58 protein-coding genes are annotated in these 53788 nt (G+C 34.6%); 34 read left to right on the top strand and 24 right to left on the bottom strand.

Translation table 11 applies throughout. From position 1 onward, the window contains the following. Window positions 1-441 (top strand): nickel-dependent hydrogenase large subunit (locus tag ACW8TM_RS07380; protein ID WP_491532647.1); only part of this gene is annotated, 441 nt, incomplete at its 5' end. Here ACW8TM_RS07380 and ACW8TM_RS07375 read toward each other — a convergent pair. Further along, window positions 434-892, bottom strand: a complete 459-nt coding sequence (locus ACW8TM_RS07375) for a hydrogenase maturation protease (RefSeq protein WP_491532646.1) — start codon at window positions 890-892, stop codon at window positions 434-436. The two genes, ACW8TM_RS07380 and ACW8TM_RS07375, sit on opposite strands and share 8 nt — an antisense overlap. Then, window positions 861-1616: a class I SAM-dependent methyltransferase gene (locus ACW8TM_RS07370; RefSeq protein ID WP_491532645.1), complete on the bottom strand. Its 756-nt coding sequence runs from the start codon at window positions 1614-1616 to the stop codon at window positions 861-863. The genes ACW8TM_RS07375 and ACW8TM_RS07370 overlap by 32 nt, the downstream gene beginning before the upstream one ends. Before the next feature lie 103 nt (window positions 1617-1719). Between ACW8TM_RS07370 and ACW8TM_RS07365 the strand changes: the two genes are divergently transcribed. Next, window positions 1720-3003, top strand: coding sequence for an endonuclease Q family protein (locus ACW8TM_RS07365; RefSeq protein WP_491532644.1), 1284 nt, complete (start codon window positions 1720-1722; stop codon window positions 3001-3003). Here the strand turns inward: ACW8TM_RS07365 and ACW8TM_RS07360 are convergent. Then, window positions 2987-3652 (bottom strand): YqaA family protein, encoded by a 666-nt coding sequence (locus ACW8TM_RS07360; RefSeq protein ID WP_491532643.1) that lies wholly within the window; start codon window positions 3650-3652, stop codon window positions 2987-2989. The two genes, ACW8TM_RS07365 and ACW8TM_RS07360, sit on opposite strands and share 17 nt — an antisense overlap. Window positions 3653-3810: 158 nt before the next feature. On the opposite strand from ACW8TM_RS07360, the gene ACW8TM_RS07355 reads away from it, so the two are divergent. Genes ACW8TM_RS07355 through ACW8TM_RS07340 form a run of 4 tightly spaced genes read left to right on the top strand, consistent with a single transcriptional unit; the run spans window position 3811 to window position 6165 of the window. Continuing rightward, a complete protein-coding gene (locus ACW8TM_RS07355) occupies window positions 3811-4068 on the top strand; it encodes an NADH-quinone oxidoreductase subunit J family protein (RefSeq protein ID WP_491532642.1) in 258 nt (85 codons plus the stop codon). After that, window positions 4065-4343 (top strand): hypothetical protein, encoded by a 279-nt coding sequence (locus ACW8TM_RS07350; protein ID WP_491532641.1) that lies wholly within the window; start codon window positions 4065-4067, stop codon window positions 4341-4343. The genes ACW8TM_RS07355 and ACW8TM_RS07350 overlap by 4 nt, the downstream gene beginning before the upstream one ends. Continuing rightward, window positions 4340-4657, top strand: coding sequence for an NADH-quinone oxidoreductase subunit NuoK (gene nuoK, locus ACW8TM_RS07345; RefSeq protein WP_491532640.1), 318 nt, complete (start codon window positions 4340-4342; stop codon window positions 4655-4657). Before ACW8TM_RS07350 ends, nuoK begins: the two co-directional genes overlap by 4 nt. A 2-nt stretch (window positions 4658-4659) precedes the next feature. Beyond that, complete coding sequence (locus ACW8TM_RS07340) at window positions 4660-6165, top strand: complex I subunit 5 family protein (protein WP_491532639.1); 1506 nt, start codon at window positions 4660-4662, stop codon at window positions 6163-6165. Window position 6166: 1 nt separating this feature from the next. On the opposite strand, the gene ACW8TM_RS07335 is transcribed toward ACW8TM_RS07340, so the two are convergent. Continuing rightward, window positions 6167-7096, bottom strand: coding sequence for a TIGR00269 family protein (locus tag ACW8TM_RS07335; protein ID WP_491532638.1), 930 nt, complete (start codon window positions 7094-7096; stop codon window positions 6167-6169). A 791-nt stretch (window positions 7097-7887) separates the two neighbouring features. Here ACW8TM_RS07335 and ACW8TM_RS07330 point away from each other — a divergent pair. From ACW8TM_RS07330 to ACW8TM_RS07320, 3 genes are all read left to right on the top strand, one after another. Then, window positions 7888-9690 carry a V-type ATP synthase subunit I gene (locus ACW8TM_RS07330; RefSeq protein ID WP_491532637.1) on the top strand — a complete coding sequence of 601 codons (1803 nt, stop codon included), beginning with the start codon at window positions 7888-7890 and terminating at the stop codon, window positions 9688-9690. Between the two features lie 74 nt (window positions 9691-9764). Further along, window positions 9765-10214 (top strand): hypothetical protein, encoded by a 450-nt coding sequence (locus ACW8TM_RS07325; protein ID WP_491532636.1) that lies wholly within the window; start codon window positions 9765-9767, stop codon window positions 10212-10214. Window positions 10215-10229: 15 nt separating this feature from the next. Next, a complete protein-coding gene (locus tag ACW8TM_RS07320) occupies window positions 10230-10829 on the top strand; it encodes a hypothetical protein (protein WP_491532635.1) in 600 nt (199 codons plus the stop codon). A 1-nt stretch (window position 10830) separates the two neighbouring features. Here the strand turns inward: ACW8TM_RS07320 and ACW8TM_RS07315 are convergent, their stop codons facing one another. From ACW8TM_RS07315 to ACW8TM_RS07305, 3 genes are all read right to left on the bottom strand, one after another. Further along, window positions 10831-11883 (bottom strand): V-type ATPase subunit, encoded by a 1053-nt coding sequence (locus ACW8TM_RS07315; RefSeq protein ID WP_491532634.1) that lies wholly within the window; start codon window positions 11881-11883, stop codon window positions 10831-10833. A 67-nt stretch (window positions 11884-11950) separates the two neighbouring features. Next, entirely contained in the window at window positions 11951-12490 is a 540-nt protein-coding gene (locus tag ACW8TM_RS07310; RefSeq protein ID WP_491532633.1) for a hypothetical protein, read from the bottom strand. A gap of 36 nt (window positions 12491-12526) precedes the next feature. Then, window positions 12527-13768 carry a V-type ATPase 116kDa subunit family protein gene (locus ACW8TM_RS07305; RefSeq protein WP_491532632.1) on the bottom strand — a complete coding sequence of 414 codons (1242 nt, stop codon included), beginning with the start codon at window positions 13766-13768 and terminating at the stop codon, window positions 12527-12529. Between the two features lie 136 nt (window positions 13769-13904). Between ACW8TM_RS07305 and ACW8TM_RS07300 the strand changes: the two genes are divergently transcribed. The 5 genes from ACW8TM_RS07300 (at window position 13905) to ACW8TM_RS07280 (ending at window position 21101) form a co-directional block, all read left to right on the top strand. Then, the gene (locus tag ACW8TM_RS07300) at window positions 13905-14432 is read left to right on the top strand and encodes a hypothetical protein (protein WP_491532631.1); all 528 of its coding nucleotides are present in this window, start codon (window positions 13905-13907) and stop codon (window positions 14430-14432) included. A 107-nt stretch (window positions 14433-14539) separates the two neighbouring features. Then, window positions 14540-16789, top strand: a complete 2250-nt coding sequence (locus ACW8TM_RS07295) for an NADH-quinone oxidoreductase subunit 5 family protein (RefSeq protein WP_491532630.1) — start codon at window positions 14540-14542, stop codon at window positions 16787-16789. A 234-nt stretch (window positions 16790-17023) separates the two neighbouring features. Then, the gene (rtcA, locus tag ACW8TM_RS07290) at window positions 17024-18064 is read left to right on the top strand and encodes an RNA 3'-terminal phosphate cyclase (RefSeq protein WP_491532629.1); all 1041 of its coding nucleotides are present in this window, start codon (window positions 17024-17026) and stop codon (window positions 18062-18064) included. A gap of 10 nt (window positions 18065-18074) precedes the next feature. After that, window positions 18075-19505 carry a ribonuclease FAU-1 family protein gene (locus ACW8TM_RS07285; RefSeq protein ID WP_491532628.1) on the top strand — a complete coding sequence of 477 codons (1431 nt, stop codon included), beginning with the start codon at window positions 18075-18077 and terminating at the stop codon, window positions 19503-19505. A 102-nt stretch (window positions 19506-19607) separates the two neighbouring features. After that, the gene (locus ACW8TM_RS07280) at window positions 19608-21101 is read left to right on the top strand and encodes a complex I subunit 4 family protein (RefSeq protein WP_491532627.1); all 1494 of its coding nucleotides are present in this window, start codon (window positions 19608-19610) and stop codon (window positions 21099-21101) included. On the opposite strand, the gene ACW8TM_RS07275 is transcribed toward ACW8TM_RS07280, so the two are convergent. From ACW8TM_RS07275 to ACW8TM_RS07265, 3 genes are all read right to left on the bottom strand, one after another. After that, window positions 21084-21611, bottom strand: coding sequence for a hypothetical protein (locus ACW8TM_RS07275; RefSeq protein WP_491532626.1), 528 nt, complete (start codon window positions 21609-21611; stop codon window positions 21084-21086). The two genes, ACW8TM_RS07280 and ACW8TM_RS07275, sit on opposite strands and share 18 nt — an antisense overlap. 29 nt (window positions 21612-21640) lie before the next feature. Next, window positions 21641-22000 carry an adenosylmethionine decarboxylase gene (speD, locus tag ACW8TM_RS07270; RefSeq protein ID WP_491532625.1) on the bottom strand — a complete coding sequence of 120 codons (360 nt, stop codon included), beginning with the start codon at window positions 21998-22000 and terminating at the stop codon, window positions 21641-21643. 150 nt (window positions 22001-22150) lie between these two features. Next, complete coding sequence (locus ACW8TM_RS07265) at window positions 22151-22798, bottom strand: hypothetical protein (RefSeq protein ID WP_491532624.1); 648 nt, start codon at window positions 22796-22798, stop codon at window positions 22151-22153. Window positions 22799-23100: 302 nt separating this feature from the next. On the opposite strand from ACW8TM_RS07265, the gene ACW8TM_RS07260 reads away from it, so the two are divergent. Then, a complete protein-coding gene (locus ACW8TM_RS07260) occupies window positions 23101-24486 on the top strand; it encodes a hypothetical protein (protein ID WP_491532623.1) in 1386 nt (461 codons plus the stop codon). On the opposite strand, the gene cofE is transcribed toward ACW8TM_RS07260, so the two are convergent. From cofE to ACW8TM_RS07245, 3 genes are read right to left on the bottom strand one after another with little or no spacing between them, the layout of a single operon-like run. Beyond that, a complete protein-coding gene (gene cofE, locus ACW8TM_RS07255; RefSeq protein WP_491532622.1) occupies window positions 24475-25248 on the bottom strand; it encodes a coenzyme F420-0:L-glutamate ligase in 774 nt (257 codons plus the stop codon). The genes ACW8TM_RS07260 and cofE overlap by 12 nt on opposite strands. Next, entirely contained in the window at window positions 25226-26821 is a 1596-nt protein-coding gene (locus tag ACW8TM_RS07250) for a hypothetical protein (protein WP_491532621.1), read from the bottom strand. The genes cofE and ACW8TM_RS07250 overlap by 23 nt, the downstream gene beginning before the upstream one ends. Beyond that, on the bottom strand, window positions 26811-27599 hold the full coding sequence (locus tag ACW8TM_RS07245; protein WP_491532620.1) for a tRNA (adenine-N1)-methyltransferase: 789 nt from the start codon (window positions 27597-27599) through the stop codon (window positions 26811-26813). Before ACW8TM_RS07245 ends, ACW8TM_RS07250 begins: the two co-directional genes overlap by 11 nt. Window positions 27600-27687: 88 nt before the next feature. On the opposite strand from ACW8TM_RS07245, the gene ACW8TM_RS07240 reads away from it, so the two are divergent. After that, complete coding sequence (locus ACW8TM_RS07240) at window positions 27688-28755, top strand: radical SAM protein (RefSeq protein ID WP_491532619.1); 1068 nt, start codon at window positions 27688-27690, stop codon at window positions 28753-28755. On the opposite strand, the gene ACW8TM_RS07235 is transcribed toward ACW8TM_RS07240, so the two are convergent. Together ACW8TM_RS07235 and ACW8TM_RS07230 are read right to left on the bottom strand one after the other, a co-directional pair. Further along, window positions 28748-28927: a hypothetical protein gene (locus ACW8TM_RS07235; protein WP_491532618.1), complete on the bottom strand. Its 180-nt coding sequence runs from the start codon at window positions 28925-28927 to the stop codon at window positions 28748-28750. The genes ACW8TM_RS07240 and ACW8TM_RS07235 overlap by 8 nt on opposite strands. Before the next feature lie 50 nt (window positions 28928-28977). Beyond that, the gene (locus tag ACW8TM_RS07230) at window positions 28978-29652 is read right to left on the bottom strand and encodes a B3/B4 domain-containing protein (RefSeq protein WP_491532617.1); all 675 of its coding nucleotides are present in this window, start codon (window positions 29650-29652) and stop codon (window positions 28978-28980) included. Between the two features lie 230 nt (window positions 29653-29882). On the opposite strand from ACW8TM_RS07230, the gene ACW8TM_RS07225 reads away from it, so the two are divergent. Further along, entirely contained in the window at window positions 29883-30656 is a 774-nt protein-coding gene (locus ACW8TM_RS07225) for an orotidine 5'-phosphate decarboxylase (RefSeq protein ID WP_491532616.1), read from the top strand. On the opposite strand, the gene ACW8TM_RS07220 is transcribed toward ACW8TM_RS07225, so the two are convergent. Beyond that, a complete protein-coding gene (locus ACW8TM_RS07220; protein WP_491532615.1) occupies window positions 30653-32236 on the bottom strand; it encodes a GTP-binding protein in 1584 nt (527 codons plus the stop codon). The two genes, ACW8TM_RS07225 and ACW8TM_RS07220, sit on opposite strands and share 4 nt — an antisense overlap. A gap of 229 nt (window positions 32237-32465) precedes the next feature. Here ACW8TM_RS07220 and ACW8TM_RS07215 point away from each other — a divergent pair, with 229 nt between their 5' ends. Then, a complete protein-coding gene (locus ACW8TM_RS07215) occupies window positions 32466-32933 on the top strand; it encodes a hypothetical protein (RefSeq protein WP_491532614.1) in 468 nt (155 codons plus the stop codon). A gap of 4 nt (window positions 32934-32937) precedes the next feature. Here ACW8TM_RS07215 and ACW8TM_RS07210 read toward each other — a convergent pair whose 3' ends face one another. After that, window positions 32938-33393, bottom strand: a complete 456-nt coding sequence (locus ACW8TM_RS07210) for a YkgJ family cysteine cluster protein (protein WP_491532613.1) — start codon at window positions 33391-33393, stop codon at window positions 32938-32940. 74 nt (window positions 33394-33467) lie between these two features. Between ACW8TM_RS07210 and ACW8TM_RS07205 the strand changes: the two genes are divergently transcribed. The 3 genes from ACW8TM_RS07205 to ACW8TM_RS07195 all read left to right on the top strand — a co-directional run bounded on the left by ACW8TM_RS07205 (window position 33468) and on the right by ACW8TM_RS07195 (window position 35464). Further along, a complete protein-coding gene (locus tag ACW8TM_RS07205) occupies window positions 33468-33884 on the top strand; it encodes a molybdenum cofactor biosynthesis protein MoaE (RefSeq protein WP_491532612.1) in 417 nt (138 codons plus the stop codon). A 66-nt stretch (window positions 33885-33950) separates the two neighbouring features. Beyond that, complete coding sequence (locus ACW8TM_RS07200; RefSeq protein ID WP_491532611.1) at window positions 33951-34856, top strand: fumarate hydratase; 906 nt, start codon at window positions 33951-33953, stop codon at window positions 34854-34856. A gap of 5 nt (window positions 34857-34861) precedes the next feature. Continuing rightward, complete coding sequence (locus ACW8TM_RS07195) at window positions 34862-35464, top strand: FumA C-terminus/TtdB family hydratase beta subunit (RefSeq protein WP_491532610.1); 603 nt, start codon at window positions 34862-34864, stop codon at window positions 35462-35464. Window positions 35465-35466: 2 nt separating this feature from the next. Here the strand turns inward: ACW8TM_RS07195 and ACW8TM_RS07190 are convergent, their stop codons facing one another. From ACW8TM_RS07190 to ACW8TM_RS07180, 3 genes are read right to left on the bottom strand one after another with little or no spacing between them, the layout of a single operon-like run. Beyond that, entirely contained in the window at window positions 35467-35973 is a 507-nt protein-coding gene (locus ACW8TM_RS07190; protein ID WP_491532609.1) for a deoxyuridine 5'-triphosphate nucleotidohydrolase, read from the bottom strand. A 35-nt stretch (window positions 35974-36008) separates the two neighbouring features. After that, window positions 36009-38840 carry a DEAD/DEAH box helicase gene (locus ACW8TM_RS07185; protein ID WP_491532608.1) on the bottom strand — a complete coding sequence of 944 codons (2832 nt, stop codon included), beginning with the start codon at window positions 38838-38840 and terminating at the stop codon, window positions 36009-36011. A gap of 2 nt (window positions 38841-38842) precedes the next feature. Next, the gene (locus tag ACW8TM_RS07180; RefSeq protein ID WP_491532607.1) at window positions 38843-39010 is read right to left on the bottom strand and encodes a ribbon-helix-helix domain-containing protein; all 168 of its coding nucleotides are present in this window, start codon (window positions 39008-39010) and stop codon (window positions 38843-38845) included. 105 nt (window positions 39011-39115) lie between these two features. Between ACW8TM_RS07180 and ACW8TM_RS07175 the strand changes: the two genes are divergently transcribed. Continuing rightward, window positions 39116-39901: an RAD55 family ATPase gene (locus ACW8TM_RS07175; protein ID WP_491532606.1), complete on the top strand. Its 786-nt coding sequence runs from the start codon at window positions 39116-39118 to the stop codon at window positions 39899-39901. Here the strand turns inward: ACW8TM_RS07175 and ACW8TM_RS07170 are convergent. Continuing rightward, window positions 39893-40645: a TrmB family transcriptional regulator gene (locus tag ACW8TM_RS07170; protein WP_491532605.1), complete on the bottom strand. Its 753-nt coding sequence runs from the start codon at window positions 40643-40645 to the stop codon at window positions 39893-39895. The two genes, ACW8TM_RS07175 and ACW8TM_RS07170, sit on opposite strands and share 9 nt — an antisense overlap. Before the next feature lie 84 nt (window positions 40646-40729). Between ACW8TM_RS07170 and tes the strand changes: the two genes are divergently transcribed. Beyond that, on the top strand, window positions 40730-42208 hold the full coding sequence (gene tes / locus ACW8TM_RS07165) for a tetraether lipid synthase Tes (RefSeq protein ID WP_491532604.1): 1479 nt from the start codon (window positions 40730-40732) through the stop codon (window positions 42206-42208). A gap of 77 nt (window positions 42209-42285) precedes the next feature. After that, window positions 42286-42708, top strand: coding sequence for a hypothetical protein (locus ACW8TM_RS07160; protein WP_491532603.1), 423 nt, complete (start codon window positions 42286-42288; stop codon window positions 42706-42708). A gap of 91 nt (window positions 42709-42799) precedes the next feature. Here the strand turns inward: ACW8TM_RS07160 and ACW8TM_RS07155 are convergent, their stop codons facing one another. After that, on the bottom strand, window positions 42800-43105 hold the full coding sequence (locus ACW8TM_RS07155) for a hypothetical protein (RefSeq protein WP_491532602.1): 306 nt from the start codon (window positions 43103-43105) through the stop codon (window positions 42800-42802). A 163-nt stretch (window positions 43106-43268) separates the two neighbouring features. On the opposite strand from ACW8TM_RS07155, the gene ACW8TM_RS07150 reads away from it, so the two are divergent. From ACW8TM_RS07150 to ACW8TM_RS07115, 8 genes are all read left to right on the top strand, one after another. Continuing rightward, window positions 43269-43754 carry a hypothetical protein gene (locus ACW8TM_RS07150; RefSeq protein WP_491532601.1) on the top strand — a complete coding sequence of 162 codons (486 nt, stop codon included), beginning with the start codon at window positions 43269-43271 and terminating at the stop codon, window positions 43752-43754. A gap of 22 nt (window positions 43755-43776) precedes the next feature. Further along, window positions 43777-44337: a hypothetical protein gene (locus ACW8TM_RS07145; RefSeq protein ID WP_491532600.1), complete on the top strand. Its 561-nt coding sequence runs from the start codon at window positions 43777-43779 to the stop codon at window positions 44335-44337. 114 nt (window positions 44338-44451) lie between these two features. Next, window positions 44452-46233, top strand: a complete 1782-nt coding sequence (locus ACW8TM_RS07140) for a type II secretion system F family protein (protein ID WP_491532599.1) — start codon at window positions 44452-44454, stop codon at window positions 46231-46233. After that, a complete protein-coding gene (locus ACW8TM_RS07135; RefSeq protein WP_491532598.1) occupies window positions 46233-47012 on the top strand; it encodes a hypothetical protein in 780 nt (259 codons plus the stop codon). The genes ACW8TM_RS07140 and ACW8TM_RS07135 overlap by 1 nt, the downstream gene beginning before the upstream one ends. A 5-nt stretch (window positions 47013-47017) precedes the next feature. Further along, a complete protein-coding gene (locus ACW8TM_RS07130) occupies window positions 47018-47485 on the top strand; it encodes a DUF7266 family protein (protein ID WP_491532597.1) in 468 nt (155 codons plus the stop codon). Between the two features lies 1 nt (window position 47486). Continuing rightward, complete coding sequence (locus tag ACW8TM_RS07125; protein ID WP_491532596.1) at window positions 47487-48611, top strand: hypothetical protein; 1125 nt, start codon at window positions 47487-47489, stop codon at window positions 48609-48611. Then, a complete protein-coding gene (locus ACW8TM_RS07120) occupies window positions 48593-49006 on the top strand; it encodes a hypothetical protein (protein WP_491532595.1) in 414 nt (137 codons plus the stop codon). The genes ACW8TM_RS07125 and ACW8TM_RS07120 overlap by 19 nt, the downstream gene beginning before the upstream one ends. Then, window positions 49003-49758, top strand: a complete 756-nt coding sequence (locus ACW8TM_RS07115) for a hypothetical protein (protein WP_491532594.1) — start codon at window positions 49003-49005, stop codon at window positions 49756-49758. The genes ACW8TM_RS07120 and ACW8TM_RS07115 overlap by 4 nt, the downstream gene beginning before the upstream one ends. Here the strand turns inward: ACW8TM_RS07115 and ACW8TM_RS07110 are convergent. Together ACW8TM_RS07110 and ACW8TM_RS07105 are read right to left on the bottom strand one after the other, a co-directional pair. Beyond that, window positions 49755-50891: a hypothetical protein gene (locus tag ACW8TM_RS07110; RefSeq protein WP_491532593.1), complete on the bottom strand. Its 1137-nt coding sequence runs from the start codon at window positions 50889-50891 to the stop codon at window positions 49755-49757. The genes ACW8TM_RS07115 and ACW8TM_RS07110 overlap by 4 nt on opposite strands. Before the next feature lie 88 nt (window positions 50892-50979). Beyond that, complete coding sequence (locus ACW8TM_RS07105) at window positions 50980-52572, bottom strand: type II/IV secretion system ATPase subunit (protein WP_491532592.1); 1593 nt, start codon at window positions 52570-52572, stop codon at window positions 50980-50982. 179 nt (window positions 52573-52751) lie between these two features. Here ACW8TM_RS07105 and ACW8TM_RS07100 point away from each other — a divergent pair, with 179 nt between their 5' ends. After that, a complete protein-coding gene (locus ACW8TM_RS07100) occupies window positions 52752-53297 on the top strand; it encodes an archaellin/type IV pilin N-terminal domain-containing protein (protein WP_491532591.1) in 546 nt (181 codons plus the stop codon). An 84-nt stretch (window positions 53298-53381) separates the two neighbouring features. After that, on the top strand, window positions 53382-53788 hold a 407-nt coding region (locus tag ACW8TM_RS07095; RefSeq protein ID WP_491532590.1), incomplete at its 3' end, for a pyridoxal-phosphate dependent enzyme.

The raw sequence follows: 53788 nt of genomic DNA, 5'->3' as shown, positions 1-53788 counted from the left end.
GCTTATTATCATGCATATTCAGCGTATGTGGCTTATAATCTATTGTTACAAGCTCTTGAAATGGTTAGAAAGGGTGCAGTCAACGTTTGGAATCCTTACAAGAGGCCTAGGGAAGGTATTGGGGTCGGATTGATCGAAGCTATGAGAGGAGCTCTAGGTCATTGGTGTGTAATGAAGAATGGAAGAATACACCGATACCAAGTTATAACTCCATCTACATGGAATGCTTCGCCAAGGGATTTAAACGGTAATCCGGGTCCCTATGAGAAGGCAATAATAGATTCGCCAGTAACTGAACCTGCTGTAAGTGAGTTAGATGGAATAGATGTCGTACGTGTGGTTAGAAGTTTTGATCCATGTCTAGCGTGCAGTATTCATGTTTTCCATGGGGCCAGCGAAATAATAAGAGAAGTATCACCTTTCATAAACATTCCTAAGTAATTTCATTTTCTATTATTTCTAGTACAATTTCAACGGTTTTTTTAATTGCTTTTTCAACTTCCTCGCTTATTTTAATTCCGTCAGATAAGTTCTTTGGTTGACAGCCTATAATAATAACCTTTTGAGGGAGCATGTTAAGTGTTTTCGCCATGGCTAATACTTTTTGAAGGTCTATTTCATGTAAGCTAATTTCCATAGTTTTTTCCATTTTCTCAATATTTGGTTTAATTATGAATATTTCTCCTGCTTTTCTTTTCATGTCGATGGCATCTATAAAGATCACAGTGTCATAGTCTTTTAAGTCTAGTAGAGCTTTAATTGAGCTTGTTCCATAGTCTATGATATCAACTTTCTCTGGAAGATTTTTCTTAGTTAACTCTTCTATGACTCTTGGTCCAAAACCATCATCACTTTTCAATTTATTGCCTATACCTGCTATTAGAATTTTCATTTTCATTTTCTCCATTGTTTATGGGGAGGTTATGTTTTTCTCCAATTATTATGACCGCTGCACCAAGTATATATTCATGTATATCTGCTTTTCCAAAAATTTTTTCTACTAATTTCTTGTAAAATGAGTTTGTTGGAAGATATGTGAATGTTCTATGAAGCAATTTCCATGGATTGTTTTTAATCCATCCTGTGACTATAGCGGTAGTAATTGGAATTATCTTACTGAAATAGATATACTTGATTTTTGCTACGATTTTGTTGCTTGATTTTCCAATATCGGCAATCACCATTATATCTTTTACCGTTCTTGAGATTTCATATAGTGCCTTGAGGAGATTAAAGGAGTCTCTTAGAGCATATGTGGCTATTGCAGCTTCAATTGATTTTTCCCTTAACGGTAAATGTTCAAAGGTTGCTCGAATATAATCTATGTTTTTTCTTTTTCTGTGTTTTTTCTTTGCATAGGATATCATTATTTTGCTGAAGTCAATGTAGATTACTTGCTTGAAGTGTGTGGATAATATTTTCTCTAAAGTGCCTGGTCCTCCTCCTAGGTCCATTATTTTATTACGATTCTTTATTGAAAGTATTATTGATAGAGCTTTTTTCCTAATTCGCCAGTCTTGGAAGAGGCTTAATATTTTGTTTCCTAAATCATATTTTGGAATGGTTTTTTCAAGTGCTTTTAATGTTTCATACCATATCTCTTTTGGTAATCCCATTTTAATCCCACGTCAATTCTATTGCAATTTTATGGTTGTCTTCCTCTGAGTGATGTATTAAGCTTAAATATTTTGCATTTTAACTTTACTTTGGGAAGATGAATTGAGGATTTATGCTGATTTTCATATACATTCACACTATAGTGCTGCAACTAGTGGTGATATGGTAGTTCCGAAAATAGCCTATTATGCTAAAATGAAGGGTTTAAATATTGTTGGAACTGGCGATGCTTTCCATCCTTTATGGATTAGAGAGTTAAAATTAACTTTAGAAAAGTCGTCTTTTGAAGGTTTGTATCGGCCTCTAACTCCGGTTGAGGATGTATTTTTTATTATGCAGTCTGAAGTTGGAACTATTTTTGATTTTGAAGGTAAAACAAAGCGTGTTCATCATGTTATCTTAATGCCTAGTATGGAAGTTGCTGAACAAATATCTGATGTTCTTTCATTTTATGGTAATGTTTCCTCTGATGGTAGACCAGTCTTTAATATGCATCCCTCGGAGCTTGTAGAACTTGTAATGGAGATTGATAGTGACTGTTTAATTTATCCTGCTCACGCTTGGACTCCTTGGTGGAGTGTTTTTGGCTCTTTTAGTGGTGTTGATAGAATGGAGGATTGTTATGGTGATCAAGTTGATAAAATTTATGCTCTTGAGACTGGTTTGAGTAGTGATCCTGAAATGAATTGGAGAATTAGTTCACTTGATAAATATGTCCTTATAAGTGCTTCTGATGCACATTCTCCTTGGCCCTTTAGATTAGGGAGGGAGGCTTGTGTTTTTGATTTAAAGAAGCTTAGCTATCGTGAAATTGTGGATGCCATTAAAAATAAGGATTCATCTCGATTTATTATGACTATTGAAGTTGAACCAGCTTATGGTAAATATCACTGGTCTGGACATAGAAAGTGTGGTTTTGGTCCTATTTCACCTTCTGAGGCAGTTGAATTGAATTATATTTGCCCTATTTGTGGTAGAAAGTTAACTAAAGGTGTGGAGGATAGAGTTGAAGAGTTAGCTGATAGAGAGAAGGGTTTTAAACCTGAAAATGCTATTGCATTTTTAAAATTATTACCTCTCCAAGAACTTATTGCATCTGTGATAGGGTTAAATCCTCTAAACACTAGGCGGCTTTATAGTGGTAAAGTGTGGGAATTATATCTTCAGTTAGTAGATGTATTCGGTTCAGAGTATAATGTTCTTATTGATGCTCCTATAAGTGAAATTGCAAGAGTTGCGCCAGATAAATTGGCTCATGCTATAGCTAAATTAAGAAGTGGAAGTTTTAAAGTTATTCCCGGATATGATGGTGTTTATGGGAAGATTATACTTTTTGAGGAAGATAATGATCAACTAAAGTTAAAAGACTTTATTTCTTCTTTCTAACTAGAAATTCTCTCCATCTACCATTTCTTAACCTTTTTATCACTCCTTTCCATCCCTCTTGATCTACAATATCAGTGACTATCATCCAGTCTATCTTTAATAATGCTGCTGTTACTATTACCAAGAATATGATTGATGCTATTGCTCCATATAAGCTTCCTCCAAGCCATAATCCCAAGATATCTATGAATGTTTTTCCAAATACTGCTATGAACATGCTTAAAGCTATTTTACCCAGTAGACATGCAAGTAAGAATTTAAAGAAGCTATATCTTATTAGGCCTAAAGGAATTATTATAACATCATCTGGTGAGGGGGTAATTGTAAAGATGAAGACTGCTAAGGCACCATACTTATCCAGTAATTGTCTTAGTCTTGCTATTCTATACTCGCTTTCTTCACCTATTAGTTTTCCACTTCCAAAACTCAATATATACACTATAACCTTTCCTACGGCTCCTCCAATTCCGCTTATTAGCCCTAGAAGTATTGGGTCTACTGGTAGATATGCTGCCATATAGAATACTGCAACAAGATACGGTATTGGAATGAAGGGTATTAAGTTTCCTAGCACTGATACTATGAAGGCGCCAATATACCCATACTCTATAACCATTTGTATAAGCCATTTTTCCATTTCTTCTAGCAATTAAGCTACACTCCAATCCATTACTAAATAGTTGAGACTATATTATTCTTCTCTAAGTATTTAGCTATTAGCATTATTGGAACTGGAAAAGCTTTTAAACTATTAAAAGAAACTTGATAATCGCCATAGACTCTCTATTGTAGAGCGGGGGCGATGATTTGGACTTCACTTCAATAATGCCTCTAATTATTGGTGTTCTTATAGTAGTCTTTGCTATCCTTGCAATTGAGATTCGAAATGTGGTTTATGCTATTATTTCTCTTTGTGCATTTAGCATTGTTTTAGCTATTGTTTTTATGTTTTTGAATGCTCCTCATGTAGCTGTTTTTCAGCTTGCTATTTATGCTGGAGCCATAACAGTTCTTTTCCTTATTACAATAATGTTGACTCGAAGAGAGGAGGTTGAACTTCCATGAAGTTGAATGAGATTCTAGGAGCAATTGCTGCTGTACTGCTTGCATATTTCCTGGCAAATCTTGTTACTTCTGGATTTGCAAGTTTAGGGATTTTTCCATATGCTATGAGGGCTTTTTGGTTAGTTCCACGCGGTAATTTTTATAGGTTAGGGGAGGCTATTGGTATTTTACTTTGGAATTCTAGGTCGGTTGATGTTTTAGCACAAGTTATCGTTCTATTTTCGGCTGCTCTTGGTGCTCTTGCACTACTTAGAATGGAGGAGAAGAGGAAATGACTTCTCAGTTGTATACCTTTATAGCTACTTCTGCTGTTTTACTTGCCATTGGCCTATATGGTTTAATGGTTAAGAGGAATATGATTAGACTCATAATTGCACTAGAAATTTTGATGAGTGCAGCTAACTTGAACTTCATAACATTAGCATCTTTTAGGGGTTTTGGTCTAGTAGATCCTCTAGCCCACGTATACGTTATTATAATAATGTCTATTGAAGCCTGCGTTATTGGTGTTGCCTTGACTTTTGTCATTAATGCTTATCGTCATTATAAGACACTTGATGTGTCTGAACTTAAAAAGTTGAGGTGGTAGAAGTGTTTACAGTTATTTTACCCATATTGATTCTTGTCTTTTTCGCTTTTACTACTCTACTTATAAGTAGATTGACTATGAGTTCCGATAAACTTAAGAATATTGAGAGTTACTGGGCAACTTTAGGATTCCTTCTTGCTCTTCTTGCCGATTTTAGCCTCCTAGGTCCTATTAATAAAAATAAGGTGTTAATTTATGTTCCATTTCAATATGCGAAACCACCTGTAGTTGGCTTTTTCGCAGTTGATTGGCTTGGCTTCTTTACTTCACTCATTTTTATAATTGTTGGTTTTCTTGCTTCAATACATTCTATAGACTATATGAGTCATGATACTGGACTTGACTACTATTACTCTCTCTTCCTATTGATGGTTGCAGGGATGGTTGGGTTATCCTTTGCAGGTGACCTTTTAACTTTCATAGTTTTTTGGGAGATGATGAGTGTTACTTCGTATTGCTTGGTTGGGTTTAGGAAGCATTTGTGGGAGCCTGTAGAGGCTGGTTTTAAGTATTTAGTTATGAGTGCATCTGGCTCAGCACTGGTTTTATTTGCAATTTCCATTCTATATGGATTAACTGGTTCTCTGAGCTTCGCACATATAGCTTCTTCAATGATATTTGCTGAACCTTCACGTCTATTATACTTGGTTGTAGCTTTGCTTATTGCTGGCTTCTGCGTTAAAGCTGCAGCTGCACCATTTCACTTCTGGCTTCCAGATGCTCATCCAGCTGCACCAAGTCCAATAAGTGCAATGCTTTCAGGAGTAGTTATAAAGACAGGTGTATATGCCTTAGTGAGAATTTTATATTTGTTCTTTACACCATCACTTGTCGACTATAGAGTAATTTTGGCTGTAATCTCTATTTTAACTATGACTGTTGGAAATGTATTAGCTTTATTGCAGAAGGATGTTAAGCGTTTGCTTGCCTATTCAAGTATCGGTCAAATGGGATATATTCTATTAGCTATGTCTCTTGGAACTGATTTTGGTTTAACTGGGGCCATGCTTCATGTTTTTAATCATGCCTTAATGAAGGGGCTGGCTTTCCTCTGTGCTGGCTCAATAATTCATATGGCTGGAACTAGAAACATTGATGAATTGATTGGTGTGGGTAGAAAAATGCCAGTAACTTCAGTCACCTTTATAGTATCTTTGTTAGCTTTAAGTGGAGTCCCGTTTCTAAATGGATTTGTCAGTAAATTTGTTATTTTCGCGGCGGCCTTTGAAGCAGGAGAATACTTACTAACGGTTATTGGGTTGTTGAATAGTGGTTTATCTGTTGTTTATTACTTAAGACTTATCCAGTTGCTGGTCTTGAGGGAACCTATAGACAGGATTAAAGATGTTAAGGAGGCTCCGATTATAATATTGATACCCCTCATTACCATGGCTTTCTTATGTGTATTATTTGGGATTTGGCCTGAGCCTGTCTATAGATTAGCTGAGGCAGCTGCAAATTCTGCTCTTGCAAGAGTTGAGTATATACAAGCAATAATTAAGCCATAATTTAACTCTGTATTTTCTCCTTTAATCTACAGAAAGCACATACTTTTTGTGATGTTGGATATCCACATTTGATACATTCATTAATTTCTAGATTTAGTATTCCAGTATAGTGTTTTTCTAGTGCTTTATGTATCTTCTTTGTAAAATTTCTTAATAGTGATATTTTCGATCCTGGTCTAATTTCTTCCAATTGCATAATTATCTTCTTGATTTTTAATGTTGGTGAATCATGTGCATAAGGGCATGATGTTTCAACATACTTTAGATTATTTATTAAACAATAAACTTGTGTTTCTAAATCTGAAATTTCGTATAGCGGCTTTATTCTTGCCATCATTTTCTCATGTTTTCTTGGTAGATATGGTCTTCTCTTGAGAAGCATGTCTATGTTCCCATCAATATAGTTTAATATCAGGAAGGTTACTTCATCGTCTAGAGTGTGTCCTGTCGCTATCTTATCTGCATTAATTTTTAATGCATATTCGTTTAGCACTCTTCTCTTAACAAGGCCACAAATTGAGCATGGAGGCCTTCTAACCTTTTTTGTTGCTTCTTCAATTGTGAATCCATGTTCTTTTTTAACAGAAATAATCTTATATTCAATCCCTATCTTTGAACATATTTGATTGAAGATTTCTCTACTTTCTTTCGAGTATTTCCCTATTCCTAGATCTATATGTACTGCTATTAACTCATTAGTATCTCCAAGTATTTTAGTCAATGCATCAAGCATTGCAATACTGTCCTTCCCTCCTGAGACGCCAATTAGTATTTTCTCTTTAGGTTTAATCATATTGTATTTTTTTATTGTCCTACTGATTCTATTAATAAAATATTCTTTGAAATGATTTTTGCATAACCAAATACCTGCATACCTTAATAGTATAAATGCTCTTGATTTACATAATGAACATTTCCTTATCTTTTTCATTTACTGCTCACCTTTTATAAGACTGCTTCATTTACTTGAGCCTTCTAGATCTCTAAACTATCATTAGACGAGAAAATTAAAAACGTCATCCTATTTAAAGGATATAATGTAAAAAAGGATATAATGTAAATTTGATTATTCACTTATGTCCTGCACAGTAGAGAAAAAGAAATTCGCATGTCAACTTGATAAGGCTAAAGACTATTCAGCGTAGAGACATGGTACATTTAGCCGATGTCAGCGAGATTATTGAGGACCTATGTTGTCGAGAGTTCAGAGGGGAATCTAAGAGTTCTCTTCTAGCAAGAAGTGTGAGGTATTTTTGAAAACTTAAAATGGAATTAGACATGTCAAGTTAATGATTCCAAAATTAAAATGTATAAAAGCATGTCAAGATTGTTGAAAGAGTCAACACTATAACCTCAACAATACAATTAGTCTGTATGGTAGGTTAAAAGTTGAGATGGATAGCATCCCAATTAAAGAAGCTATGTTTACAGTTTAAGATACTGGACTTTATCAGAAACTTCATTCAAGGATAAAGAAAGAGTTTTGAAATGGTTGATAAATCTCTAAATAAGGATTTTATCTTTGCAAAAAGTATGATGATCTTTCTAATTGAAGCAAAAATTGTTCGTAATGAGATTTCTTCTGATAGAATCTCTATAATTCTCCCACTAGTTATTCACTCTTTTCATGGATTTCACTCTCTCAATAAGCGCAAAAGATAAAAATAATATAGCACTCAACATTTAGAGACAAGATTATAATGAAATTTGGTGGTGCACCAAATGTTTCGCCCAGTAGAAATGAAGAAAATACAAATAATCCTTATTAAGAAATATTTTGAGCCTGTAATGGAAGCATTGATGAAAACAGGTGTACTTCATCTAATCGATGCAGTCGAAGAAGTAAAAGAGTGGGAGAGAGAAGGACTTATTGAAGAAGTTACAGAAAAAATTTATGAAGCACCCACTACTAGATCTAAAATAGAAAGTCTTTTAAAAAGAGTCTCCGATTTTATTGAGAAATTGTATGTTTCACCTAAACCCGTTATAGTGGATCTCTTCAAAGGAAGGTCTGTTGAAGAAATTTTTAAATTAATTGAAGAAAAATTAGTTGAAATTGAAAAGGATTATTTAGCTTTTACTGATAAAGTTGAAGATGTAAGGTCAATTGAAGCTAAATATAAAGAACTTCAATCAAAGCTTCAGTCACTAGAACATTTACCGGAAACTTCAACTAGAAGGAAAGCAGCGGTCAGAAGTTTAAAACTAGTGGAAGCTGAATTACATACTAAAACCAAGCTTCTAAAAGATGCTCTAAAAGTACTTGCTGATAAACATGGTGATTTTCTACTAGGAACCAAACAGTTTCTAGAGAGGTTATTAATGATTGAAGAATCTAAAAAACTTGTTATGCATACAAGATTTATATCATTTATTGAAGGTTGGATTCCGTCTAATGAAGCTGAGAGAGTGGTAAAAATTGTCCAGGAAGCCTCTGAAAATACAGCTATAATTAGTGTTTCAGATCCAGAGGAGCATGATCAAGTACCTGTAATACTTAGAACTCCCCGTTTCTTTAAACCCTTTGAAAGCTTGGTTAAAACTTATGACATTCCATCATATCATGAGCTTAATCCATCAGTTATAGTAGCTATAACTTTTCCACTAATATTTGGATTGACATTCGCTGATGTAGGTCATGGATTAATTCTAGCTCTAGTTGGTGCGGCGATGATTTATTTTAAACGTAAAGGGCTACCTCCATCAGAAATGATTGAATTACTTGTCAAAGGTGCAGAACTTTACGTATTATGTGGTATTGCCGCGATTGTCGGTGGATTAATGTTTGGAGAAATGTTTGGTTTCCATCTTTATGATATACTTGGAAAAGCTTTCAAACATCCACCATTAGGTTTTATCTTGGAAAGTATTCCTGGTATAGGAGAGGTGTTCAGTCCGTTAGAGAATCCTATGAAAATGTTTAAATTGGCATTGATTGTTGGAGCTTTTCATATAAGTCTAGGTTTAATTTTAAGCACGATTAATGAGCTTCTTCTCAAAGAATATAAGAAAGCCTTCTTCGGTTCAATTTGTTGGCTATGGTTTTATATCGGTTTCATATACTTGGGGTTATATAAGTATAAGTTTAACATAGATAAATGGATTTCAGGAATATCTTCTTCACCACAAAACCCTATACCTCTCACTTTAATCGCAGTTTTATTGCCAATAGTTTTAATGTTTCTTGGAATGATTATTACAGAAGGATTTATAGATGGATTTGCACACACCTTTGAAGCGTTAATAAGTTCATTGTCACATACAGTTTCTTATGGACGAATATTAGCTCTCTCCCTTTCTCATGGAATACTTAGCAGATTATTGACAGCAGCTATTCCTGCATTGGGAGCACTTGGCTACTTTATTCTCGCAATTGGAACAATATTCTTAGTAATGGCATTGGAGGGTCTAGTTTCATTCACGCATGTTCTCAGATTAACATGGGTTGAATTTGGCTTTAAATACTTTCACGGTGGAGGGATGGAATACAAGCCTATGAAATTTATAGGTGAGAGGGGAGATTAAATGTTTTTTCGATTAATAACTCTTATAAGGATAACAATCTTTTCTATAAGTGGTGATTGTTGGGGGTGTGAAGCGTGGATTCGGTGATTATGGGCTTGCTTGGAGTATTGATGGCTAGTTGTGCACCGATAAGCGGAGCTGCATATGGTATTATCACTGCTGGAGTATCAATGGCTGGTGCTGGCACTGAGCGGCCTGAAATAGTTACTAAGGCGCTTCTAGCAGTGGTTCTAGCAGAGGCTATTGGAATTTACGGGCTTCTTACATCTATAATGCTAATTACAGAAATTGAAACTATAATCGCCTCTTACGAGGCGGCTGTTAAGGCTCTTATTGCTGGAGGAATAATGGGTGTCTGTGGACTTGTAGCTGCTATAGCAATTGGATATACGGGTTCAGCTATGGCTGGTGCTGGCGTTGAGCGGCCTGAAATAGTTACTAAGGCACTTTTAGCAGTGGTCTTAGCGGAGGCTTTAGCAATCTATGGACTATTGATCTCAATAATGATGATTGGTACTATTTAGGTGGTAAGTAGAGCTGTGTCAAAGATAGATAAAGAGAAGAAAGAGTCAGAACGTGTCGACCTTTATAATTCGCTTCAAGAGGCTCTGCAATTAACTGGGAGAATCGATAGGAGAAGAATTATAAAGGCCAAGATGAATCGAATAAACAGTTTCTTAAAAATGAGACGAATGAGAGACGAGAGTCTATCAAGAATGTTCATGCTGGTGAGTAGACATAAGTATATCTTGAAGTATAAACCATCACGTCTCTATCGTTTAAGGTCTTCTGTTAAGCGTTTAGTGATCAAAATTGTTGACAAATTTTCTTCATGTTTTTCTTTAATATTGTCTCCACTTTCTCCTCCCCCTGTTATGCATTCAAGCTCTCGCACATTTTCATATAAAGAGCTTCAGTCTTGGAGCCGGAGTTTCTCCATAAAACTTATGGGTCAAATTAAAGAGAGAATGGAGAAATGGCGGGAAGAATTAGTTAGATCTTCGAAGTTTAGGGCATATGTTGAGAAGGAGAAGAAGAGACGCGTTGAGAGGCGTGAAAAATCTATTAAATTATTGAAGTCTGCATCAACCAAGGCTGTTCAAAAGGGGAAGGATACAGCCTTCAAGTATGTTAAGTGATTTAATAAATAATGTTTTTACGAATAACCTCCGGTGGCAATCCATATGCCTTACCGTAGGCTATTATCTTTATGTTTTTTGCTTCAAACCACTTTGTGCCAAGGAATGTCAAAACTAAACTTAAATCGTATGGAAATGGCTTTCTCCATAATCTTTTGTAGCTTTGAAATAGATATCTGTTAAATTCCTTCTCTAAGTCTGGTATTCCCCCTCCTTTCATTAAAATGTCTAATGTTTTATCAAATAACTCTGAATAATGTTTGCTCAACATTTTTTTAAGTGATCTTTCAATATTTTCTTCTAGAAATCCGTTTTGCAATGTTTTTGTTGACACTTTATACGTGCTTGGAATGATGTTTTCAACCATTTCATTCCAACTTAACTTCAAATTTTTCCCTCTTAAGACGTTTTTAACATTACACAAATCAATTTCTATTCCCAAGATTTTTCTGACTGCCTTCATGTCGCTTCTTCCAAGCTTTTTGGCTTGATGTAAGAGGTCTTTATATACTATTTTATCCAGAGCTGCTTCTAAAATAACCATTTCATCCGTCTCTCTTTTTATTAGTTCCTCTAGTCTTAAGTGTATGCCCCTAATGATAAATAGTCTCAATAATTCCCTTAGATTTCTTGTTTCTTCATATACGCTGATGTAATCTTCTATCTTCAAACCCAATGGAACTGGCACTAGATGTTGTCTCAGCCTATCTGAGGTTAAGTTTAAATGTTTACATCTCATGGCTGCTTTCACATTTTCGCTTTCATATCTTATTAGGCTAAAGGCAACAAACCTACAAGCATCTTCGGGGAGCCATCGCAATAGCTTTTGAAAGGCCTTAAATAGACCGTAAATTGCTGATTTTTCAACTTCTATTGGAGTCGGAGTTCCCTTCTTCTCCTTTAATAATTCACCGTATGGAGTTGTCAATAAATGACTACAGAATTCATCGTATGTTGCATTTAGCATTATATTGTATTTTTCAAGTGTCAACAACTCTCTCTTTAATCCCCTAAGCTTTGCGTTGATGAATCCATATTTAATGATTCCAGACAATTTCAGTCACTCCAATCTTGTAGTTTAACCCTTAATGTAATCACTTGTTTTCTTTATAAATCCATTACTAATCCTTCTTGATGGGTGTGATTAGCGTATATGCAATTATAATGAATAACCACACTATGATTCCAGTAACCATCCCAATATTTGCAGATGTTTTATTATGCATGCTTCCAATAAAATATCCTAATAATATAAATGGAATCATCAGTGCCAAGAGTAGGGTGCTCTTTATCATTAGAACGTTAAACAGCTCCTTCCTCTTTCTGATAATCTCCTCTATCTCCTCCTCTTTTTGGACCGTTATCTTTATCTCGCGCTTCTTCACATCATTTTTTAAAAACTTTTTCTTTAGAATCGGTTTCTCGGTCACTATAACTGAATCTTGTATAACCTCGCTTAAACTGTTAAATGACCTTTCATAGGATCTATTAATTCTGCAAGCTATACTAATTGCACTTAGTGGAACCCATTCTTCACCAGTTATCCACTTTTCAACCTCATTCTTTGATGCTTTAACTTCAAGCAGAAATTTTTCCAGGCCAATGGTTCTGATGGCTGTTTTTAGGGCTTCAATAACCCTTGGAGTAGGCTCTACAAACATTTTTTCTCCCAATAACCTGTTAATTAGTACAGTTTCTTAAAAATTTTGTAATGGTTGGAACTCTTCTCCGGTTCCTTTGTAAAACTTGGAGAACCATTCAACCCACATTAGCCTTGTGGTGTGAATAAATATAACTAAACCTTCAAGTAGCATTGTGGCAATTGTTCCGATCGCCAAAATTAATATGCTTCCTCCAGACATGTTTACAAACATACTGCTCATTAAAGAGTGTGCTAAGGATAGGGCTAAAAGTCTACCGTATGAAATAGTATTGCTTAGTGAGGATATTGCTGCTTCAAACGTTAGAGAGAATCCTTCAGTTGGATCTCCTGTTACTATTTTTCCGAAGAACATTAACATTAATGGTAGAAGTATTCCAAATAATGTTAGCGGGTTTTTAATCCAGGCCATTATGTCTAATTTGTTAATGAAAATAGAAATTATGAAGCCAACGTAAAACCATAACCAACAGCCCGGCTCAATGAAAGCTTCAAGGTACTCTCGATTCATTAGTTTGTTAATTAAATTAATCATGAGTCCTGAGGAAAGATGAATTGATGCCACTAATAAACTGAGCTTGAGCATGGTCATTGGTTGTTCGATTGGGCTAAATGGAAACCTTATTCCTATAGGCTCTGGAATAGTTATTTTAAATGGTAATGTTTTTATGTGATAGCCGAAAAACTCTTCAAAAATTATTCCTGAAATGATTGATGCGATTCCACAAAGTAGAAATAGACTGCCGTTTTCGATTACATAGTTTATCATCTCACTGCCCTTGATTCCTTTTTTATCTGCGATTAAGGCTGCTATTCCAGTGATGGCTAATAATATTCCGTGACCGATGTCTGCGAACATTATGCCAAATATTAACGGGAAGAAGAATGCCATTATTGGAGTTGGATCTATTTCATCATAGGCTGGTATTCCGAAGGCTCTAACTATGCGTTCAAACGGTCTTAAGATCCATGAATTCCTTAATATTACTGGAGCTTCCTCATGTTCCGGTTCTTCAATTTCAAGTACACATTTTCCATCTGTAACTTTTTTAATGTCCTCGATGACTTTTTCAATATCGTTGACGGGTATCCACCCTTCAATATATGTCGAATTAGATCCTCTGGGCATACCATTTATAGGTATGAGATTTTCCCATCCATTAATTTCATTGATAAATCCTGAAAGATGAAATGAATTACTACTCAGTATGCCAATTACTTTTTCTTTATGATCCTTTCTTACCAACATCTTAACCTTAACCATTCTTATGGCCCTCATAATCCCTCGAAATATACTGAAATATTACAGAATATATAAATATATTGCATTAACTGTAAGTTTAATATTCTGAATTAAGGAAGAATAGAAATATTCATTTTAATCTATTTTGATAGTATATGTATAGTGAATCCTTATGGGGAAAATTACTACTATTGAAATTAACGATAATGCTTTAGCTTATATTGAAGTAGCGTTGAAGTCTGGTCGCTTTCGCCATTTAAAGGAATTTGTAAATTATTGCCTTAATTTAGCAGTAATCTATACTTTAGATGAGTGGGATATAAATCGTGGAATATTCTATATCCATCCATGTAGGGTTTCTATTGTTCCTGCAGATTTACTTACTGAGCTACTCAACCTTATTCCTGAAGATAAAAGAAAAGAGGCTGTTGAAAGTATGTCTTCGTGTTTGAGACCTCGCATCCACTTTTGGCGTTTTTCACCTAAAAAACCTGAGCATAGAAAGAAGATTCTAGAGTTTCTGACTCTTCATGGTTTTGGCAGATTTTCTCTTCATGACAATGTTATTGAAGTTTCTTATCCAGTTTTACCATTAGATATTGTTCAAGGCTTATTAGAATCATTACTTAATACTAAACTTGAAATCTTAGAGTACTCAAAAGTAATCTATATATTCAAGATTAAGGACTCGCAACCGTGAGATTGAAAGTGTGTCTCTGTAAACGTTACTTTTTTATATTCTTCACCATCTCTTTCTATTTGAACTGATATCCATGTAGTTAGTGGCTGTGATTGGGGGTATAATGATTGATTCCCTATTCTCCATGGCTGTGCTGGCTGATACCAATAATAGGTGCCTTCTCAATGCCTCTTATGGCAAAGATTAATGAAAAAGCTAGAGATTACATAGCAGTTCTAACCGGATTTCTAGCTGCAGTTATGGCAGCTTCCATGATTCCACCAGTTATTAACGGTGAGATATTCATCCCCGGCAAAGGTATGGTTCCCATACCAGCTGACTGGAGACTTGAGTGGATGATTGTTCCTGGAGTTAAGATTGATGTAGGTGTTCTTGTAGATCCGTTAAGTGTCTTGATGGCTAATGTTGTTGCCTGGATTTCATCTCTAATCCTAGTTTATAGCTTAGGTTATATGCATGGTGAGAAGGGTTTGACTAGATACTGGTTCTTTATGAACTTCTTTATTGGAAATATGCTTCTTCTAGTCATGTCGGACAATATTCTTCAAATGCTCTTCGGATGGGAGGGCGTGGGTGTATGTAGCTATCAGCTTATTGGTTTCTGGTATAGTGACAAGCGTGAAAAATGGGTTGGGAATATTCCTCCATCTCATGCTGGTATGAAGGCTTTTATTATGACTAGGGCAGGAGATGTAGCTTTAATGATTGCAAGTTTCATAATTTTTACTCAGGCTGGAACCTTTAATTTTATGGAGCTTCAAAAAAATCATGAATGGATAGTTGAGTTGGCTAAGCTCGGACTACTCATACCTGTTGCGATAATCATGTTTGGTGGTCCAATAGGTAAGTCTGCTCAATTTCCATTACATGAATGGCTTCCAGAGGCTATGGCTGGCCCCACTTCTGTTTCAGCCTTAATACATGCGGCGACAATGGTTAAGGCTGGAGTATACTTTACTGCTAGGGTTTTTCCAATTTTCACTGAAAGTTTTAGATTAGCTGTTGAGGGAGTTCACGATGGTGTTCAAAGCGTAATACTTGCTGCTCAAAATCAATTCTTCTTGACCGTTGCGTGGATTGGGGCATTTACAGCTTTTCTAGCTGCTTCTCAAGCAATGGTTGCTAGAGAGTTAAAGAAAGTTTTAGCTTACTCAACTGTTTCACAGATAGGCTATATGATGCTTGGTCTTGGTGCTGGTGGCTTGGCTGGAGAGTATGCAGCTTATGGTTATGTAGCTGGTGTTTTCCATTTAATGAGCCATGCAATATTTAAAGCATTACTGTTTATGGCTGCAGGATCTGTATTACATGAATGTGAAACACCTGACATGTTTAAAATGGGTGGAATAAGAAGAGAGATGCCTATAACCTTTATATGCATGTTAATTGGAGCTCTATCTCTCTCCGGTATCCCTCCATTAAGTGGATTCTGGAGCAAAGAGGCAATTTTTGGAGCTTGCTTTAAGTCTGGTCAATATGCGTTGCTTGCCTTAGCAGCTATAACTGCTGCAATGACTTTCTTTTACAGTATAAGGATGATAAGTATAACATTTCTTGGTAAGAAGAGTCACCATTTAGAGGAGCTTGAACATCATGGTCATCATATACATGAGGTTCCTCCGGTAATGTGGGTTCCATATGCAATATTAGCGATTGCAACCATTGCTATTGGGGCTATGGGCCTAGAATTTGAGCATATGCTACATGAGTTTCTTGAACCATCAATACATCCTCATCATAACCATAAATTAAAGACCATATTTACACTTGCAGGGGCTGCTAAGGCTCCAGCTGGAATACCTGTACAACTTATAACTCTTGCTTTAACAGCTTCAATGCTACTCCTTGGTGGAGTACCTGGATATTTAATGTATGTCTCAAAGAAAGTTGATCCTGAAAGATTTGTTAATAAATATGGTTTGAAGCCAATCTATAGCTTCCTCCGGAATAGATGGTATATGAATCCAACTTACTATAAAGTATTCGTTTATTCATTAATCGATCTAAGTGTAATTCTCTTCAGAAAGCTTGAAAGAGCAGTAATTGATAGAATGAATTATAGGGTTGCTAATGGAATTATGAGTTTAAGTCAAGGGCTATTTAGAGGTTTAGAACAAGCTGTAATTGATAGGATAAATTATGTTGTTGCAAATGCAACTATAAGAGCAAGTTTAAGCTTGTTCAGGGATTTGGAGATTAGAATAATTGATGGTGGAAATTATGCGATTGCAAGAGCTACAGTGTTCTTCTCAAACATGTTTAGGAGGATACAGACCGGAATATTGTCCTATAATATGCTTGGTATTACTGTGGGCCTCTTGGCCATTGGCGCTCTACTAATTCTATTAGGGCTATGAAGATACCATAATCATTGTACCTTTAAGCTCAGTCTAAGTTGATAATCCTAATTTCTTTGACACCATCCTCTTCCTAACTTCACTTAGCGTTTGTATGATATTCACCTACTTTTGTTATTTGTTTCAAAAAAATTAAGAGGAAAAAAGCGAATTGACTTATAGGGTAGACGTAAAATCTAAGGAGGAGTAGTTTCAAGTGTTACTAGTTTCTTGCCTTTATTTATGGTGGGGTTAATGATAGAAGTTAATGGGTCTATTGGAAGTGGCAGTGGTACAGTCTTACGCTTATCATTGTTTTTGTCAGCTGTTTTAAATGAGGATCTGCACATTTTCAATATTAGAGCGAAGCGTAAACCTTCAGGTTTAAAGCCTCAACATCTTAAAGCTGTTTTGATTGCAGCAAGGCTATGTAATGCTCATGTTGAAGGAGCTTTTCTGGGTTCAGATGAACTTTACTTTAAGCCTAAGGGTGTCCGGGGAGGAAAGTTTACCATTGAAATTGGAACTGCTGGAAGTATTCCGATGATTATTTTAACTGTTCTCCCAATATGCATTCTAGCTGACAACTCAGTTGAGATCGACATTATAAAAGGAGGGACAGATGTTCACTTCTCTCCTACTATAAATTATATAAAACATGTTCTATTGCCAGTTTTGAGGAAATTTAATGTTGATGCTTCAGTTGAAGTGTTAAAGTATGGGTATTATCCTAAGGGGATGGGATGGGTCACCCTAAGAGTTTTTCCAGCAGATAGACTTAAATCAGTATGCCTTGACCGAAGAGGTAGACTTGATTATATTAGAGGTATTTCTGTATGTACTTTTCTCAAGGAGAGACGAGTTGCTGATCGTCAAGCTAAATCTGCACTAAATTTATTGAGGTCTGAAGGTATCAATGTAGATGTCAATATTGATGTGGTCTATGACTTCTCAAATCCCTTTCAGAAAGGTAGCTCTTTAACTTTATGGGCTGAGTTTAATGGGGGATGTAGATTAGGGTCAGATGCTATTGGAGCCCTTAGAAAGCCTAGTGAAAAAGTTGGTAGAGAAGCCGCTAAGAAGCTTTTAGTCGAGTTAGCTTCTAATTCAACTGTGGATATTCATTTAGCGGATATGCTGATTCCATATATGGTGTTGGCTAAAGGCTCCTCTTCTTTTCTAGTTAGAACTGTAACTGAGCATCTTTCAACTAATATTAGATTGATGAGGATGTTTCTTGGTGTTAATTTCAAAGTTACTAAGATAAACGGTGTCTTCAAAGTTGAATGTTCCTAGAGGTGATGGAATGTATAGAGTGAGGATTAGAGGGATCTATGCTACTGCATTAACTAAGATTTTTTTAGATGAAAATTTTGAAATTGTTCAGCCTTCAATTGTGATTGAAAAGAGATTCAATTTGTATGATTCACCGAAACCTTATGATGTTGATATTTATGATAGAATGGATAAGCAAGGTGTAAATATTTTGTGTTTACCTGAAATTAAAAACTCTATAGTCTCCATTCTTCATAGCAGATTGATAGATGCAATTATTAGATACTGGAAACCTCAAGTTAACGCTATATACAAGGGGGTGGTCAGAGAGATTGACAAGTCTAGAGGAATATGTTATGTGGAGATAGAGCCTAAGGTCTTTGGAATTTTAAAGGATAGTAGTGTTTCTATTGGCAACGAAATTATTGTTCAAGTTGATAGAGAACATCTGGGTGGTAGATATGCTTTCTTATCAACAGACATTAAGATTCCTGGTAACTATGCAATTTTGATACCTAAGGAGACTGTTAAGATTAGTAGAAAAATTAAGGATCCCGATAAACGTTCATTTCTGATGAAGCTTGGTCAAGAGTTAAAGCCTAGAGGTTGGGGTATTATTTGGAGGTCGGCTGCTCTTTCAGTTTCTAGGGAGGAATTAAGAGATGAGATTTCAAGACTCCTTGATAAATATAACTCATTTGTTAACAAGGCTAGTAGTGTTAACGCTCCATCTATTTTAATGAATGGATTAAATTTCTTAGATGTCGAATTTCCATCTGAATCTAAGAGAGTTCTCGATGATATTCGTAGTAGGGTGTCCCCAACAATACCTGGCCATCATTATTTGAAGTCATTTAACATTGAACTCTCAACCCTAGTGGATATGGCTGAATCACTTCTAAGAAAAGGTTCTAGTGTTGAAGAGGTGATGAAGCGTTTTAATCAGATATTATCTACTAATCTACCTCAAGAGGATGATGAAATCTCAATTAAACATGTAAAATTAGATGGAAAGATTATAAACATTGGACCTGCGAGAATTGAATATTTCGATGAGTCTACTGGTGCTATTGAGTTAAAACGTGTTATTACTAGTCCTGGTGTTTATGATGGATTAAATATTAAGAAGTCTCCAGGTGATTATGCTATAACAAGAGCTATGATTGGAGGATGGTTTTTAGAAACTAAATATTTCTCCAGTAGTGGTGAGTTTAAAGGTGTATATATTAATATTAATACGCCAATAGAAATTTATTCGAATTTTATTCGATATGTCGATTTAGAGGTTGATGTCTGTGTTGATTATAAGGGTAATGTTTCTATTCTGGATAGAGATAAATTATATGAAGCATTTAGGATGAATATAGTTTCTGAAAATTTATTTAGGAAGACTGATGAAATAGTTAAATTCATTCTTGATGAAAGAATTCCTAGTATTCTAGCTAATGGAAGTCGATTTTAATTTTCACAGATATGTATGATCTGTTGTAGCATAAATGTTTTATATATTTAGTATAGACTGCATAATGCAATTGATTGACGCTGAATTTGGGAGGGTTATCTCATGACGGGTCCAATAAGTCTCCTCATTCAAATCTTAGTTATACCCTTAATTTTCGTTCCAATAGTCTATTTTTCTAGTAAACGTCTTGGCTGGAAAACTGGTTGGCTTGCATTTATTCCATTGGCTTACACTACTCTCATTACGTTATATCTAATAGATTATGTTTCGAAGAATGGAACGGTTTTTGGGGTTTGGCCACTTGCTCCATCTGTAGGTTTAAACTTTGGATTAATGGCTGATGGTTTAAGTACACCTATACTGTTCACTATAGCATTGCTTTGTACTGTCGTAGCAATTTACTCGATGCCCTATATGGAACATAAATTGGGTGAGCATGGATCTGGTCATGGAGCTTATTATGCATTGTATCTATTATATGCGGTGGGTATGCTTGGCACTGCTATGGCAACTAACTTAATACAATTTTACTTCTTCTGGGAATTAATGCTTGTTCCTTCATGGGCTTTAATTAACATTTGGGGTTATGGTGAAAGAGAGAAAATTGCCTTGAAATACTTCATATATACTCACATTGGTGCATTATCTTTATTGGCAGGTATCTTAGCTGTCTATGCGGCTTTTGGAACCTTTGACATACCTGTATTATTATCACTAGTTCATGAGGGACCGCATTCACCAGAACTTCTACGATGGATTGTATTGGCAATGTTTCTTGGATTTGCAGTGAAAATGGCAGTTGTCCCATTACATACATGGCTTCCAGATGCACACGCAGAAGCACCTACACCGATCAGTGCTCTTTTATCTCCTGCAATGATTGGACTTGGAGGCTACGCCTTAGTTAGATTAGCTTTCGCTGTATTCCCTGAAGTCTTTGAACAATTCAGCTTGATCTTTAGTGTCTTAGCTTTAATTACAATGGTTTATGGTGGTGTTATGGCTTTAGCTCAAGATGATATAAAGAGGTTGTTAGCATATTCAAGTGTTTCTCAGATGGGATATCTTTTGTTCGGAATTGCTAGCAGTTATCCTCAGGGAATCAGTGGCTCAATGTTTCATTATGTTAGTCATGGTACCTGCAAAGCTATTCTATTCATGATGGCCGGTGCTATTATACTTGAAACTCACGGTATACGGAGTATAAAGAAACTTGGGGGCTTAGCTAGTAAAATGCCCCTTACCGCCATCTTTACATTAATAGGCTTCCTGGGTATTGCTGGTACACCGCCCCTAAATGGTTTTCAGAGTGAATGGCTGATTTTTACTGGTGCATTTGCTGGAGCTATTGAGGCTCATGATACAGCTCGTTTAATCATAACTATTGTTGCATTGATAGGTACTGTTTTAACTGCTGGATATGCCTTATGGACTATTAGAAGAATATTCTTTGGACCTTTACCAGAGCATTTAAATGAAGTTCATGAAGCTCCATTACTTGTAACTGTTCCAATGCTTATCTTAGCATTTGCCACTGTAATTTTAGGAATTTATCCTACACCATTACTGAGGCTTCTCTCAATGTTCTTTGGCTAACAATTTTCTCCTTAATATCAATGGTTTTATGTTTAGTGTTTCTAATTTTACTCCTGCTGTATGGAGATTTCTTAGTGTCCAGATGGTTGCAACTCCTTGAATTTCTCCTTTCTCCCTATATATTGATCTCCATTTTAAGCTTGTCAGTTTGCTTCTACTTTTATATGAAATTTTCTGAATGTTTTCTGCCCTCACGATGTCAACGATTTCTCCACTTCTAATTTCAAAGCTACCAATAATTTCTCTTTTTGTTGCATGAACTTTTATTCTCCCTTCAATTTCTGGGAAAAAGTTTTTTCCATTAAAGTATTCAGTCATTATTGTTGGGAAATTTCTTGCTATTGCTATTAGGAGAAATTTTCTGAAAACATTTAATGACATTATGCCATCGATTTTAAAGAGTGTTTCTCTCTTTATTCTTTCAATGTCTCTCTCGCTTAGACATTTGTCACAAATTACTTCTTCACTTTCTTTTCCACAATAAACACATCTATTCTTCTCTGTATTCAACTGCTTTCCTCCCTATCTATTGTATGTTGTTAACTTGATCTATCTGCAAAATATTTTGTGTATTTCTTTGGTTTCAATTTTTCTATTATATAGTTGAAGGCAGCTTCAGTGTCTGTATCTCCACACGTGTATACATCAACTGTTGCATAATTATGGTTTGGCCATGCATGAATGGCTATGTGGGATTCCATTATTATTGCTATGGCTGCAACATAATCTTCAACATTGTAGGATTCCACTTGACATAGAGTTGCCTTTGCTACTTTAACTGCTTCTATTACAACTTCTCTGATATATTCATGGCTACTTAAGAGTTCCTTCGGACAGCCATAGAGGCTTCCATATATATGACGGCCTATCGCCCTCCCAACCAAGATTTGAGTGTACATTTCACCTAGTCTTTTTTAAAGATTAAAACTTACTTAAAAAGCTTTCTACTCGGAAAATTTTCATTTTAATTGATTTTCTCACTTTATTTCTCAGTTTTTTCTTTTTTCTTCTAATCGTTTTTGAGTTATTTTTCTCTTCTCTTCTTATTTTTAATTTTTTTGAAAATTAGCTCGCCAATTTTCATTTTCTCTTCTTTTTTGTTTCTTTTTTGAGCTAAATCGCTTATTTAGGCTCTTTTCCATAGTGGATGGAAATGTGTCTTTAATGGTTTTGTTATTGATTTTAAGGTGAATTAATGATATATAGAATGTTAATAGATATGCTATGCTCAGTGATATTGAAATACTTTGATATTGGAGGTAGTTGACACCTAGAATCGATCTACCTATAAATAGTATTGAAAGATCATTTGTTAAGTTTAAAAGTAGCATTGAGAAAGTGAATATTGGATATAGGTTGCTTATTCCCTCCATTTTTTCATACTTCTTACTTGATGTTGATTTAAAGCACACGGCACTTAAGGCTAAGGACATTAACCACACTATTATATAGAGAGTTGCATAAATTGCATTGACTACTAATGACCAAGTAATGGTTTCTAATAGATTTCTCGTAAATATCCACTTTACAGCTGGATTTTCTTCAATTATTTTTCCTGAATGTACTCCAATTATTGTTATTGTTGAAATTATAAGTAAAATGTCGAAGTATATTATCCAGAGTAATAATGCTTTCTCTAAGTTTTGACTTATAGCTTTAAATGCTATTTTTATGTGTTTTCTTTCCTTGGAAAGCATTTTCTTGAGTCCTTAAATACCTTTTAATTCTCAAAATTAAGGGACTGAAATTAGTATTAAAATTTCACTATCAGTGTTTGTTCTTTCAATGATTTTATTTGCTTTACTATTTGTTACAAGTAATCTGTTTGTTTTAATTGTATTATTACTTTTCATGTTTGTGTTGAAAATTTTGGATTTTGACTTGGTTTTTCTTCTTATAGGTGTTTATTTACTTAGTTTGGTTGTCGGCTTATCTTTGAATCCTCCGTGGTAGATGAAATTTATTTGGATATTGTTCCATTTTATTTAATAGGGTAGTTATGGCTTCTATAAGACTATTTGGTACCTCTGGTGTACGTGGTGAGATTAACAAGTTTTTGACTCCTAATTTAGTTTTCAAACTTTCAAGAGCTTTTGCAATTTTTATTGGAGGATCTGGAACTGTTGCTGTAGGTAGGGATGTGCGCTTACATTCACGTATGTTGTTTGAGACATGTATTGCTGGTTTATTGTCTTGTGGAATAGATGTTATTGATTGCGGTATCTTACCAACACCTGCACTTCTTCAAGTTACTAGGAGTTTTAATTTAGATGGAGCAATTATGATTACAGCTAGTCATGTTCCACCTGAATTTGGAGGAATACTTTTCTTTCTTGGAGATACTGCGGAATTGACTAGAGAGGAGGGTAAGGTCTTAGAATCCTTAATTTCTAAGGATTTGAATGGGCTATCTTTTAATCCTGGTGAAGTTGTTAAAATTGATGAATATGATATTCTTGAAATTTATTACAGATCTATAATTCAACTTATAGATGTTAATCGTGTTAGGGGTTTAGGATGTAGAATAGTTTTGGATTTATGTAATAGTGCTCAATCTCTTTATCTTCCATTTATTGCTAGAGAGTTTGGTTGTGAAGTTTTATGTGTAAATGATTTTCCTAGTGGATATTTTCCTGGACGTGGACCTGATTTGCATCCTGATTTACTTGGAATGACTTCGCGGCTAACTAGTATGGTGGAAGCTGACTTCGCCTTAGCTACTGATGGTGATGGTGATAGATGTCTCTTTGTTGATGAGTTAGGTAGAGTGTTATGGGGTGATGTTGTTGGTTGTCTTTTTGCTCGTGAAGAATTATCGTGTAGGGGTGGTGGAGTTATTGTTTGTCCTATAAATACATCAAATCTTGTTTTACATGTTATAAGGGAGTTTAATGGCGAGGTCATTTTTACAAGGATTGGACCTCCTGAAATTGCTTCCTCGATTAAGTCTCTAGATAAGGTTGTTTTTGCTTTTGAGGAATCTGGGAAGTATATTTGGCCTGAAAATATGCTTTATGGTGATCCTGCACTAGCGCTTGGAAAGATGTTGGAGATTTTAATTAAATATGACTGCTTAAGTAAGGCTATAGAGATGTTTCCAAGTTTCCATCAAGTCAAATATAAGGTTTCATGTCCTGAAGGGATTAAGGATAAAGTTTTAGACTATGTTAAATCTAGACTTGATAACCTTAATTTTAGGGAGATTATCAATATTGATGGTTTAAAAATTGTTTTTGATGATGATAGTTGGCTTTTGTTAAGACCTTCAGGGACAGAACCTGTATTTAGAATTTTTAGTGAAAGTTTAGATGCAGATTGTGCTGAAGAACTTGCTTCCCTCGGCTTAAATATGGTTAGGGAAGCTATAAGGAAGTTATCTAAATAGATCTTTTTCTTCTGGATAGATTAGTTCTTGAGCTGTTCCATCTCCTCTTGGATAATCATATCCTCTGATTATGACAACTGGTATTCCATCAGCCTTACCCATTGCTAGTTCTGCTGCAGCTGCTAATTCATCAGCAATTGCCATCTGAGTTACTCTTAGAGTATATCCGAACATATCTGATCGTCCAATATACTCCTTTATTGGTTTCATTCCTGCTACTCCTATTGCAAAGTTAACATGTCCTCTTCTCCAAGCTCTACCAAATGTATCTGAAATTATAATTGCAACTTTTTTACCTGTCAATTCTTCTATGCGTTTCATAATTTTTCTAGCTGAAGCATCTGGATCTTTTGGCAGTAGTGATACTATCTCTTTCTCACCCATTACATTTGATTTATCAATACCTGCATTTGCACATACAAATCCATGTCTAGTTTCCATGATTAAGTGTCTTCCCTTCATTTTTACAATTTTATTGCTTTCTTGAAAAATCAACTCTACTAGTCTAGGATCTTTCCCTGTTAATTCACCTACTCTTTGTGCAAATATTGATGGTGTTACTGTGTTAAGATTTACAAGTCTTCCTTCAGCCTTAGCAACAATTTTACTGGCAATTACAATTACGTCTCCATCTTTAATGTCTAGTTGTTGTTTTTTGGCTACATTGCATATTATTTCTCCTATGTCATCTCCTTCCTTTATTATTGGGATACCCTTTAAGCCTATAATTTTTATTTCATTATAATTCCATTTCTTCTTCATATTTAATCCTCCTTAAAACTAGTAATATGATTGCTACTAAAGTTATTATTGTTAATGTTAGAGAGGTTCTCGCTATTGTTTCACCAATTGATGCTTTAATTATGGCTGCTTTTAAATCACCTTGTTCAAGTGCGATTTCAGCTTGTTCAATCAATTTTCTAGCTATGAATAGCCATGGTTGAGCAATGGGTAATTGCTCTTTTATGATTTGCATTCCTCTTCTTATTGCTTCTTGTACTATATATACGTCAACTATTATGAATCCCCATTTAGCAAACTTTGATGATAGGTCTATTTTCGAGCATGAGCTCAAATAGTGTATTAGGGTGTCTATTGTAGTAATATTTCCAAGTCCCTTTATTTTATTGAAGAAGCATTTATAGAATTCAATTTCACCATTGTTTTCTGCTATTTCCTTTACTACCATGTATGATGCTGCATAGTATGCTATGATGTTTTTTTCTTGCTTTCCCGGACGCCATTTCTGCACGAAGCCGAAGTTAGGTCTAAGTGTTTCTGCTAATTCTTCAAGTTTTTCCCTCTTACTTTCAGCTCCCATCCATCCAGCCTTTAAGGTTAATTCATAGCTGATATATTCTGCTAAGCCCTCATGAAACCAGAGTATGTTTGGTGAAATTCCAGCGGCCCAAACAAATTGATGTACTAGTTCATGTATAGCAATTTGTTCCCAGTATCCTACTGCTGTTCTTACAAAGAATAAATTTAAGTTTATTTCACCTAGATGTGTTCCATTAAATGGTATGAAGCCTGCAATCCATAGGTCTTCCAGTGTGGGGGCGAAGAATTTTATATTTACATTGGTTAGGTTCACTGCGAAAATTTCTGTCATATTTCTATATACCTTTTTATAGGCTTCTAATAGTCTCTCAGCTAAGTTAACGTATCTTATTGGTGTTTTAACTTGAAATATTCCTTCTTTTACTATTGTTTCTTCTAGGGGTTTATCTGTTATGTATTCTATGGCTATTCTTACCATGTTTGCTTCCAATTTAAATTCAACTTCAATGTAATCGTTGTATTCTGAGATAGCTTCAGGTTGAGGTGCCATGGCTTCTTTTTTTAGTTTTGCTGATTTCGGGAATCTCACATAGACTATTGCTTTATCTTTCGGATTGAATCCAATTTGAGGTGAGTAGAAGAAGGCTTTTGGTTCGACAATTATGGATCCATAATTCATATTGTATGAAATTAGGAGTTTGAATCCATTAATACCAGCATAGTTGAATGTGAAGTTATTATAAAATACATATTTTTCTCCTGTTGATGTGTATGCGTTACTTATGCTATAGTCTGTAATTTCTCCCATTATAACTTCATACTTCCATGGTGTGAAGTTTTTGGGTACTAACACCCATGATGAACCCTTGTTTTCGAATGTTGTATATTCAATTTCTATGTGAGCTACTCCTTCATCGTCAACTGTTATTGTATAAATGTAGGTTCCTCCATTTTTTCCATTTAGCGATAATATATTTTTGCCCAGAACTAATGTTGTGGAAGTTGATACTAACAGGTATGCTAATAGGAGGAGTATTTTAACTTTAGTCTTCATGTTTCTCCCTCAGCTTTTTTCTTGCAAATACAATATAGCCTGTATGTCCAATCATGCGGGATTCTGGTCTTGTTCCACTTGGACTTACCATTATTTTTCTCATTAAACATTCCATGCATTCTATTGCTATAAAATCGTTTTCCTTTAAAGCTTCTACAGTCTTTATTACCTGTTCAATTGTTGGACTAAAACTTATGAAGGTTCCCCAATCTGCAAGGGCTTTATAGGCGTGAGGCACTACAAGCCATGGTGTTGCTAGGTCTAGGAAAATTGCATCCACATTTTTTTCATCTATTCCCTCCGTTATATCCTTCAATTTTAATTCAACATATTGAATTAATCCTGATTTTTCTAAGTTTTTCTTCGCATTTAATAGGAAGTCTTCTCGAATTTCATAGCTGTATACTTTGCCAGTTGGCCTTACATAGTATGCAAGTGCGCTTGTGAGTGCTCCTGTTCCTGTTCCTGCTTCTATGACTATACTTCCTGGACCTATGCCACTATAGAAAATCATTAGTGCAATGTCTTTAGGATAGATTATTTGGGTTTTTCTTGTATATTTGAGAATGTAATCTCTAATTGTTGGTTTGAGTATAATAAAATCAGTGTTCAAGTGACTTCTAACTGTTTCTCCATATCTTTTCCCTATAAGGTTGCTAAGATCAATATATCCTCTATGTGTGTGTAGCATATTGTTTTGCTTCACTTTTACTAGATATGTTCTTCTTTTTGTTAAGTATAGTAGAACGTTATCATTTTCTTTAATGTAAGACTTCATTTTGACTTCACCATTTTACTTCTAAATATGAAACCGTGAAGTTTCAGGCTATAAACTTATTTATCTAGACAGTAATGGTTTAGATGATATGTATAATGAAAGTTTGTTTAAGTATTTGACTGTGAGGAAAGCTTTGCTTTATGAGTCCAAGCGTGGTGATTTAGTTCAATGTAATCTTTGTGAGAGAAGATGTAATATCCCAGTCGGTGGATGTGGTTTCTGTAGGACTAGAGTTAATATTGGCGGTGATCTATATACCTTGGTTTATGGTGATTTAAATGCTATTGAAAGTAGACCAATTGAAATAAAGCCCTTCTTTCATTTTTGGCCCGGTTCAACAGCTTTAACCTTTTCCACTTGGAGTTGTAATTTTAATTGTCCTTGGTGTCAAAATTGGCATTTGAGTAAGCAGTCCCCTGAACCTAAAACCGCCATGTTTATTTCTCCTGAAAAAGTAGTTAGAAAAGCTCTGTTAAATGGAGATGAGGGTTTATGTGTGAGTTTCACTGAGCCTACATTACTTTTTGAGTTTTCAGTGGAGGCATTTAAAATTGCATCTAAATTTTCGCTTTATAACACTTATGTTAGTAATGGTTACATGACAATTGAGGCGCTTAGAATTTTGAGGAATAGTGGTCTTGGCGGATTAAAAATTGACATTAAAGGTGATGAGGAGGTTTATAGAAGGTATTGTGGTGGATTGAATGTTGATTTTGTTTGGAGAAATGCTAGAGAAGCAAAGAGAATGGGTATTCATGTGGAGTTAGTTAACTTAATTATAACTGACGTAAATGATGATGAAGAGTGTATTAGATGGATTATTGAGAGGCATTTAAAAGAGGTTGGACCTAATACTCCAATTCATTTCACTCGTTATTATCCTGCATATAAGTTTCATAATCCTCCAACTAGAATTGAGAGACTGGAATTTGCATATAATTTGGCTAAAAGGCTTGGTGTTAATTTTCCATATATTGGGAATGTTCCTGGCCATCCCTATGAGAACACCTATTGTCCAGAATGTGGTGAATTGCTTATTAAGAGACATGGCTATACTGTTGTGAGTTACCGTATCTCTAAGGATAATAAGTGTCCTAGGTGTGGTGAAGTAATTCCAATAGTGGGTAAATATGTTGGGAAGCGGGGGTTTATTTAGTTTCCATTATTTTATCGAGTTTTTCCATTATTTCATTTAGTTTTTTATCTATTTCATTTTGCTTTTTAATTATATGCATTAAGAGTTTAAGAACATCTCCTGTCCAGTGCGCGTCAAGTATGAGTGGTTCAATTGGAGGTAGAGGTAGTTCAGAGCTTTTATCTTTTCTCATGATAACACCTAGATGAGAATATTATATTAGAGGTAATTAAAGAAAGCGGTTTAATCTACAACTTTAATTTCTACAATTCTTCCACCACAATATTCAACTATGTTTCTCGCTGCTTTTTCAGTTGCTTCTAGAACCTTTTTCATGGGGATGGCTGGTGCTCCACAGGCGATGATTAAGACATTCCTTGTTTCTTCAGTTATTTTTGTCTCGTCTGAATCTCTGTGGGGATATAGGTTTATAATTTTTTCAGCGTCTGAAATAACTAGCTGTCTGCTGATTTCTTTCTCTTCTCCTCCAATTTCCTTGAATTTCTCTCCAGGCTTTGACCATCTTAAGAATAAAGGCTCCTTTATTTTATCATAGTCGTATGCTCCGATTGGTATTTTGGTTTCTATTGAAGCGAGATTATAGGCATCTACTGCTGTATTTATACTTGGAATATTCTTGCCTCTCAAGATTCTTCTAATTAGTGCCTCTGCTGAGGGCCTCTGCTTTGTCGGGTCTATTTTAATTTTCCAATAAAATTTTCTGTATGCTTTTATTAGGGGCATGTTTTTTAGATCCTCAACTTTAATTTGCTTTTTAATTTTCTCCTGGGTTTCCTTTACCTTTATTTTTAATTTCTCATTACTTCTTTTTACATGAATACCTTTAATTAAGGCTATCCCCATGACTATATTTTCAAATTCTTGCTTCACATTATTGGTAATGATGACTTCTACCATTTTCTCCCTATATCAGTATAGATGAGTATGAAGTAAATTTTTCTTTTATTAATTAAGGGGCTCAGTTCTGGTGTCATTCTTCATTGATTAACTTGGAAATACCAGCCTTCTTCATCGCCCACTATATTAACTAACCTTTTTCCTTAAATTTGTCTCGTTTATATTTAGGAGTAGTTAACTTTAAATTTCCTCTAATTAATTTAGTTTTAAGGTCTGGGGGGATTATTTAATTGTTTAAGGATGAACTGAATAGAATTGCCCTGGAGAGGGGTAGTAGAATTATCTTAGCTTTAGATCCTTCAGCTTTACCTAGAGACCTATCTCCTGAACACTTGAAGAATAGGGCGATTAGAATTCTTAGAGATGTTAGTCCATATATTTGTGGTGTAAAGATAAATATGCAACTTTTACTTCCACTTGGACTTTACTTTGGTGTTAAGGCTATTATTGATTTTGCTCATAATCTTGGTTTGCCTGTGATTATGGATTGTAAATTGAGTGATGTTGGTCACACTAATGCTTGGGCTTCTCGCCATTATTTTGAAGCTGGCTTCGATGCTATGATTATTAATCCTATAATTGGTTGGGCTCAGGGTGCTGAACCAATATTTCAAGTTGCTATGGAATATGGAGGAAGAGGTATAATTTTACTAGTTTACACTACTCATAAGGCTGCTCCTGAAAGTTATGAGTTAATTGTCAGGGATCCAGAGTCTGGTAAAGAAGTTTTTCTTTATGAGTTGTTTGCTCGGAGAGCTCTAGAATGGAATGCTGATGGCGCCATTGTAGGTGGTACTTATCCAGAAAAGATTAGGGTTATTTCAAGAATTCTTCAAGATAAAGTTCCAATATTTTCACCTGGCATAGGAGTGCAGGGGGGTAGAATAAAGGCTTGTTTAGAGGCTGGCTCGAAATATTTTATTATTGGTCGCTCAATTTTCAATGCTGAAAATCCGGTGAGGGCAGCTAAATTCTTTAGGGATTTAGCTCTGACTGAATCTTAGAATGTCTCTAATATTATTCCAAATCCCTTTGTTCTTCCCTCTCTAAATACAAACCAGTCTCCCTTACATATATATTCTGGTTTGAAGCAGAATTCCAATTTTACAATTGATGTGTCTCCTGTTCTTAGAGGTTCCTTTTCCATCTCAATGAATTTTGCTGACTGTCTAATTGTATGGATGTGCATGACAGCTTGATATCCTCTCTTAATTGTTGTTGGATGATGTAGAATAGTTACTCTTGCTTTAAAAGATCTTACTGCCTTGGGTGTGGCGTTTCTACCTAAAATGCACATGCCCTTTTCCACCTCGTCATAGGAAACATTTCTTAGGGCTAAGCATACTTCTTGGCCAGCTACAGCTTTGTCGACGTTTACTCGGTTTACATGTATTGATCTTACTCTAACCAGTCTAAAGCTTCCATCTCTAAATGGACCTAATTGCATATAATCATCTACTTTAACTTCTCCTTGGAGTGCAAGTCCACTTACAACTGTTCCTACGCCCCTTACATTGAATTTTTCTTCTACATACATCTTGAATGGTTTGTCAAGTTTTTCTTCCCACTTAAGTCTTGGTGGAAGAACGTTTAGAAAGGTTCTGAGTAATTCTAGGCCTTCACCAGTTGTATTGGATACGAGGAAGATTGGAACTATTCTTCTGCTTGCCATGTTTCTTGCTGTAACTATAACGTCGTCAATTTCATTTACTATTATTGGGATCTTATTTATTCCTGGCTTTTTCAATATTCTTACAACTTCCTCTATTACTCTTGATGTGATTTCTCTTGGCACCATATCTATCTTTGTTATCACAATGAATACTGGAATTTTTAGTACTAGGGCTATTCCTAGATGTTCCTTTGCTGTTCCAATAAATCCTGCATTTGCTGCTACACATAGCATTACGTAATCTGGTGATCTGCCTGTTACTCCCTTTAATGTTGTTCTCAAGTATCTTTCATGTCCACCTAGGTCAACGAAGCATACTAGCTTTGAGCTGTTTAGGAAGACTTCTGCTTCATCTAGTGGTGCGGCTAAATTGTAGTTTACTATGTTTCCTATTTCATCAAATCCTAGAAAGTGGCTTGATATTGAAGATGTTCTACCTGATTTTAATTCATGTAGGAATCTTACTACTTTGCTTCTTGCTAAGCCATTTCCATCATCTAATTCTCCTGAGCATAATACGCTTATTAATGTTGATTTTCCACTATCTACATTCCCAAGGACAGGGATCATTACGTATATTGGAAAGTCTTCTTTAACCATTCTTACTAGTAATTCTAGGACTTTGCCCTTTTTCCCTCGGCCTTCTCTTAGAATGCTTATTTTTGCTCCAATTTTCTCAGCTGCCATTTGTAGCCATCGTAGTGTTTCCGTTATTTCTTCTCTGGATAATCCTATAAGTGTTCCATCATCAGCTACCCCTATTTCATAGATAGCTTCTCCTCCTCCTTCTCTTAATCTGTATCTCATTTGACTTGCCAGTTTCTCTATTCTTTCCTTGTCGGGTTTTATGATCTTTAGTTTATACTCTATGTTTCCTTCTTCTTTTTCTCTGCTAAGCCTCTTCCATTCCATATTTTACGCCTACATTAATATGTGATTCATGTTTATTTAACTTAAATTTGCTATTATATATATTTGAGTATGTAAATCTTGTATTTGGGTTAGCTGGATGTGGGTTTGAATGTGTAGCTTTAAAATTTCAGGTTCATCTATATTTTATTATAAGTTTAGCTCTATGGATCCTGCGCTATTTTTTGATAATTTTAAGTCATCTCTAATGTCACTTTGGTCATTTAAATGTGTGAATAGAGGATGCTTAGTTTTTGATGAAGGAACTATTTCTAAGTTGAAGTTGCATATTGATCCTTCATATGAACGATTTGTAATTGAGGTGGTCTTTGATGACTTTAAGTTTTTCCGAGATCTATTTATGCTCTTTAATCTATTAGTTCAAGACTTCATGTTGCTATGTAGATTAATGTTTAGTATTGATGTTTTAGATGAAGCATGTTTTCTTAGGATTGTTGATAGAGTTAAGCGATTGGAGAAGATGGGGTTAATTGAGGATACTGAAAAAAATGCCTTTAGATGTTCTATAGCTTTTAGAGGGAAAATCTTTAATTTTGCTTTCCATGGTGAGCTTATTAAAATTGAAGTTATTGCTGATTTAGAGAATCGTAATGATTTTATTAAGTTTCAAGAGTTAATCAATTATATTTCTAGGAAGTCTATTATGAATCGTCTATTTAGTTTATTAAGGATTTGTTAACTGGTTATGGATATTTCCTATATTTTCTCCATAATTTTACAATTTTTGGTATTATGTTTCTTATGGGATATCCAATTCCTACTCCTGGACATGTTGCATCCACGTATAGGTAAAGTGTTGTGCCATTAATTTCAATTCTCGCATTTTTCTCTTCTTCTCCTTTCAATGGTTTTCTTGATATGTGGAAGGGATATAGTTTGCAGCATCCCGGCCTTTCAAGGTAAATTTGACAGTATGATATAGGTCCATTGAATTTTAGAAATATACATGAACCATCATTTTTCTTTACTAGGTAATACTTTTCTCCTATTTGAATTGCTACTGGTCCATATTTACGTGTCATTTCTAAAACTTCAATAAATTTTAGTGGTATAGAGAATGCTCTACAACAGTATCCGCATCTTATGCATCTCCATCTTTTTGCTTCTTGCCATCCAATGTATTCATGTCCTTTTTTCATTTTTCTCCATCGGCAAATTAAATAAGGAGTTTACCTTAAATCTTACGCTTCAAATTTTATTTTGGTGAGGTTCAATGGGAGTGTCGCTTGGAAAGATTAATGATATTGACTTATATGAGTTGATTAAAAATTTAAAGTCTTCCTCTAGAAACGTTGGGTGTGTTATTTTATTTATTGGGGTTGTGAGAGGGGAAGCTATTACTGGTGATAGTGTTGACCATTTATTTTATGAGGCTTATCAGGAACTTGCTGTTAAGAAAATGGGGGAGATTGTTAATGAAGCTATAGATGGAGAGAAAGTATTCTCTGCTTGTATTCATCATGCCTTAGGGAGAATTAATGTTGGAGAAGAGACTATGATTGTCGGTGTAGCTGCTAAACATAGAAGTGAAGGTTTTAATGCTATTCAAAGAATGATTGATAAAATTAAGAGTGATGTGCCTATATGGAAGAAGGAGGTTACCGACAAGGGTGAATATTGGATTCATTAAAATTAATTTGACTTTTCCATGATTATCTTTATCTACTTCCTAATATGAACTTTTTTAGGGATTTAAATGAATGCTAGGTTAGCTTCAATTATAGAGCGTGCTACTGTTCTCCTATTAAAGGGTGCAACTACTATGCTACCTCCTGATGTTATACAAGCCCTAAAACATGCTAGGGAAATCGAGGATAATCCATTAGCTATTGCCCAGTTAAATGCTATACTTGAGAATGTCAGGATTGCCGAAAAGGAGGGTGTTCCGATTTGTCAAGATACAGGGCTAATAATTTTCTATGTGTCTTTAGGGGAGAATTTCCCTCTTAAGGGTTCTATTTATGAAATTTTGAAAAAAGCAACTGTAAAGGCTACTAAGGAGATTCCACTTAGACCCAACGCTGTAGATTTAGTTACTAAGAGAAATACTGGTGATAATACTGGTAGATTTATTCCTTGGGTTGAATTAGAAATTGTACCCAATAGTGATGTTCTTGAAGTAACTGCTTTTCCTAAGGGTGGAGGTAGTGAATATCCATGTATAGCTAAAGTGCTTTCTCCTGCACAGGGATTAACTGGAGTCAAAAAACTTGTTGTTGATGCTGTTGCTGAGGCTGCTGCTAAGCCTTGTCCTCCAATCTCCATTGGAGTTGGAATTGGTGGAACAATAGATATTGCGATGAAATTGGCTAAGAAAGCTTTATTGAGACCTATTGGTGTTAGACATGAAAATTCCTTTATTGCAAAGCTTGAGTCAGAACTCCTTGAATTAGTGAATTTGTTGAATATTGGTCCGCATGGAGTTGGGGGTAAAACAACTGCATTAACAGTTAACGTTGAATTTGCACATAGACATCCAGCAGCATATCCAGTTGCTGTTACTTTCAATTGTTGGGCAGCTAGACGTTCAAAGATGCGAGTGTATTCTAATGGTGATGTTGACTTCATTACTCATAAGAAATTAAGTGAATTTTGGAGGTGAATGAGGTGGCTGAATATTATTTAAGGACCCCTATTAGTGAGGATGAAATAAGAAAATTGCGGGTGGGCGATGTTGTTTACTTAACTGGAATCGTAGTTACTGCTAGGGATGCTGCACATGCAAGGGCACTTGAACTATTAAAGAAAGGTGAAAAGTTACCTGTAGAGTTTAATGGCTTAGCGGTATATCATTGTGGACCTGTTGTAAGGCGGCTTGATGATAGGTGGGAGGTAGTGGCTGCTGGACCGACTACTAGCATGAGAATGGAGGTTTATGAAGCTGATTTTATTGAAAAAACTTCAGTTAGAGTCATTATTGGCAAGGGTGGTATGGGGAGTAAAACTGCTGAGGCTTGCAGGAAGTTTGGAGCGGTTTACACAATCTTCACTGGTGGTGCTGCAGCACTTGCAAGTAAAGCTATGAAGCGAGTTGTGAAGGTGGAATGGATTGACTTGGGAATACCTGAGGCTTTATGGGTAATTGAAGTTGAGAATTTTGGTCCCTTAATGGTGGCAATAGATTCTAGTGGAGAAAACTTTTATGAGCGCTTAAATAGAGAGATTCAGAAAAGATTGAGAGAAATAGTGTATCCTAGAATTGGCTTGTAAATTTACTTTCTATTTTTTATATTTTCATATTGATATTTACCTGAATATTGTTTATTTGGTTTTTCTATTAGTTTTATGAATATTAGTTGTAATAGTCTAGCGTTTTTTTCTAAGGTTATTCCATGCGGATTGAAGACGACTAATAGGCTTTCACTTCTTCCTTTATAGCCGGGATCCCATACCGCAGTAAATATTGTAGCTCCACTTCTCAGTAGTGAAGATCTCGGTAACCCTATCCCTATAACGTCTACTGGAACTGATATTATTTCATTGAATCTGACTTTATATGAGCCTGGTGGTAGAAAGATTTTTCCATTAGAGTCAAATTTAAGTGGTGTACATCTTGATATTTTGCGTTTAATGTTTGTTAAATCTATGTATCCAGCATCTTCAAATTTTTCTACTTCCCTTAGTGTAAGCTCTATTCCTGCTGGTTGAATTTGTATTTCATGTATTATTTCCTCTATTTTAATTCCATAGGCTTTTAGTTTGTGTCCGGGTATTATCATTTTATCAGCCCATTTAGCATGGCTTTAAGTCTATTTCACTCCCAATATGGTCTTGTTCTTAAATATTCTTTTTCAGCTTCTAAAATATCTAAGTATAAGTCCTCTTCATTTTTGTGAAGTCTTCTAAGTATTCTTGCTGCTGTTGTTGGGCCTACTCCTCTTGCTGACATTGTGATTATTGCCTTCTTTCCATAGCTCATTATGAGCCCTACAGTCTTCCTAAATTTTTCTATTTCTTCATATTCCTTGGATTTCAATTTTAGTCCTTTCTTCCATTTTTTCAGTTTCTTGATCATATTTGTCTGCGATATTCTCGTCATTCCTATGGCTTTTGCTCCACATTTAGGACATTTTATTTCTTCTGGTAGGTATTTGATTTTTCTTATGGTTTCCCATTGGAGGCAATGGAAGCATATTAATTTTACTTCTTTCTCTATTATTCGGTTTTTTATTAATTGGGCTAGTGTCATCATAGATTTTCTTGGCGGTATTAATTCATGTGGAAGTGATGAATATAGGATTGGCTGTGCTAGTGGTGAGGCGCCTTCTCTTAATGCGTCATAATAGTGTATTTTTATTTCTTCTCTAGCTATCTTTTCCAGGTATTTTCTAAGTGTTTTTAGGTTGAAGTAGTCGTGTAGGGTTTCTCTTAAAGCTTCTTTTTCTACTATTGTTCCACTTAGCATTGGAATTATTTTCTTGATGGCTGATATTTTCGCCTCTCTTGATATTATTCCAAATCTTTTTGCTACATGGTATAATTTCCATTTATAGGCTTCGCTTTTCTTTACTGCTTCTACTACTTCTTTTTCACTTATTGAATGTAACTCTGTTAACAAGTTTTTTATGGATTCAAATTTAATTGCAAGGGGCAGAATTAGCATGATCCTATAGGAATCACTATTCACTCTTATGCTTGTCCTTAATTTTTTGGATAGTAGGTGTCCAATTAATGTTGCTAGGGTTCTATTTGTTTTTGTCCCAAGACACGTGTGTAGGATTACTATTTTTCCCATTTTTTCTATTAATATTTCTCTATTTGTTGGAAGTGGAATTTTATGTTTAATGTGGTTTTCAATTTCCTTTTTTGCTTTTTCTAATGCTTTTTTTGTTAATGGATATGAATTGATTTCTGCTCTGTTAATTATGAGTCTTCTTAGTTTCCCAACTTCTTGTGCAACTTGGAATGGCACAGGTATTAATTCCCCTATCCAAGCTGGAATTGCGCCAAGCTCTTCTTCTACTGGTTCTACAAATACTTTTAATTCCTCTTCGTCGATATGTATGATCTTCCATGTCTTTCCGGCTAGTATAAATGGATTTTCATCTATACCGTGTATGATAATGAATTCTTCATCTAGAGTTCCAATGGCTTTTCTATTCAAAATGTTTATTACCTGGAATTTTTTTACATCTGGTATCATGGAGAGATTTTCATAGTAGTATCTCCAAGTCTTTTTCCCTCTTTTTCTAATAATTCCTTCTTCAATAGCTTCAAACCTAATTATTTTGATTTCAGCTAATATTGACGCTATTTCTCTTAATTCTTCTATGGTCAATTCTTTGTATGGATATGCTCTCTTTAAGACTTCTAGTGCATATCTAAGTTTTACTTTTCCTCTATCCAGTAGAAGTCCAACTAATTGGTGTGCTAATACGTCATATGCATTTTTATGTATCTCTATTTCCTCTAATTCTCTTTTAATAGCTTTTCTGGTAATGACTGCAGCTTCAATTATGTCGTCTACTGTTGATGAAAGGATTACTCCTTTTGATATCTCCCATATTTTATGTCCAGCTCTCCCTATTCGCTGAATTAGATTTGTTACTTGTCTTGGTGACATGTATTGAATGACGAAGTCGACCGTTCCAATATCAATTCCAAGTTCTAGAGATGAGGTGCATATTAGAATTTTTATTTTGCCTTGTTTGAATTGCTCTTCAACTCTTAATCTTTCTTCTCTTGATAGTGAGCTGTGATGTACACCTATCTTAAATTTTGTTTTCATGAGTCTTATTCTCGATGCTAGTGCTTCAGCCATTTCCCTTGTATTGGTGAATATGAGTATTGATTTATATCTTGGAGCAATTTCTATTATCCATCTTATTTTTGCAGCCATTGATGGTATTATCTGAAGTTTTTCTGCAATGTTTTTATCTTCGTTTCTCTCTTCTGCTATGTCAACGCTTATTTCAAATTTTTTCTCTTCTGAAACATTTATGATTGTAATAGCCCTATTGTTTCCAGCTAGGAATTTTGCTATTCTATTTGGGCTGCCTACTGTGGCTGACAGACCTATTCTCTGAAATTCATTTTTACAATTTTCTACTAATCTTTCCAATGCTAATGTTAGTTGAATTCCCCTCTTATCTGTAGCTAAATCATGAATTTCATCTATTACAACCCATCTTACGTTTTTCAAGTGTTTTTTCATTATTCTCCCCGGTAAGATTGCTTGTAATGTTTCTGGTGTGGTTATTAGTATGTGTGGTGGTTGTATGGCTTGTCTCCTTCTCTGCGATGTTGGTGTGTCTCCATGTCTAACTTCTATTCTGATATTTAATTCCTTTGCAATGTTTATCATTCTTCGTAGAACATCTCTGTTTAGTGCTCTTAAGGGTGTTATGTATATTGCTTGTATCCCTTTAACTTCCTTCATACTCATTAAGTGATTAAATATGGGGAGGAATGCTGCTTCAGTTTTACCTGACCCTGTAGGTGCAATTAAAAGTACATTTTTTCCTTCAATTATTTTTGGAATCGCCTTTTCTTGTGTTATGGTTGGAGTTAAGTATCCGAATTTTCTTATAACTTTTAGAAGTCTATTTTCAAGTATTTTGAATACGTTTTCTTGTTTCTTTCCCATTCTTAGCTTAATCCCCTCATAGTTCTTCTTCTCATACTTATTTCTCGTCTTAAAAAGTCTCTGATTGCAACTCTTATAGCTTCACTTCTTGAGGGATATATTCCGAGTTTAACTAGTTCATCGATTAATTCCACATATATTTCTGGTATTTTCACCGTGATGATCTTCAATTTTCACACCTATAATTATAATTTTATCTTTTTCTAATCAAATCTTCGGTTTGCGAATCTTAAGGGTTTTAAGTATATTTTTACAAATCCATTTTGGTGAATGGGTTGGATGGATCATTAGTTGTTTCAAGGGTTAATACTGGTATTCCAATTTTAGATAAGGCTTTACCCGTAGGTATTCCTAGAAACAATATGATAATGATTGTTGGCGAAGGTGGAACTGGGAAATCTGTCTTCATGTTACAGCTTCTTCATGAGAGGCTTAAACAGGGAGAGCCTTGTATTTTTATGTGTTTTGATGATGCTCCACTGGCTATTGAGCAGAATTTTACTTCTTTTGGATGGAGCTTGAATAAATATGTTGAGATGGGTTTATTTAGGTTTATTGACTGTTTTTCCTTTAGGATGTCTCCCGATAAGACAAGACTTCCATCCTATATAACTTACGTTGAAAATCCTAGAGACCTACATAAGTTAACCCAGATTTTCATTAGCACTATGGATCGAATGAATATGAATGGTAAGGGTGCTGTTTTCATAGATTCTTTAACAGAGTTATTATCTATAACTGAGCCTGCAACTGCTATTGATATTGTTAAGACTTGGAGAGCTGAAGCTGCTAAGGAGCGGTTGGTGACTGTTTTTGCTACCTTTCATTTTGGAATTAAACCTTTCGATGACTTGGAGCAAATTTTAGAGTATGTCGTGGATGGATTGATTGACTTAAGGTATGACCCCATTATGATGCAACAGGGTATTTTGGTTAAACAGTTTAGAATTCGCAAGATGAAGGGTGCTAGGCATGAGACTAAATGGTTCACGTTCACTGTGAATGAGGAAGGAATAAAGCCCTTAGCTGTTAAGTTTGAGCATGGAAAGTCTTCACTTTAAATTTTTTGCATCTCTCCATAAGTGGTCAAAATAAATTTTTGCTAATTTGACGAGTTCACTATGATTAGACCATATTGCTAGTAAACCTTCATTATTTCCTCCCAGTAGAATTAGCGCTTCTTTTTCATCTACTATTAGTCCTCCTCCAAACATGCCTCCTCTTAATTTTACCTCTAGATTCATACTGTCTATTTTTTCAAGTTCAGTTGTATTTTTTGATTCAGTTAAAACCTTAATTTCTAAACCTTTTAAGGTAGCATTTCTTATGTTTTTGCCGAGAAATCTGTATAATCCGTTAATTCCTCTAGGTATTGCAATTTCTATTTCTTTAGATGCCTTTTCAATCATTTTTCTTGCTTTCTCTATTATCATTAGTTTTCCTCTTAGTATTATTACATCTGGTTTTTCTTGTACTCCCATTCTTTCGTATAGGGGTTGTAATTCATTTATTATTTGAGAGCTAATGCTTTTCAGTTCATTTTCAATTTTGCTAACTGAGATTTTTACAGCTTCTTTTGGCGGTTTTGGCTTATATTTTTTAGGTTTTCCTTCTTCAATTATTATCCATCCTTTCTCCTCCAGCCTTGACAATATGTCATAGACTTTAGAGTAGGGTATTTCAGAGTGCTTGCTTAACATATTCGCTGTTAATGTTCCTCTTTCAACTAATGTAACATATGCTCTTGCCTCATACTCGGTTAAACCTAGCTTTCGTAATCTTTCAATCATGCCTCTAAATTTCATACTTTTCACCGTTTGAAGTGGTGGAGAAACTTAAAATATAATTTCTAAATGAAATTTAAATACTTACCCTTATAGGTGGTATAAATGAAAGTGCTAAGAAAGACGCAGAGTCTTTGTCCATTTTGCATGAAGGTTTTAGATGCTGAAATATATGTCGATGATAAAAATGTTGTAAGGATTAGAAAGTCTTGCCCTGAACACGGATTTTTTGATGAAACTTACACCTTTTCAGATTATGAGCTTTATAAATGGGCTGAAAAATATGCATATGATGGAACTGGTATTGAAAATCCATTGACAAGTGAAGTTAAAGGTTGTCCATTTGACTGCGGTATATGTCCAAATCATAAATCACATACTGTTTTAGCTATAATTGATGTAACCAATCGGTGCAATATGAAATGTCCAATATGTTTTGCAGCAGCTGCTCAGGCAGGATATGTTTATGAACCATCACTTAAACAAATTGAGGATATGTTAAAAACTTTGAGGTCTATTAAACCTGTTCCTCCTCCTGCCCTACAGCTTAGTGGCGGTGAACCAACAGTTAGAAGTGATCTTCCAGAAATAATTAGAATGGCTAAGAAACTCGGCTTCGAACACATTGAAGTTAATACTAATGGCCTAATTCTAGCTGAAAATATTGACTATTACAAATCCTTGCTAGATGCTGGCATGAGCACTATTTACCTTCAATTTGATGGTTTAACTGAAGATATTTACATTAAGCTTCGAGGTATGCCTTTATTTGAGAGAAAACTAAAGGTAATTGAAAATGCAAGGAAGCTTGGCCATGAAAGTATTGTATTAGTGGTAACTTTAAGTAAGGGTGTTAATGATCATCAAATAGGTGATATGATTAAATTTGCAATGGACAATTCTGATGTAATTAGATGCTTAAATGTTCAGCCGATCTCATTTAGTGGTAGAGCAACAAAACTTGAGAGGGAGCAAATGAGAATAAATACTTCTGACTTTATGAAGCTAGTTGAGGAGCAGACGGATGGATTAATATCAAGATGGGATTTTAGACCAGTGCCATGCGTTGTTCCAGTTTCAAGGGCTGTAGGTGCATTAAAGAATAAAAATTATGTTGAGTTCACTACTAGTCCCTTCTGCGGTGTTGCAACCTTCCTTGTTAACAAATCTGAGGATGAGTGGGTTCCTATAACGCGTTTGGCTGATGTAGATAGGTTCTTCGAAGCCATGAATAGAGTGTATGAACATGCAAGTAAAGGTAGGAAGACTAGAGCTTACATGAGTGCTATAGGCGCATTGAGATATGTGAAATTTGGATTGCTAAAAGATTTAATTTGGCCAGTATTGAAAGAGGGTAGTTACAAGGCTCTAGGAAAATTCATGCGTAAAATTGTAATGATAGGATGTATGCACTTTATGGATGTATGGAACTTCGATTTACAGCGAGTTCAGCGATGTGTAATTCACTATGCATTGCCAGATGGTACAGTTAGACCATTCTGTACACACAATAGTATCCACAGAGAGAGAATTGAAAAGGAACTTAGCATATCCACACAATTAATTGGTATACCAAAGGAATAAAATAGTTACAAAACTATACAAATAAAGGTAGTATTTAAATAACTAAATATAGTTAACATCTAGGTGGAGGTTAGGTCTTGGTAACTGAAATGAAAACCTTCAAAACTCTTGGTGAATTGATAAATATGTTAGATGGAGAAATCGAGAAGACAAAAACACTATTAGAGCAATACATGAGTGTTCTTGATGAAAAGAAAGTAAAAATTGAAAGAATTCAAGAATTAACTAAGTCTCTGGGAAAATTACTTGGGAAAACACCTGCATTACCAATGTCCCAAGAAGTCGATATTATGGGATTAAAATTTATAGTGAATCCGTCTCCTCAACAAGAAGTTGAAGTATTAGAGGAAATAATCAAGAATTTAAACGATAAATTAATTGTTTTACAAAAAATTAAAAAGGCAATTGAAACCTTAGGAATGTCATTAGAGACAGAACTAAACCTAATAGTTACTTTTGTAAACGATATTCCCACTAGAATGATAATGAAGTTAGACTGAGCTCCACTTAATACTTCACCTTATTTGACTTTAAATTGTTCAAAGCATTATAAATACAATTACAATTTTGTTTAATGTTGATTATCTGTCTCTATTTCACTGCTTGCTTTACACATGGAGGTTTTCTTATGTCAGATATTTTTTTATCTAGCTTAATGCATCTTTTAGTAAACTCTGAATAATAGACACATGTTAAACAATTTTTTTTCCCGGTCTTAACTACTTGAAGAGGTTTTGTAGTTAGTATTGGTTTATAGTATTTACATAATCCAAAGTCTCTATAACAAGGGAAAACAGTTGTTGTTACATTTCTCTTCAATTGTTCACAAAATACCATGGGTAGTTCAATATATTCATAGTCACCTCTAATCTTTTTAGCATAGGGGCAAATAGGCATGAATGCACCTGCCTATTATAAATAACTGGGCATCCGATTTAAAAGAATTGTCCACTATAAATCAACACTTGAGGAATATATCAAATTTTCTAGATAATTAAATCAAAAAATCTAAATAGAAAAGTAAATTTAAGTATAAACTAATAATAATTAGTTGATAATTATGTCTTCAACAGGAAAACTAGTAGTAGTGACGCCAATAGTATTTCTGTTAATTACAGCATGTTACGTAGTCATACTTGCTACACCGTATCTTTCATTTTTCAATATAGAGCTAAACTCGACATATGTAACATGGTATGAACATGACCAGCAATACACGTATGAAACTCTTCATGGTACTCAAACAATCACTATGTCGAGTTTTTGGGAAATAAGGATAGTAATACGGAATAAGGGTTCAATAGCGGCTAAGATAAATGATATCTCAATAAATAACAAACCAGTTGGAAAATTAGTTAAGTGTTTTTTAAAGAAGAAAGATAGCAATGTTTTAAGAGATGTGTTCAAAACTATTGTAAATCCAGGCGACACTATTCATGTCATAATATTACTTCCGTTTAACGGTGAATATAATCATGGAATGATAGTTAAAGTAAAAGTAGTAATACAGGCAAAAGAATTAGTTTCAATGCTAGTATTACCCTAAATCCCTCTCCCCCTAGCTCTTCTTGAAGTCTAAGCTGTTTTGTCCATTAGTTTTATATACTTTTAAAGAGATATTCCCAACAGTAGCAATGTTCCAGCAAAGAACAATAATACTGATTCCAATAATTGCATTGATAGGGTCTGCTTTAATGGTAGCATTTCACATTTCACAATCTATATCGTATGAAGATCTAAAAGTAATTTCCAACTATGTGATCTGGCATAGTAACTATAATACCTACAAGGTAATCCTAAAAAATGGTAGTATTCAATCAATAACTCTTTCAAATTTTTGGGAAGTTGCAATAAATGTTAGAAATGATGGGACAAGTGATGCCAATATTGTTGACATAATAATTAACAGAAAAAGCTTGATTTATTATGGAGGTTCTATAATTTGTTTGTTTATTTCCGGTCCTAAAATGCAATATCTCTCAAGTGAATTTATTGTGAAACCAGGTGAAAATGCAAGAATAGTATTATTGATAGATTCGAAGGGCTCAAAATTGTCTCATGGTGAAATTGTTGAGATAAGAATTTTAACGCAATCGAGAGAAAAAGTTATTGTTTTATGTTTGCCTTAATTAAGTGATTTATAATAGGTTATGTCTAAAGTTTAGTTGTGTTACTAGATGATTGCTAGCAATTAAGAATATATATGTAAAAGAAAATTACTATGTAGATATGATGGTGCGACTATGGGTCTAATGGATTTCATATACAAGTATTTTGACTGGGTTGGTACTGGAGTTTTAAGAACGTATCCCAATATTCCAGATGATGTTAGATCTTCGGGTATGCGTATTCATTATGAGGTTTATGCTGCCTTGACAGGTTTTATATTTACCTTGTCGGTAATCTGTAGTATCTTTTTCATGTTACTTCTCCTTTTCTTAAGATTCTCTCCTGTCATTACGATTGCAGGTGCATTTATTGCTGTATTTATACCAGTAATTGTCCTTATTTTTATGAGTTTAATTTTTCCCAAGTTAATTGGTGCTAGTAGAAGTGCTACACTTGAGCAGGAGATTCCATATGCGGTAGCATACTTAAGTGTGATGGCTACTGGAGGTATATCGCCATATGTCGCATTTGAAAGGATAGGTTTCTCAAGTATAATTTTTGATAAAATTTCCCGTCTAGCTCTTAGGTTTGCTATTCTTGTTAGAGCTATTGGTTGGGATCCATTATCTGCATTTGAAGATATTGCTAGACGTAATCCTAGTGCTATGCTCAAAGACTTAGTATTGGGTTATGCAGCAACTATTAAGGCTGGAGGCGATGTTGCTGAATATTTAAATAAGAAGGCTAGAGACTTATTTAGTAACTTAATTGTTAAGATGCGCGCGGCAGGCGAGAGATTAGCTATAATCCTAGAGTCTTACTTAGCTGCAGCATTACTTATTCTACTGGCTTTAAATGCCATGTATTTAATCAACTTATCAATGGGTGTGATAAGTCTTCCTGGACTGGGAGGTACTAGCTTATTTCTTCTTTCATATGTCCTTTTACCTTTCATTTCAAGTGCAATTATTTACCTTGCAGATTTGATACAATATAAGGAACCTTGGATGGAATGGAAGCCATTTATTGTTTTCTTTGCTGTATCTTTTCCACTTCTGTTGTTTTTTATTCTGACTATGGTTGCTCCATTTTATTTACCCAAAAATAATCCATTATATCTTTTGACAAAGCCTTTCCATAGTATCCCAGAGAATATTGTCTTATTCTTTGGCATTGATCCAGCTTATACTTCTAGTATCGGTTTAAGTATTGCATTTATATTGTCGACAATTCCAGCCGCCATTTTTGAATATATCTTCCTTGGTGAGCAGAGACGTGTAGCTATGGGCGTTACAAAATTTCTCAGGGATCTAGTTGAGGTAAGGAAAACTGGTTTATCACCAGAGCGTTGTATAATAGTCTTGTCAGCAAGGGATTACGGAGCATTTACAAAGTATTTAAAGAAAATTGCTGGCCAATTAGCTGTAGGATTATCATTGAAAAAGATTTATGAAGGTATAATTAGAAGAATTAAAGCTTGGAGAGCTAGAGCTTTCCTGTATATTTTAACTGAGGCTATTGAGATTGGTGGTGGTAGCCCTGACACTCTAGAGAACATGGCTTGGTTTGCTGAAATGACTGAACATCTTGAAAGAGAGAAATCTGCTTCTATGAGGACCCTTCTTATAATTCCATACATTGGTGCTATAACTTTAATTATGACAATTGTTTTGATGACTTCTTTTATGGCTTCTCTAGCATATGGTATTGCTGCATATAGAAGTGCCATTAAGCTTATTGTACCTGCAACGATTTTTAACATATATTTGATGGGATTAATTGCTGGAAAAACTTCAAGTGGAACTGTGGCGACTGGGTTTAAGCATGCAATATTTCTAGTCTTTATATCCTTTATAGCTCTATGTATTTCGCCAATACTTGGGACTGTGGTGCTTGGCATTGTAGGTGGTCCTTGATGTTAAAAAATAAAGCTCAAGCTCATCCAATTTCAATAGTAATTATTGCATCAATTTCCGTAATACTCATCTCACTACTGCTCAACTATGCAGTATATACACTTGAATCTGTTGTGCAACAAGCAGAATTTGAACAAGCTAAAAATTCGATGAAATTATTGGCTAAGCAAACTATCAATACTATTCTAACAGGAATTAAATCAGAAGTTAAATTTCCAAGTAGAACTGTTAGGTTAAATTTTATTTCCACAGGTAAAATTTTAAGTTTAATTGTTACGATAGATGCTAATGATTATTCCTATCAATTGGATGATAATGTCTTGTTAATTTCATGTTACGGTGGTGAGTATGCTTCTAAAGAGAATAGCATAATTTATGGTTCTACTGCTAGTATTGCATTTGTAAATGATATTTACTCCTTACCCTTAATTCAAACATCATGGAATATAGATGTAGGGCGAGTTATTGCTAATTTAAATTTTTCTCGAGTATTAGTAAATGTATACAACTTTTCTAACACTTCAACGATTGTTTTTGAAGTTGTATATATTAAGCCTTCATGGCAAAGTCCTGAAATCTCTGCTTCTCAAGATGTTGAGATAGTATACCTTGGCTCTTCTAATAATCTTCTTTTTAGTGGAAATATAGCTGATTCAACTGTAACATTTAAACTTTATCAAGATGGCTTACTTTTAGGTGAGCTGTCTAGATTTATATCTGGTTCATATAATGTGGTTATCTATATAGTTACTCATAATGTAATTTTTAAATTGAGGTGAGTATTTTGCCCCATTCTCCCGTAACTGAAATTATAGGTTTCATATCACTTACAATTATATTCGTATCTATTCTTATAACCTCCTCAATTATTGTTAATGATCATAAAGAGAGAATTACCCGAGAAGAACTTGAAGCTATTGGAAGTAGTGTTAAAGGCCAAATTCTTCAAGCAATTACTCTAGCCAATAAGTTGATTGTAAACAAATCTATACTGATAAGATTAGTAATTCCTGATAAATGCGAACTTGGTCATTATATTATAGTACTTAGTACCTATGGAGGAAGAGCAATCTTGAATCTTAAACCAGTGCTTTCTCCTAGACCTAATGTAACTGTGATATTACCCTTATCAATGGAAGCTTACATCTTTCAACAGTCAACTATAACGAGTGGTGCAAAACACAATTATATTAATGTCACATTAACTCCTCTTGGCATACAAGTCAGATTAGTATATATCAGGGGGAGATAAAGTGAGGGAACCCATAGAATACACTATCTTAACCGTGGTGGTGATTTTGCTTTTCATTGCAACGAATAATATTCTTTTTGGAATGGTTTCACCTGTCAGTTTTAGGGCTGAACTAGAAGCTAGATCAATACTAGAGAAAATAATGTTAACTCAAGGATATCCAGTTAATTGGCCAGAAAACATTGTTTTAAATAGAACTATTAGTGACTTGGGACTAAGTAGCGATCTGCCAGGATACATTGATAAAAATAAAGTTAACATTATAACTTTTAGATATCTCGGATCAACTATCTCAACCATTCCCAACCCAATATTTTTGCCTCCCGAGAGTATTACAGATATCTGGATACCTCTTCAAGAAAGGGGCTTCATCTTAGAATTCACACCATTAATTAATATTACAATTACTGTTTCTAGTGATCAAATTGTTATTCAAGCTTATACTATCAATGGCTTTAATATAACTTCAAAAATAAGTACCAATGTTATCGTTGTAAGTGTATCTGATGTTAATGGCGTCAATGTAGCTCTATATGAAAATCAAACCATTATAAGTGGTATTGAAGGTGAAGTAAAAGCTGTTGTTGCACTTGTATATTTTGGGTCTATATACTCACTTACTTATTGGACTGATGGTTTAACAAACTGTGGAGTTGTAATTGGAAGGTATTTAATTTCTCCAGTAAATATTACATCAAGTAGTGTAAAACTTTTGCAAATTTATTATAAAAAACTTATCATAAACTATCTTATCATAAACTATGATATTAGGGGTAGAAGAAGAACAATAATAGTTACTAATCCTCAAAATTTCACTATAGATGTCAACTATACTTATTTGTCTTATAGAAATGGAGCATATATCTTCAAAATTGGTCCTTCTAAATGGATTGGAGGTGTAAGTGATGAAGTTGTTTTACTAATCGCATATGATGCGAATTCAATATACTCAATTTATTTAACTTACCCAGCTCCCATTCTTACTAATATGGGTTATCTAGATATCATTAATTTGAATTATGGAAGCTTTCAATCGCCAGTTGAGTCAGCACTTGCAAAAAGATCAGTGAAAATCGGCTTTTTAGATTATGAGATGAGGTTATACTTATGGAGATCTTCAAGGTAAAAAGAGGTCAAATAAGAATGGTAAGTGCTATTATAGCATTAGGATTACTCATAGTTTTCACAATAATATCTCTTAAGTACTTAAATGTTATGGAGTCATCTATTTCAAGTGAACAAACACTGTTGAAAAGAGGATTAGAAACTATAAAGATGGCGGCTATTTCAGGAGCAATAGATTTGTTTTTACAAGGTGATTCATCTTCTTTAATTATGATTTTCAATCAATCTTTACCTCCCCATGTCATTTATAATTTCACTATATATGATGAAACACTGAATCTTCAACTATATAATTCAAATAATTTTGATCCTGAAGTAACTATAAATTATGTTTACTCGAGTTTGAAGTTAAAGAGAGTTTTTGTTATAATATTTAAGTTAAGGGTGAGAGGATGAAGGGGAAGGGTCAGCTTGTCATATTAACGGCAGTATCTTTAATAATCATGATAATAGTTATGTCCACAATCATAACGATCGGAAATATTAGAATTAGAAGTACTCAAGAACTTCCTATACTTACTCCTATCACAAATGCAATTGAAGATTTTCCAAGAGTCCTAACAATAGCGCTTGCAAAGGCTTCAGAAGTCTATTATAATACGAGGTCACTAAATAGTGCATATGATACTGCTTCATACTATATTTATGATTGGATTAATTCTTTTAGAGAAACTAATGCTGGTAAGGGGGTAGCCACCTATGTTGAATTCGATTTGGATTTCAGATGGGGTGAACAATCTCCCTGGAAATCTGTCATAAATGCTAATTTAACTATAAGCGCAGAACCATTAGGGATCGACACTATATACCTAAACTATACTATTGGAGTTGTAATTAAAGATCTCATATTTATTGGTGATGAATTTAATCTTACAGCTATTTCTCTTGATAGAAATATTGGAGTTCCTTTAAACCTCGTGTATGCCGATATATCCATAGAAGTTGCTGAGAGGGGACTTAATGTGGAACTCCCTATTGTTGTGATACTCTATTGCTATTATGGCGGCGGTATTAATGGGTTTAAGATAAGACCATTTCCTGCTTGGGGGGAAATGGAGATAGAAATTGAAATTTTAGTGGAGTATAATGATATTTTAGTGGAGATTAGAATGGAAATTGAAGCTGGAGAAGAGGAGGAAGAGGGTTAAACCTTTTTTATTTTAATTTTTACTGGTAGTTTTATTCCTAATTCTTCCATAATCCATTTTGCTTCATCTGTTAATTTTCTTTTTACGGTTTTTATGTTTGCTTTTTTCAGTCTGAAGCGTTTTATCTTTATTTCTATTTTAAAATTTATTTCATTGTTTAAATCTATCTCTAACTTTTTTAATTCATATCCTAGTGTTTCAAGGACTTCTTGAAAGTAATTGGTTGCTTTTTCATGTATTTGATTTAACTGTTTTTCAGCTTTTTCTAATGGTGACATTTCCTCTTCTATAGCTTCTCTTAAAATTTCTTCTCTGATTTCTGTTTCCATTTCTTCTTTTCTTTTTTCTCTGGTTCCTGTTTCTATTCTCTCTTCAAGTATATATGTTGGATCGATCTTTACATCATATATTAAAATATCAAAAGATGAGTATTCCCCAAGGAGTGTAGGGTTTAACATTATCCTTAAGGCTGGTATACCGATTATTACTTCTTCAGGTTTATATGCTATGGCTGCTAGTACTGTTCCCCTTTGTGCTAATACTTCCATAGACTTCCATAATTTAGAACCATAAAGTGTTGCTATTATATATCTCGTTCCCCCTATACTATCAGCTATTTCTGCAGATATTACAGCTGATAAGCTTCCAACAGTTGATGCCCTTTCTGCTCTTGCATTTAAGTGTATACTGTTTATTATTAATGCAGTTTTACAAGTTATGTTTAATGCTATTTTTTTACTAAATTCTTCAATTTTTGAATGAGTTGCTGGAATTTCTGTAGTTATTGGCGTTATCACTCTTATTTTTGCATTTGGCATTTTCTTTAAGTCATCTTGGACTTCTTCTGGACTTAACTCATATACTTCTATAAACCCCGCAGCATTTTTCATGGAAAATAATAGTTCTTGCCAAGCTACGTCACCTTTAAGTTCAATATTTTCTTCAATTAGAATTGCTAAAACTGGTGTACCCTGCATTAAGTCAATATAAATTTCGAGACTTCTTCCTGGAAGAATTAATAGTCCCTGTAGTCTAACTGTTGCTTTTTTCTCTCTAAACTTTTTAATTATTTCTGTTAGTGGTTCTTCAATTAAATTTATATAGTCGATTATTTTCCCCTTTTTAGGTAACAATTACTAATACCTCTCTCTACTGATGTAGAAGTTCTATAACTTAGATTGTTTTTTAGGTTAATTAAATTAACTTTCAGTATTATGGCTTCTACTTTCTAATTTCTTCCATCTCCCTTTTCGCTCTTTCATAAACTCCTTGAGGGTCAAAGTAGTATTGAAATATATACTTACTTACATCCCATACGTCATATATTCCCCTAACTTTTAACCATTTTAACACTTCGGCTCTTCTGAGAATTTCCTTTTTAAGTTCACTTACCGATATCGCATACTTCTCTGCTATTTCTCTCATAAGTATTGAATTATCCAAATCTACTTCATGATTATCAATTGTTGGATCCCATTTAACTATCAATCTGTAATCATCATAGTCTGCGACTTCCTGTATCGTAGTTACTCTTCTTACAACTCGCACCAATCCTGTTTTAGTTCTAGTGGTTACTTTTTGTATATGTGCGAATATATTCATCAACCTCATATAGGTGGGAGGTATGTTCATTGGCGGTGAAGTTAGCCTCTTTATCGCATAGTCTAGTGTCTCAGCATGGATAGTTGATAAACCACCATGTCCAGTAGCCATTGCTTGGAATAGTACAAATGCCTCGCTTCCTCTCACTTCACCAACTATTAAGTAGTCAGGCCGGTATCTTAAGCTTAACTTGACAAGGTCGAAGAGCTCTATTTCTCCAGCCTTTGTACCTACTGTGTATCCAGGTCTAATTGTCAATTGAACCCAGTTTTCATGTGGTAGATTTAATTCTGGAATATCCTCCACTGTAACAATTTTCATTCCTGGTTTTATGAATAGGCTAAGAGCATTAAGTAATGTGGTTTTTCCAGCTCCAGTTCCTCCTGCAATCATTAATGTTTTACCATGTTCAAGCATCAACCAAATATATCCTGCTACAATCTCATTTATAACACCATAAATTATTAATTCAACAACTGAAAATGGTTTTTCCCTGAATTTTCTGATAGTAAAGGTGGGTCCCTTCGGAGAAACTTCTGTTCCAAAGGTTGCAGCAAGCCTATGTTTTTCAGGAAGCATTGCATCTAGTACAGGATAAGCTAATGAGATATGTTTCCCAGCCATATGTGCTAATTTAAGAATGAACTCATTAAGATAAGCCATATCTCTAAAAATAATGTTGGTTGGAATATTTTCATAGCGTCTATGCCAAACATAAACAGGTCTATTGACCCCATCACAGCTAATATCTTCAATATAAGGATCTCGCATCAACGCATCAATTGGTCCATAACCCAAAAGATTTCTTTCAACATAGTAAAGTATTCTTGCCCTTCTCCCTCCAACTAGATTTAATTTGCTCCTATATCTATCCGCTATTCTAGTCAATTCTGATTTGACAAATTTCCTCAGATCTTCAAATGTTTCAGCTGGTCTAAGTTCCTCAACGAGTATATCAATCAACTTTTCAAATGTATCTTTCTCTTCCTCGCTTAACTTATACTCTTCAACATAATAGGATATTGCTCCCCCCTCTTCAGGAATTGAAACAATACTAATTTTAGCAAAAGGTTCATAAACATAGTAAGACTCAATAACCTTATAACTTGACTTTAAAGGCAAAATATCAATAGGCTCCCTTTCTAAAGTAGCAACAATATCATGACCAAGTTGACCTTTTCTCCTCCGCTTCCAAAACTTTATTTTGACCATTAACCTAACCCTCACACCTTAAAAACACTTATTAAGAGAATTATATAAACATTTATTCATTTTCACTAAAAAAGTTATCAATTTCCCATTAAAATCCATACTATAACCAGTTACTAAAACAAAATAAATATAAATATCATAAAAATAAATATTTAAGCTCGAAAATATGTTGAGGTGTGATGATGAAAAATTTAGATAAGCAAGGTATATCCCCAGTTATAGCAACAGTAATAATCGTTTCAGTAGCAATAGCAATAGCAGTAGCAGTTGCATTCTGGATGACAGGCATAACAGGTCTATTCACAAGATACGAAAAAATAGAAATAACAAACGCATATGCCGTATGGGATGATTCAGTTAACAAATGGATTGTCGTGCTTCAATTAAGAAATTCTGGTAGCGACGCTGCTACCATTGACGACATCTTTATTAACGTTAAGCCTAGTGGAGCATACGGCAATAAACTCGACATATACAAGGGAGATGGAAAACTTTCCCCAACTAGTGAAAACGAAGTCAATGGAACTGAAAATGTAGGGTTCACCACAACTCCAGTTGATTTTGCAGGTGGTGATACTGTTTCACTAGTTGCAGGTGCAGAATTAACTTTTGCAATAATTATAGAAAGTCCAACTACATCAGGTTTTATACATGGCCAAAGTATTGAGTTTAAGATTCATACTGTTGCCGGTAAAGAGTATCCGAAGACTGTGGTTCTGCCATAAGTATCTTGCTGAGAATTTCTCTTTTCTTTTTATTTTAGGGTTAGTATTTTAAAACTTGTTTCTATATTTTTATTGGTGTTTGAGTTGGATGTTGATGTGAGGTGTACTTATTGTGGATTTATTCTCTCTTCTAAAGTTCCTTTAAATGTTTGTCCGAGGTGTGGTGGTGCGCTTTTTATTGATTTTGACTTGAATAGTCTTGGGAAGTTGGTGTCTCGTTCTTTTTTGAAGAGTAGGATTGATAGTTTTTGGAAGTTTTTTGAGTTTTTACCCTTGTCTTCTCGTGATTTTATTGTTTCTTTGGGGGAGTTTTATACTCCTATTCTTTCTTTACCGAGTGATTGTGTAGGTGGTTTTAGGAGTGTTTTTGTTAAGGATGATGGTAGGCTTCCAACTGCCACCTTTAAGGCTAGGGGTATGAGTGTTGCTGTTTCCTGTTTAAGGGAGCTTGGAGTTAAGAGTGTTGTTATTCCGAGTGCTGGTAATGCTGC

This window comes from Candidatus Culexmicrobium sp., assembly GCF_058356305.1.
Note: the sequence above shows the minus strand (reverse complement) of the source record. Positions and strands in the feature narration are given on the sequence as shown.

What these genes read in the sequence shown, in the direction of transcription:
- ACW8TM_RS07375 (WP_491532646.1), bottom strand. Translation starts at nt 892, where the DNA reads ATGAAAATTCTAATAGCAGGTATAGGCAATAAATTGAAAAGTGATGAT.
- ACW8TM_RS07370 (WP_491532645.1), bottom strand. Translation starts at nt 1,616, where the DNA reads ATGGGATTACCAAAAGAGATATGGTATGAAACATTAAAAGCACTTGAA.
- ACW8TM_RS07350 (WP_491532641.1), top strand. Translation starts at nt 4,065, where the DNA reads ATGAAGTTGAATGAGATTCTAGGAGCAATTGCTGCTGTACTGCTTGCA.
- nuoK (WP_491532640.1), top strand. Translation starts at nt 4,340, where the DNA reads ATGACTTCTCAGTTGTATACCTTTATAGCTACTTCTGCTGTTTTACTT.
- ACW8TM_RS07335 (WP_491532638.1), bottom strand. Translation starts at nt 7,096, where the DNA reads ATGAAAAAGATAAGGAAATGTTCATTATGTAAATCAAGAGCATTTATA.
- ACW8TM_RS07330 (WP_491532637.1), top strand. Translation starts at nt 7,888, where the DNA reads ATGTTTCGCCCAGTAGAAATGAAGAAAATACAAATAATCCTTATTAAG.
- ACW8TM_RS07310 (WP_491532633.1), bottom strand. Translation starts at nt 12,490, where the DNA reads ATGTTTGTAGAGCCTACTCCAAGGGTTATTGAAGCCCTAAAAACAGCC.
- ACW8TM_RS07305 (WP_491532632.1), bottom strand. Translation starts at nt 13,768, where the DNA reads ATGAGGGCCATAAGAATGGTTAAGGTTAAGATGTTGGTAAGAAAGGAT.
- ACW8TM_RS07300 (WP_491532631.1), top strand. Translation starts at nt 13,905, where the DNA reads ATGGGGAAAATTACTACTATTGAAATTAACGATAATGCTTTAGCTTAT.
- rtcA (WP_491532629.1), top strand. Translation starts at nt 17,024, where the DNA reads ATGATAGAAGTTAATGGGTCTATTGGAAGTGGCAGTGGTACAGTCTTA.
- ACW8TM_RS07285 (WP_491532628.1), top strand. Translation starts at nt 18,075, where the DNA reads ATGTATAGAGTGAGGATTAGAGGGATCTATGCTACTGCATTAACTAAG.
- ACW8TM_RS07280 (WP_491532627.1), top strand. Translation starts at nt 19,608, where the DNA reads ATGACGGGTCCAATAAGTCTCCTCATTCAAATCTTAGTTATACCCTTA.
- speD (WP_491532625.1), bottom strand. Translation starts at nt 22,000, where the DNA reads ATGTACACTCAAATCTTGGTTGGGAGGGCGATAGGCCGTCATATATAT.
- ACW8TM_RS07265 (WP_491532624.1), bottom strand. Translation starts at nt 22,798, where the DNA reads ATGCTTTCCAAGGAAAGAAAACACATAAAAATAGCATTTAAAGCTATA.
- ACW8TM_RS07260 (WP_491532623.1), top strand. Translation starts at nt 23,101, where the DNA reads ATGGCTTCTATAAGACTATTTGGTACCTCTGGTGTACGTGGTGAGATT.
- cofE (WP_491532622.1), bottom strand. Translation starts at nt 25,248, where the DNA reads ATGAAGAAGAAATGGAATTATAATGAAATAAAAATTATAGGCTTAAAG.
- ACW8TM_RS07250 (WP_491532621.1), bottom strand. Translation starts at nt 26,821, where the DNA reads ATGAAGACTAAAGTTAAAATACTCCTCCTATTAGCATACCTGTTAGTA.
- ACW8TM_RS07245 (WP_491532620.1), bottom strand. Translation starts at nt 27,599, where the DNA reads ATGAAGTCTTACATTAAAGAAAATGATAACGTTCTACTATACTTAACA.
- ACW8TM_RS07240 (WP_491532619.1), top strand. Translation starts at nt 27,688, where the DNA reads ATGTATAATGAAAGTTTGTTTAAGTATTTGACTGTGAGGAAAGCTTTG.
- ACW8TM_RS07235 (WP_491532618.1), bottom strand. Translation starts at nt 28,927, where the DNA reads ATGAGAAAAGATAAAAGCTCTGAACTACCTCTACCTCCAATTGAACCA.
- ACW8TM_RS07230 (WP_491532617.1), bottom strand. Translation starts at nt 29,652, where the DNA reads ATGGTAGAAGTCATCATTACCAATAATGTGAAGCAAGAATTTGAAAAT.
- ACW8TM_RS07220 (WP_491532615.1), bottom strand. Translation starts at nt 32,236, where the DNA reads ATGGAATGGAAGAGGCTTAGCAGAGAAAAAGAAGAAGGAAACATAGAG.
- ACW8TM_RS07210 (WP_491532613.1), bottom strand. Translation starts at nt 33,393, where the DNA reads ATGAAAAAAGGACATGAATACATTGGATGGCAAGAAGCAAAAAGATGG.
- ACW8TM_RS07205 (WP_491532612.1), top strand. Translation starts at nt 33,468, where the DNA reads ATGGGAGTGTCGCTTGGAAAGATTAATGATATTGACTTATATGAGTTG.
- ACW8TM_RS07200 (WP_491532611.1), top strand. Translation starts at nt 33,951, where the DNA reads ATGAATGCTAGGTTAGCTTCAATTATAGAGCGTGCTACTGTTCTCCTA.
- ACW8TM_RS07190 (WP_491532609.1), bottom strand. Translation starts at nt 35,973, where the DNA reads ATGATAATACCCGGACACAAACTAAAAGCCTATGGAATTAAAATAGAG.
- ACW8TM_RS07185 (WP_491532608.1), bottom strand. Translation starts at nt 38,840, where the DNA reads ATGGGAAAGAAACAAGAAAACGTATTCAAAATACTTGAAAATAGACTT.
- ACW8TM_RS07170 (WP_491532605.1), bottom strand. Translation starts at nt 40,645, where the DNA reads ATGAAATTTAGAGGCATGATTGAAAGATTACGAAAGCTAGGTTTAACC.
- tes (WP_491532604.1), top strand. Translation starts at nt 40,730, where the DNA reads ATGAAAGTGCTAAGAAAGACGCAGAGTCTTTGTCCATTTTGCATGAAG.
- ACW8TM_RS07155 (WP_491532602.1), bottom strand. Translation starts at nt 43,105, where the DNA reads ATGCCTATTTGCCCCTATGCTAAAAAGATTAGAGGTGACTATGAATAT.
- ACW8TM_RS07150 (WP_491532601.1), top strand. Translation starts at nt 43,269, where the DNA reads ATGTCTTCAACAGGAAAACTAGTAGTAGTGACGCCAATAGTATTTCTG.
- ACW8TM_RS07140 (WP_491532599.1), top strand. Translation starts at nt 44,452, where the DNA reads ATGGGTCTAATGGATTTCATATACAAGTATTTTGACTGGGTTGGTACT.
- ACW8TM_RS07135 (WP_491532598.1), top strand. Translation starts at nt 46,233, where the DNA reads ATGTTAAAAAATAAAGCTCAAGCTCATCCAATTTCAATAGTAATTATT.
- ACW8TM_RS07120 (WP_491532595.1), top strand. Translation starts at nt 48,593, where the DNA reads ATGGAGATCTTCAAGGTAAAAAGAGGTCAAATAAGAATGGTAAGTGCT.
- ACW8TM_RS07115 (WP_491532594.1), top strand. Translation starts at nt 49,003, where the DNA reads ATGAAGGGGAAGGGTCAGCTTGTCATATTAACGGCAGTATCTTTAATA.
- ACW8TM_RS07105 (WP_491532592.1), bottom strand. Translation starts at nt 52,572, where the DNA reads ATGGTCAAAATAAAGTTTTGGAAGCGGAGGAGAAAAGGTCAACTTGGT.
- ACW8TM_RS07100 (WP_491532591.1), top strand. Translation starts at nt 52,752, where the DNA reads ATGATGAAAAATTTAGATAAGCAAGGTATATCCCCAGTTATAGCAACA.